General features: G+C 64.1%; 51 protein-coding genes (1 of these 51 running past the window's edge). 23 read left to right on the forward strand and 28 right to left on the reverse strand.

Features of this window, described 5'->3' with window-relative positions; genetic code table 11:
* Positions 1–1,026: 1,026 nt before the first annotated feature.
* From QCE63_RS20295 to QCE63_RS20310, 4 genes are all read right to left on the reverse strand, one after another.
* The gene (locus QCE63_RS20295) at positions 1,027–3,396 is read right to left on the reverse strand and encodes a cytochrome P450/oxidoreductase (RefSeq protein ID WP_309835519.1); all 2,370 of its coding nucleotides are present in this window, start codon (positions 3,394–3,396) and stop codon (positions 1,027–1,029) included.
* 46 nt (positions 3,397–3,442) lie between these two features.
* Positions 3,443–6,247: an autotransporter outer membrane beta-barrel domain-containing protein gene (locus QCE63_RS20300; RefSeq protein ID WP_309835520.1), complete on the reverse strand. Its 2,805-nt coding sequence runs from the start codon at positions 6,245–6,247 to the stop codon at positions 3,443–3,445.
* 143 nt (positions 6,248–6,390) lie between these two features.
* Positions 6,391–7,554: a dienelactone hydrolase family protein gene (locus QCE63_RS20305; protein WP_309835521.1), complete on the reverse strand. Its 1,164-nt coding sequence runs from the start codon at positions 7,552–7,554 to the stop codon at positions 6,391–6,393.
* A gap of 31 nt (positions 7,555–7,585) precedes the next feature.
* Positions 7,586–8,929: an Nramp family divalent metal transporter gene (locus tag QCE63_RS20310; RefSeq protein WP_309835522.1), complete on the reverse strand. Its 1,344-nt coding sequence runs from the start codon at positions 8,927–8,929 to the stop codon at positions 7,586–7,588.
* Between the two features lie 197 nt (positions 8,930–9,126).
* On the opposite strand from QCE63_RS20310, the gene QCE63_RS20315 reads away from it, so the two are divergent.
* The 5 genes from QCE63_RS20315 (at position 9,127) to rpoD (ending at position 17,358) form a co-directional block, all read left to right on the forward strand.
* A complete protein-coding gene (locus QCE63_RS20315) occupies positions 9,127–11,070 on the forward strand; it encodes a phage integrase family protein (protein WP_309835523.1) in 1,944 nt (647 codons plus the stop codon).
* A gap of 189 nt (positions 11,071–11,259) precedes the next feature.
* Positions 11,260–12,438: an AAA family ATPase gene (locus tag QCE63_RS20320; protein ID WP_309835524.1), complete on the forward strand. Its 1,179-nt coding sequence runs from the start codon at positions 11,260–11,262 to the stop codon at positions 12,436–12,438.
* Positions 12,439–13,413 carry a ParB/RepB/Spo0J family partition protein gene (locus tag QCE63_RS20325; protein WP_309835525.1) on the forward strand — a complete coding sequence of 325 codons (975 nt, stop codon included), beginning with the start codon at positions 12,439–12,441 and terminating at the stop codon, positions 13,411–13,413.
* A 315-nt stretch (positions 13,414–13,728) separates the two neighbouring features.
* Positions 13,729–15,075 carry a replication protein O gene (locus tag QCE63_RS20330; RefSeq protein WP_309835526.1) on the forward strand — a complete coding sequence of 449 codons (1,347 nt, stop codon included), beginning with the start codon at positions 13,729–13,731 and terminating at the stop codon, positions 15,073–15,075.
* A gap of 279 nt (positions 15,076–15,354) precedes the next feature.
* Entirely contained in the window at positions 15,355–17,358 is a 2,004-nt protein-coding gene (gene rpoD / locus QCE63_RS20335; RefSeq protein ID WP_309835527.1) for an RNA polymerase sigma factor RpoD, read from the forward strand.
* Between the two features lie 95 nt (positions 17,359–17,453).
* Here rpoD and QCE63_RS20340 read toward each other — a convergent pair whose 3' ends face one another.
* Together QCE63_RS20340 and QCE63_RS20345 are read right to left on the reverse strand one after the other, a co-directional pair.
* Positions 17,454–17,813, reverse strand: a complete 360-nt coding sequence (locus tag QCE63_RS20340) for a hypothetical protein (RefSeq protein ID WP_309835528.1) — start codon at positions 17,811–17,813, stop codon at positions 17,454–17,456.
* 265 nt (positions 17,814–18,078) lie between these two features.
* Positions 18,079–18,783 carry a glutathione S-transferase N-terminal domain-containing protein gene (locus QCE63_RS20345; RefSeq protein WP_309835529.1) on the reverse strand — a complete coding sequence of 235 codons (705 nt, stop codon included), beginning with the start codon at positions 18,781–18,783 and terminating at the stop codon, positions 18,079–18,081.
* Between the two features lie 380 nt (positions 18,784–19,163).
* Between QCE63_RS20345 and QCE63_RS20350 the strand changes: the two genes are divergently transcribed.
* Together QCE63_RS20350 and QCE63_RS20355 are read left to right on the forward strand one after the other, a co-directional pair.
* Positions 19,164–19,667, forward strand: a complete 504-nt coding sequence (locus QCE63_RS20350; protein ID WP_404990184.1) for a hypothetical protein — start codon at positions 19,164–19,166, stop codon at positions 19,665–19,667.
* Between the two features lie 88 nt (positions 19,668–19,755).
* Positions 19,756–20,523, forward strand: coding sequence for an SDR family oxidoreductase (locus QCE63_RS20355; protein WP_309835531.1), 768 nt, complete (start codon positions 19,756–19,758; stop codon positions 20,521–20,523).
* Between the two features lie 44 nt (positions 20,524–20,567).
* Here QCE63_RS20355 and QCE63_RS20360 read toward each other — a convergent pair whose 3' ends face one another.
* A complete protein-coding gene (locus QCE63_RS20360; RefSeq protein ID WP_309835533.1) occupies positions 20,568–20,798 on the reverse strand; it encodes a hypothetical protein in 231 nt (76 codons plus the stop codon).
* Between the two features lie 239 nt (positions 20,799–21,037).
* Between QCE63_RS20360 and QCE63_RS20365 the strand changes: the two genes are divergently transcribed.
* The 7 genes from QCE63_RS20365 to QCE63_RS20395 all read left to right on the forward strand — a co-directional run bounded on the left by QCE63_RS20365 (position 21,038) and on the right by QCE63_RS20395 (position 29,144).
* Complete coding sequence (locus QCE63_RS20365) at positions 21,038–23,023, forward strand: sigma-54-dependent Fis family transcriptional regulator (protein WP_309835534.1); 1,986 nt, start codon at positions 21,038–21,040, stop codon at positions 23,021–23,023.
* 182 nt (positions 23,024–23,205) lie between these two features.
* Positions 23,206–24,261 carry an NAD(+)/NADH kinase gene (locus tag QCE63_RS20370; protein ID WP_309835536.1) on the forward strand — a complete coding sequence of 352 codons (1,056 nt, stop codon included), beginning with the start codon at positions 23,206–23,208 and terminating at the stop codon, positions 24,259–24,261.
* A gap of 21 nt (positions 24,262–24,282) precedes the next feature.
* Positions 24,283–25,278 carry a thiamine pyrophosphate-dependent dehydrogenase E1 component subunit alpha gene (locus QCE63_RS20375; protein WP_309835537.1) on the forward strand — a complete coding sequence of 332 codons (996 nt, stop codon included), beginning with the start codon at positions 24,283–24,285 and terminating at the stop codon, positions 25,276–25,278.
* An 18-nt stretch (positions 25,279–25,296) separates the two neighbouring features.
* Positions 25,297–26,313, forward strand: coding sequence for an alpha-ketoacid dehydrogenase subunit beta (locus QCE63_RS20380; RefSeq protein WP_309835539.1), 1,017 nt, complete (start codon positions 25,297–25,299; stop codon positions 26,311–26,313).
* Positions 26,313–27,437, forward strand: coding sequence for an acetoin dehydrogenase dihydrolipoyllysine-residue acetyltransferase subunit (locus QCE63_RS20385; protein ID WP_309835540.1), 1,125 nt, complete (start codon positions 26,313–26,315; stop codon positions 27,435–27,437). The genes QCE63_RS20380 and QCE63_RS20385 overlap by 1 nt, the downstream gene beginning before the upstream one ends.
* 109 nt (positions 27,438–27,546) lie before the next feature.
* Positions 27,547–28,296: a lipoyl protein ligase domain-containing protein gene (locus QCE63_RS20390; RefSeq protein WP_309835542.1), complete on the forward strand. Its 750-nt coding sequence runs from the start codon at positions 27,547–27,549 to the stop codon at positions 28,294–28,296.
* Between the two features lie 17 nt (positions 28,297–28,313).
* Positions 28,314–29,144: a hypothetical protein gene (locus tag QCE63_RS20395; protein ID WP_309835543.1), complete on the forward strand. Its 831-nt coding sequence runs from the start codon at positions 28,314–28,316 to the stop codon at positions 29,142–29,144.
* 18 nt (positions 29,145–29,162) lie between these two features.
* Here QCE63_RS20395 and QCE63_RS20400 read toward each other — a convergent pair whose 3' ends face one another.
* The 3 genes from QCE63_RS20400 to QCE63_RS20410 all read right to left on the reverse strand — a co-directional run bounded on the left by QCE63_RS20400 (position 29,163) and on the right by QCE63_RS20410 (position 31,037).
* Positions 29,163–29,687, reverse strand: a complete 525-nt coding sequence (locus QCE63_RS20400) for a YMGG-like glycine zipper-containing protein (RefSeq protein ID WP_309835544.1) — start codon at positions 29,685–29,687, stop codon at positions 29,163–29,165.
* A 46-nt stretch (positions 29,688–29,733) separates the two neighbouring features.
* The gene (locus tag QCE63_RS20405) at positions 29,734–30,093 is read right to left on the reverse strand and encodes a hypothetical protein (RefSeq protein ID WP_309835546.1); all 360 of its coding nucleotides are present in this window, start codon (positions 30,091–30,093) and stop codon (positions 29,734–29,736) included.
* Positions 30,094–30,281: 188 nt separating this feature from the next.
* Positions 30,282–31,037 carry a DeoR/GlpR family DNA-binding transcription regulator gene (locus QCE63_RS20410; protein WP_309835547.1) on the reverse strand — a complete coding sequence of 252 codons (756 nt, stop codon included), beginning with the start codon at positions 31,035–31,037 and terminating at the stop codon, positions 30,282–30,284.
* A gap of 79 nt (positions 31,038–31,116) precedes the next feature.
* On the opposite strand from QCE63_RS20410, the gene QCE63_RS20415 reads away from it, so the two are divergent.
* A complete protein-coding gene (locus QCE63_RS20415; protein ID WP_309835549.1) occupies positions 31,117–31,704 on the forward strand; it encodes an NUDIX domain-containing protein in 588 nt (195 codons plus the stop codon).
* Here QCE63_RS20415 and modC read toward each other — a convergent pair.
* Genes modC through modA form a run of 3 tightly spaced genes read right to left on the reverse strand, consistent with a single transcriptional unit; the run spans position 31,693 to position 34,263 of the window.
* Positions 31,693–32,814, reverse strand: coding sequence for a molybdenum ABC transporter ATP-binding protein (gene modC, locus QCE63_RS20420; RefSeq protein ID WP_309835551.1), 1,122 nt, complete (start codon positions 32,812–32,814; stop codon positions 31,693–31,695). The genes QCE63_RS20415 and modC overlap by 12 nt on opposite strands.
* Positions 32,807–33,487: a molybdate ABC transporter permease subunit gene (gene modB, locus QCE63_RS20425; protein WP_309835553.1), complete on the reverse strand. Its 681-nt coding sequence runs from the start codon at positions 33,485–33,487 to the stop codon at positions 32,807–32,809. Before modB ends, modC begins: the two co-directional genes overlap by 8 nt.
* 8 nt (positions 33,488–33,495) lie before the next feature.
* Positions 33,496–34,263 (reverse strand): molybdate ABC transporter substrate-binding protein, encoded by a 768-nt coding sequence (modA, locus tag QCE63_RS20430; RefSeq protein ID WP_404990157.1) that lies wholly within the window; start codon positions 34,261–34,263, stop codon positions 33,496–33,498.
* A gap of 319 nt (positions 34,264–34,582) precedes the next feature.
* On the opposite strand from modA, the gene QCE63_RS20435 reads away from it, so the two are divergent.
* The 3 genes from QCE63_RS20435 to QCE63_RS20445 all read left to right on the forward strand — a co-directional run bounded on the left by QCE63_RS20435 (position 34,583) and on the right by QCE63_RS20445 (position 36,368).
* Positions 34,583–35,380: an enoyl-CoA hydratase/isomerase family protein gene (locus QCE63_RS20435; RefSeq protein ID WP_309835555.1), complete on the forward strand. Its 798-nt coding sequence runs from the start codon at positions 34,583–34,585 to the stop codon at positions 35,378–35,380.
* A 15-nt stretch (positions 35,381–35,395) separates the two neighbouring features.
* Positions 35,396–36,064, forward strand: coding sequence for a glutathione S-transferase family protein (locus QCE63_RS20440; RefSeq protein ID WP_309835557.1), 669 nt, complete (start codon positions 35,396–35,398; stop codon positions 36,062–36,064).
* A 121-nt stretch (positions 36,065–36,185) separates the two neighbouring features.
* Positions 36,186–36,368, forward strand: a complete 183-nt coding sequence (locus tag QCE63_RS20445) for a hypothetical protein (RefSeq protein WP_309835559.1) — start codon at positions 36,186–36,188, stop codon at positions 36,366–36,368.
* 306 nt (positions 36,369–36,674) lie between these two features.
* Here QCE63_RS20445 and QCE63_RS20450 read toward each other — a convergent pair whose 3' ends face one another.
* The 5 genes from QCE63_RS20450 to QCE63_RS20470 all read right to left on the reverse strand — a co-directional run bounded on the left by QCE63_RS20450 (position 36,675) and on the right by QCE63_RS20470 (position 42,031).
* The gene (locus tag QCE63_RS20450; protein WP_309835560.1) at positions 36,675–36,950 is read right to left on the reverse strand and encodes a hypothetical protein; all 276 of its coding nucleotides are present in this window, start codon (positions 36,948–36,950) and stop codon (positions 36,675–36,677) included.
* 102 nt (positions 36,951–37,052) lie between these two features.
* On the reverse strand, positions 37,053–38,954 hold the full coding sequence (locus QCE63_RS20455) for a S10 family serine carboxypeptidase-like protein (RefSeq protein ID WP_309835561.1): 1,902 nt from the start codon (positions 38,952–38,954) through the stop codon (positions 37,053–37,055).
* 501 nt (positions 38,955–39,455) lie between these two features.
* Positions 39,456–39,773, reverse strand: coding sequence for a cytochrome c (locus QCE63_RS20460; RefSeq protein WP_309835562.1), 318 nt, complete (start codon positions 39,771–39,773; stop codon positions 39,456–39,458).
* Entirely contained in the window at positions 39,770–41,038 is a 1,269-nt protein-coding gene (locus tag QCE63_RS20465; RefSeq protein ID WP_309835563.1) for a PQQ-dependent sugar dehydrogenase, read from the reverse strand. Before QCE63_RS20465 ends, QCE63_RS20460 begins: the two co-directional genes overlap by 4 nt.
* A gap of 222 nt (positions 41,039–41,260) precedes the next feature.
* Complete coding sequence (locus QCE63_RS20470; RefSeq protein ID WP_309835564.1) at positions 41,261–42,031, reverse strand: hypothetical protein; 771 nt, start codon at positions 42,029–42,031, stop codon at positions 41,261–41,263.
* 178 nt (positions 42,032–42,209) lie between these two features.
* Here QCE63_RS20470 and QCE63_RS20475 point away from each other — a divergent pair, with 178 nt between their 5' ends.
* Positions 42,210–42,686, forward strand: coding sequence for a glycine zipper 2TM domain-containing protein (locus tag QCE63_RS20475; RefSeq protein ID WP_309835565.1), 477 nt, complete (start codon positions 42,210–42,212; stop codon positions 42,684–42,686).
* A 465-nt stretch (positions 42,687–43,151) separates the two neighbouring features.
* Here QCE63_RS20475 and QCE63_RS20485 read toward each other — a convergent pair whose 3' ends face one another.
* Positions 43,152–43,319 carry a hypothetical protein gene (locus QCE63_RS20485; RefSeq protein ID WP_309835567.1) on the reverse strand — a complete coding sequence of 56 codons (168 nt, stop codon included), beginning with the start codon at positions 43,317–43,319 and terminating at the stop codon, positions 43,152–43,154.
* Positions 43,320–43,416: 97 nt separating this feature from the next.
* On the opposite strand from QCE63_RS20485, the gene QCE63_RS20490 reads away from it, so the two are divergent.
* On the forward strand, positions 43,417–44,643 hold the full coding sequence (locus QCE63_RS20490; protein WP_309835569.1) for a polysaccharide pyruvyl transferase family protein: 1,227 nt from the start codon (positions 43,417–43,419) through the stop codon (positions 44,641–44,643).
* A 9-nt stretch (positions 44,644–44,652) separates the two neighbouring features.
* Here the strand turns inward: QCE63_RS20490 and QCE63_RS20495 are convergent, their stop codons facing one another.
* On the reverse strand, positions 44,653–45,525 hold the full coding sequence (locus QCE63_RS20495; RefSeq protein ID WP_309835571.1) for a LysR family transcriptional regulator: 873 nt from the start codon (positions 45,523–45,525) through the stop codon (positions 44,653–44,655).
* A gap of 102 nt (positions 45,526–45,627) precedes the next feature.
* Here QCE63_RS20495 and QCE63_RS20500 point away from each other — a divergent pair, with 102 nt between their 5' ends.
* The 3 genes from QCE63_RS20500 (at position 45,628) to QCE63_RS20510 (ending at position 48,380) form a co-directional block, all read left to right on the forward strand.
* The gene (locus QCE63_RS20500) at positions 45,628–47,190 is read left to right on the forward strand and encodes an MFS transporter (RefSeq protein WP_309835573.1); all 1,563 of its coding nucleotides are present in this window, start codon (positions 45,628–45,630) and stop codon (positions 47,188–47,190) included.
* Between the two features lie 77 nt (positions 47,191–47,267).
* Entirely contained in the window at positions 47,268–47,645 is a 378-nt protein-coding gene (locus QCE63_RS20505; RefSeq protein ID WP_309835575.1) for a potassium channel family protein, read from the forward strand.
* A 33-nt stretch (positions 47,646–47,678) separates the two neighbouring features.
* Positions 47,679–48,380, forward strand: a complete 702-nt coding sequence (locus QCE63_RS20510) for an SDR family NAD(P)-dependent oxidoreductase (RefSeq protein ID WP_309835577.1) — start codon at positions 47,679–47,681, stop codon at positions 48,378–48,380.
* 12 nt (positions 48,381–48,392) lie between these two features.
* Here the strand turns inward: QCE63_RS20510 and QCE63_RS20515 are convergent, their stop codons facing one another.
* From QCE63_RS20515 to QCE63_RS20550, 8 genes are all read right to left on the reverse strand, one after another.
* Positions 48,393–49,436, reverse strand: coding sequence for a sensor domain-containing diguanylate cyclase (locus QCE63_RS20515; RefSeq protein WP_309835579.1), 1,044 nt, complete (start codon positions 49,434–49,436; stop codon positions 48,393–48,395).
* Positions 49,437–49,670: 234 nt separating this feature from the next.
* Complete coding sequence (locus QCE63_RS20520) at positions 49,671–50,882, reverse strand: cyclopropane-fatty-acyl-phospholipid synthase family protein (protein WP_309835581.1); 1,212 nt, start codon at positions 50,880–50,882, stop codon at positions 49,671–49,673.
* Complete coding sequence (locus QCE63_RS20525) at positions 50,879–51,667, reverse strand: DUF1365 domain-containing protein (RefSeq protein ID WP_309835584.1); 789 nt, start codon at positions 51,665–51,667, stop codon at positions 50,879–50,881. The genes QCE63_RS20520 and QCE63_RS20525 overlap by 4 nt, the downstream gene beginning before the upstream one ends.
* A complete protein-coding gene (locus QCE63_RS20530) occupies positions 51,664–52,965 on the reverse strand; it encodes an FAD-dependent oxidoreductase (RefSeq protein ID WP_309835586.1) in 1,302 nt (433 codons plus the stop codon). The genes QCE63_RS20525 and QCE63_RS20530 overlap by 4 nt, the downstream gene beginning before the upstream one ends.
* A gap of 72 nt (positions 52,966–53,037) precedes the next feature.
* Positions 53,038–53,634, reverse strand: a complete 597-nt coding sequence (locus tag QCE63_RS20535) for a lipocalin family protein (protein ID WP_309835588.1) — start codon at positions 53,632–53,634, stop codon at positions 53,038–53,040.
* A complete protein-coding gene (locus QCE63_RS20540; RefSeq protein WP_309835590.1) occupies positions 53,631–54,752 on the reverse strand; it encodes a cyclopropane-fatty-acyl-phospholipid synthase family protein in 1,122 nt (373 codons plus the stop codon). The genes QCE63_RS20535 and QCE63_RS20540 overlap by 4 nt, the downstream gene beginning before the upstream one ends.
* Positions 54,753–54,780: 28 nt before the next feature.
* Complete coding sequence (locus QCE63_RS20545; protein WP_309835593.1) at positions 54,781–55,560, reverse strand: DUF1295 domain-containing protein; 780 nt, start codon at positions 55,558–55,560, stop codon at positions 54,781–54,783.
* A gap of 174 nt (positions 55,561–55,734) precedes the next feature.
* On the reverse strand, positions 55,735–56,264 hold the 3' portion of the coding sequence (locus QCE63_RS20550) for an anti-sigma factor domain-containing protein (RefSeq protein WP_309835595.1). The gene runs 211 nt beyond the window's last position; 530 of the gene's 741 nt are visible here — the last part of the coding sequence; its start codon lies beyond the right edge, outside the window; it ends in the stop codon at positions 55,735–55,737.

Here is a 56,264-nt window from a genome sequence, read left to right on the forward strand (position 1 = left end):
CCGTTGCGCCCAGTTCCGGCGCCGCGATCTTCGCGAGCGAGCCGCCGAATTTGCCTACCGCCGTACGCGCGGCCGATACGATCACTACGTCAGTCATTTTTTATCCTCGTCAAACAGTAATAGCGTGGATGCTTTCCCGGCCCATGATGAAACAGGCGGACTACAGCGTTACGCGTCCGGGCTGGATGAACGAAGCGTCTTCGGCCCGGACTCGTCAGGTTGATATGCCGTGTTCAGTGCGAAGCAATCATCCGACGTTTCGTCGAATGAATACGCGCCCGACATGCACGACGCCGATCAAACGCAACGTTTCGGCTTATGACTCGATGCCGGCAAGGGGACTGTTGCAACCGTTGCCAACATCGAAAGACAGACAGGTGGCGAGATGCGTCGATCTCGGAGTGCGCAGCATGGTCCATTTATATGGGCCTATTGGAGAATCTCTCAGGTTCAGCAACGACCTTCTCTGCAGCCGACGCCGTAAGAACACGCATGCGTGTTTTCATCCGCGCGGGACTCGCGCGTGCGGACATCAGGGCTTGTGGAAGTTATTCGATCAGGCACGGCTTGTGCGCCGCACCAATTAGGAATGATTCTAAACGCAAAACATACGTAAAAAATCTCATATTAGTAGGTAAAACCCTGATTTGGGTAAAAATAGTGCTATTGAAGATGCAAGAAAGGGCAGCTTTGCTCGAACGGACGTTCAATAATCATCCCATATGACGACGAAAATTGCGTGTTCAGCCTGATGAAAGGGGGACTGGAGAAACTCTGCCTGTCGTCTGCGCGCGCAAATCCGTCCAATTAAGATAAGCAGGCTAACGAAAATCTGGCCACACAACTTGTGATCACAGATGACGAGAAATCTTTCTCAATATATTGAAAGTAACTACCGGGTATAACCAATCAATATTTGAGAAATAATCTTTCTGATATTCTCGAAAGATGACGCCGTGATGAACGGATGATGATATAAATCGACGCCGGTAATGCGCGGCAAAATGCCACCGGCGCCTGAACCGTTCAAAGCGCCAATACCAGTTTCCCGCCTCGGGCGCGCGAACAGCACGCCATCATTCGCTGATTCGACTGACGCTCGCCTTTCGTCAGGACCACGTCGCGATGATCGATCTCGCCTTCCAGCACGCGCACTTCGCACGATCCGCACAGGCCTTCCTCGCAGTCGCTTTGCACGTCGATATTCGCGCGCCGCAGAGTCGTGAGCAGGGTCTGGTCGGCGGGGACGTCGAGCACCAATCCGGAATCCTTCAGTTCCACCTGGAACACGCGTTCCGTCGAGGGATCGAGTGTGCCGAGCTTCGACGTGAAGTGCTCGATCCGCAGCGCTTCGTCGGGCCATGACGCGCTCGCCGCTCCCAGCGCATCGAGCAGGCGCGCGGGGCCGCAGGCATAAACCTGAGTGCCTTCGCTGACCAAGAGCTTTTCCAGATCGATGCGCGTGCCCTCGTCCGACACATACACCCGCAAACGTCCGCGGTGCAGCGCCTGCATCTCGTCGAGCAACGCCATGGAGGCGCGTGAACGGCCGCTGTAATGGACCTCGTAGTCGAGACCGAGCGCGTGTGCGCGCCGCGCCATCGCGCTGATCGGCGTCACGCCGATGCCGCCCGCGATCAACACGAAACGCCGCGCGGTTTCATCGAGACGAAAATGATTGCGCGGACCGCGAATACGCCACTGCGCGCCGAGCCTGACGTTCTCGTGGACCCACGCCGAGCCGCCGCGCCCCCCGCTTTCACGCAGCACCGCAATCTCGAACGTGCGCGCATCGGCGGGATTGCCGCACAGTGAATACTGGCGCGAAAGGCCGATGTCGCCACAGAGCACGTCGATATGCGAGCCCGCCGTCCAGCGCGGCAGATCGCGCCCGTCCGCCGACGCCAGCTGCACGCGCACGATGCCGTCCGCGCAGGTATCGGCCGATTGGACGATCACCGTCCGGCTTACCGCATGCGACGACGGCTCGCCAATGCGCACCGCCACGCGCGCCTCGCGCACGGCAGGATTCGTGCGTTCGGGATTGAGCGCCGGATCCCATTCCACATGCAGATGCTCCGGCCCGCGAAACGACGTGTTCGGCACGTAGGTAAAGCGCTGCTCGACCAGACGCATGTGCGGCAGGCGGCGTGTGAGTTCGTCGAGGAAGATCTGCATCTCCATGCGCGCGAGATTCTTGCCCATGCATTGATGCGCGCCATAGCCGAACGTGAGTTGATCGCTGGCGTTTTCGCGGCGGATGTCGAAGAGATCGGCGTCGGCGAATTGATGCTGATCGTGATTCGCCGAAGACGTGACGATCAACAACTTCGATCCCGCCGCAATCGCGACGCCGCCGATCGTCACGTCTTGCGTCGCAAGACGCCGCCATGCCGCGACGGAACCGTTGTGACGCAAGCATTCTTCGACGGCATTCGGGATCAACGTGGGATCCTCGCAGATGTCGCGCCATGCATCCGGATGTTGCAGCAGCAGCTTGAGCGCGTTCGCGGTGGCGTTCGCGGTGGTCTCGTGCGCGGCGACGATGCCGGCCATCATCATCGAATGAAGATACGAGTCGGTGACCACGTCCGGCCGTTCCTTCTGCTTGCGGATGCCGTACTGCATCCAGCCGGGACCCGACGGATCCTCGCGCATCTTGTCCAGCACCTTGCCGGCGAACTGCCAGAACTTGCCGACTGCATGCGCCACTTCGACCTGCTCTTCGGGCTTCGGCCGTCCCCATGTGTTGACGGTGTGCGCAATCGAATAGCGGCGCAGCGTGTCCATGTCTTCCTCGGGCACGCCGAGGAAATGCAGCGCCACCGTGAGCGGCACTTCCCAGAGCATCTGGTCGACGAGGTCGGCGCGGCCGTCGTCGATGAAGCGGTCCACGTACTCGCGAGCGAGCGCGCGCACCATCGGTTCGTGATGCGCGAGCGCCTCGGGCGTGAACGGGTCCATCAGCGCGCGGCGACGCGGCATGTGCGCGGGCTCGTCCTCGTTCACGAGCGTGCGGTTGAGCGCGAAACCATACGAGGCGAGCACCGCGTTGGCTTCGGGACCGGTCGGCGTGATCTTTTCCAACGCGATGGACGGACTGAAGGTCCGGTTGTCGCGGAAGATGGCCTTGATGTCGTCATAGCGCGTGACGATCCAGTAACCGAGCCGCGGACTCCAGAACACCGGTTCCTGCTCACGAGCCCAGCGCACGTATTCCGGCGGGTCCTGGTTGTAGCCGTCGCCGAAGGGATCGAACTCGGCGGCTTGCGGACTCACTGGGCAGCCATTCGGCGCGCGGGCGTCGTCGTGCGCTTTGTCGTGCGCTTTGTCGTGCGCTTTGTCGTGCGCTTTCTCGTGATAGGGGCAGCGATCCGCGCCGGCCACATCGGTCATGCTTGTCTCCTGGATTTTTTTCTGTGTGACCGTAGTATGCAACGGCTCACCACTTCCAGCGCATCCCCGCTCCGCCCTCGATGGCACTGCGATGCCCGCCGCCCACGTTCATCGAATAAGCGAGGTTCGCGAACAGGCTGCCGCGTGCGCTGACCTTGGCCGTGATGCCCGCGCCGAACTGCGCGATGGTCGCGGAGACTTCGGTGGGGATCACGGTCGTGCCGGCGAAAGTCGCGGTGTCGGTCGCGCCGAAATAGCGCCAGAGATTGGCGCGGAGGTAAGGTTCGAACGCAGTGCCGGCGGCATCGAAGCGGCCGTAGAAGCGCATGCCGAGACGGCCGGTCAGCCCGCTGGCTTCGCTGAAGGAGACGGTCGAGATGCCGTCGTCGAGGTCGTTCAGGTTGACGTGCTGCCAGATCAGTTGCGCCTGCGGTTCGATGCCCAGTCCGGCGGGCAACGGAATCGGCAAGCCCGCTTCGAACGAGGCAGCGAACGCGTTGCCGTGCGTCGTCGCCCCGACGCCGCGGTTCGACTGTGGATCGACGGTGAGCGCGCTGCCGAGCAGAACGGTGTCCGTGTACCAGCCGCCCGGACCGATGTGCGTCCAGTAAAGGCCCGCGCTGTAGGCATCCATCGACAGGTGCCCGGCATCCGCGTTGGGAAAGCCGAGCGCAAGCCCGCTGATGTCGCCGCTCGCGCGCGCGAAGCCGAGGAAGAAGCCGTAGTGGTTGCGATGGTCGCCGGAGGTGGTGTCAGCATAAAGATCATGGCCGATCTGCACGCCGCCGATGCCGCCGCTGAATTCGGGATCGGCGGCGCCGCTGTTGTGCAGCGTCGCATGGCCGCCCCACGCGCGCGCCCACGCCGCAGGCAGCGCGCCGTTCTCCGTCAGCAACGCCTGATCGCCCTGGCGCTCGTGGAAGGTTCCAACCTGCTGGATGGCAAGTTCGCGCGCAAGCGGCGGGACCTCCGCATAGACCGGCACTTCCATCCGGTAGAGCGGTGTCGGCGCCGCGCCGGGCGAGGGCGGCGGCGGAAGCGCAGGCGTACCGGGCGCCGCCTGAGGGGCGGAAACGAGTGTGTCGGGAGGCGATGGACTGCCGGGGCTGCCTGGATTGGCCGGCGTGCCCGGTGTCTGCGGCGTGCCCGGTGTCTGCGGCGTGCCCGGTGTCTGCGGCGTCACCGGCGTGGAAGGAAGCGACGGCACCGCTGCAACACTCGAACGCAGATACCAGTTTTCCGACGTTCCCGCGCTCGCTCCGCCCTTGAACAGATAGTAAGTGAACGCCCCCGCCTCGAGCGGACGCGTCAAGGTGAACGCACCTGTCGACGTCGTTCCCCCGCTGGTCGCCTGCACGACGAGAATGCCGTCGTTGACCGTCGAGCCGCCCTTCCCGCCGACATTCGTCACGCCGATCGAAGTCGCGCCGCTTCCCGCGCCCTGAGCGATCACGAGTTTGTCGCTGGGCGCGCCGTCCGCGCCGAGAACGCTCTGCACGAGCAACCGGCCGTTCGCGCCGATGTAGTTGCCGTTCACGGTGAACGTGTCGCCGGTGCTCGCGCCGTTGTTGGTCAGGTCGATCACGCCCGCGTTGTTCAACGTGACGAGCCGCCCGGCGACGGCCGGCCGCAGCGCCGTGTCGCCAATACCACCTGCGAACAACGTGCTGGTTGCGTCAAGCGCGAGGGTGCCGGTGCCGGTCACGCCGTCGCCGAGCGTGAGGCCGTTCGCATCGAAGGTCAGTTGCGTGCCGTTGCGCGCGTCGATGGTCTCCCAGCCTGTGAAGCGCGAAATACCGCTCGCCTGCACGTTGTCGAGCGCGAGTGAGTCGCTTCCTGGACCGCCGTCGAAACGCGTGAGCGCGCCGAGCGTCGTGTCGTTCAGGTTCCGGATGATTGCGGCATCCGCGCCGTCGCCGAGCGACACCGTTCCCGAAATCGTTCCGCCGCTCCATGTCAGCGTATCCGGGCCGAAGGTCGTCGTGACGCCCATGCCGATGCTTCCGCCCGTGATGGTCAGCGCATTCGTGCCGCTGCCGAGATCGACCCGGCCGCCTATCGCTCCGCCCGACAGCGTGAAGGTGTCGTTGTTCTGCGCAGCGGTGACGTTGCCATCGACCTGTCCGCCCGACATGTCGAACACATTGTTGCCGACATTCAGGTCCACAGTGCCGATGCGCCCGCCCGTCATCCGCGCGATGTCGCCGTTCACGAAGACGCCGACAATCCGTCCGCCGGTCATCGTGAAATCGTCGCGCGTGTCGCCCTGATCGAGCGAGTCGACCTGGCCCGCTGTCATCGTGAACGTATCGAAGCCATTGCCCTGGCGGATTTGTCCCGACACGACGCCGCCATTCATGACGAAGCTGTCGTTGCCGGTGTCGGTGCTCACAGCGATGCCCGCCCCGCCCGCAATCGTGCCCGTATTGACGATCGACACGTTGATCCGCCCGTTCGCGACGATGCCCGCGCTGCTCGTTCCGCGAATCGTCCCGCTGTTGTCGATCATGGCCGCGCCGCCCGCGATGGAGACGCCGGTCGCGCCCTGGATCGTGCCGGCGTTGTTGATCGTGCTCGTGTTGCGCACGGTGACGGCGCTGCTTGAAGGGTTGAGGACCGCGCCGGGCAGCACGTTGATCGTCACATTGGCGCTGGCGGGCGCTGTGGCGATGGGCTGTGTCGACGGATTCGGGGCGCGCGTGTCGCACGTCGCGGTCTGGCCGGCGAGCGGAGCGGTGTTGTCACAGGCGCCATACGCCGACGCGACCCTCAGTACGCACGAGGCACCGAACGCAAGACACAGCGCACGCGCGATCGATGTCGAGCGCATGAATGGCGACGCACGAGGCATACGTCCTCCGGTCGTGCGGATCGCGCCATTGTTTCATTTGGCACAGCGTGTATGGCATTCGGTGCGCGGACTGCAACATTCCACTCAGAGTAGGTCACGTCGCGCGCATGTGCAACGCCTGCTGAAGACTTTGCGTGGAACCTTCAGACCGGCTTGCCTTCGCTCGTTGCCCAGTTGGGCATGAGCGCGTTGCTCGTCAAGGTTTCGTCGATGAGCTTCCTCGCCGTCTGCCGCCCCGCCACCGGCAAGCCTTGCGGATCGAGCACGCCGATCTGCACCAGCACCGACGCCTGATCCCAATAGATGTGTTCGTTATAGAGCTTGTCGCCGCGAAAGCGGATCACGGCGAGCATTGGGACTTCGAAATACTTTCCGGTGGGCGCGAGGCCCGGCAGCAGCCAGTCGATCTCGCGATCATGCGTCGCGCAGAACACGAACTCATCGACGACACGGTCCGAGCCAATCGTGCGCGACACCGGAATCAGCTTGGTGTCGGCGGGATTCGAGTGCACGAAGTGATGCGTGTAGAAGCGCTTCAGCTCGTCGTGCCCGACGCCGCCCGTCATGGTCGGAACATGATTGACGTAGGGTTCGGCGACCATCGTCGTCATGACGGACTCGACGTCACGCGTCGCGAACTCGAAGTAACAATGTTGTTCCCACAGCTGGTTCAGATCGAATACCGGAGCGAGCACCTTGCGCAGCATCGAGAGCGTGCGCGAATAGGCCATCAGGGCAGCGGGCTTGTCGTAGTGCGGATTGCCGGTATCGACGAAACCCGGCGCGCAGCCCGGATACACATAGCGTTCGATGGACGGCTTGCCCGTCAGCGCCGCCTCGCTCTCGCGCAAGTCGTACGCGGCCCGCTCGGGAAAATGGAAAACGATGGGACAGCGGATCGTCGGGATGGCGGCCAGGCAGGCCGCGAGGTCGTCCGGGTAGTAGCAGGCGGCGCAATCCACGTCGGCTTGCGCGGCAATGCGCGTCGCGAACCGGCCGCCGCGTCCGAAGCCGATGACCGCCACCTTGCCCGCATGCTGCGGCAAGGCGCGCAGGTTCTCGACGACCGCCGCGACGTTCTCCGCCGCCACGCCGCCCGGCAGCGGCTCGTGCGCGGGAAGGCGCGGCGCGAGCACGACGTAGCCTTCCTCGGCGTAGAGATCCGCGGTGCGACGGATGAAGTCGTCCACGCCGGAAGCATCGTGCAGCAGAACGATGCCCGGGCCCGACCCCGTGGCCGGATGCGTGAGGTAGGCGGGCATGGACGACCCGTCGCGAAGCGTGATGTCGATGAACGTGCCGCTCATGGTCTGCGTTTTCCCTCTATATGGAATAGGTTCAGCGCAGGATCGTGTCGGCGAGCAGCTTCACATTCAGCACGACGATCACGCCCGCGACAATCCACGCCAGCGCCCTGGTCCAGCGCGAAATGACGAAGACGCCCATTTTGCGGCGGTCGGAGACGAAACGCACGAGCGGAATGACCGCGAACGGCAATTGCATCGACAGGATTACCTGGCTCAGCACCAGCAACTGGCCGGTGCCCTTCTCTCCATACAGCGCCGTCACCACGACCACCGGCACGATGGCGATGGCCCGCGTAATCAGGCGTCGCGCCCAGTTCGGAATGCGCAGGCGCAGGAAGCCTTCCATCACGATCTGGCCGGCAAGCGTCGCGGTCACGGTCGAATTCAGGCCGGAAGCAAGCAGCGCGACGGCGAATAGCGTCGATGCAATGCCCAGGCCGAGCAGCGGCGACAGCAAGCGGAACGCATCGCCGATTTCCGCGACGTCCTCGTGACCGTTCGCGTGAAAGACGGCGGCGGCCACGATCAGGATCGCCGCGTTGATGAACAGGGCGAGCGTCAGGGCGATCGTGCTGTCGACGGTTGCCCAGCGGATCGCCTCGCGCCGCGCCTTCACCGATTTGCCGTAGGCGCGGGTCTGCACGATCGAGGAATGCAGGTAGAGGTTATGCGGCATCACGGTCGCGCCGAGGATGCCGATCGCCACATACAGCATCTCGCGGTCGGCAACGATGCGCGGCGTCGGCACGAAACCGCGCAGCACGTCGCTGAACGGCGGCGCGGCGGCGGCGATCTGCAACGCAAAGCACCCGGCGATCACCACCAGCAACGCGATCACGAAGGCCTCGAGCAACCGGAAGCCGCGGTTGATCAGCAGGAGCAGCAGGAAGGCGTCGAGTGCGGTGAGCAGCGCGCCCGCAATCAGCGGAATGCCGAACAACAGTTGCAGCGCGATGGCCGTGCCGATCACCTCGGCCAGATCGCAGGCGATGATCGCGGCCTCGCACGCGATCCACAACGCGAGGTTCATGGGCTTCGGATAGTGTTCGCGGCACGCCTGTGCGAGATCGCGTCCGGTCGCGATGCCCAGGCGGACGGCGAGCGCCTGCAGCAGGATCGCCATCAGGTTCGACAGCAAGATCACCGCGAGCAAGGTGTAACCGAAGCGCGAGCCGCCGGCGAGATCCGTGGCCCAGTTGCCCGGATCCATATAGCCGACCGAAATCATGTAGCCGGGACCGGCGAAGGCAAGGAAACGGCGAATCCATCGACCGCCGGTTGGAACGTGCACGGATGCGTACACTTCGGGCAGGCTGGGCCGCGCGTCGACATCCTGCTCCGAGGGCTTCGGCGTGTGGCGGACGGGATCAAGCATCGGCTCGCTTCCTCCGGGCGTGGCGGGTTGGACCTGCTCGAATATGCGCCGAGGCTTGGGGGCTGGCAAGCGAGGGGCTTTCGCCGGCCATCGGCATCGGGAAGCTGATAATCACACTTATCAGATGTAGCGATTTTTCTTGTCAAATTCGAAGCTGCTTGATAATCTCGCCGCAAATCACTGAAAAGAAAGGATAAATGGCCAAGAACACGCCCCCGTCTTGGCATGCTTCGACACCCGCCATCCCCCATCCCGGGCGGCTTCACGGACCCAGTCGGCTGACGCGCCAGCATTTCGCGCTGTATCGCGGTTATCTCGATGGCGTCGCCGAGGCGCAGCTTCACGCGTCTTATGGCGACGCAGGAACCGATGTGCGCATCACGCGGCGCCTCATCGAAGCGCTGCGCGATACGCTTTCCGTCCTGGCGCGCCGGGCGCGGGACACCGAGGCCGCCCGTCTTCTGCGGCTGCGTCCAGGCAGCATTCCGCTGTTTGAAACGCCGGCTGAGTCAGCGGCGCCTTCGCTCGAAGCATTCCGCGAACGGATCGATCCGGATAGCGTTTATGGCGAATCGGAATTGCTCGCGCTGTTCGAGGAGGCGTATCCGCCCGGCAGTTCGCCCGCGCTCGATCGTCGCGCGGCGCGGAACGCCAGGCTGCGGCGGCGTCAGGCGGAAGCGCTCGCGCGCATGGAAGCGAGCCTGGCTCAGGAGCCGCGGCCCGATCATCCCGTCGACGGCTGGTTCGAGCCGGCGGTCAGCGCCCGGCTGGCGGCGGCCGGGTTGATGACCGTCGTGGATGTCATCGAGCGCGTCGAGCAGCGCGGGCATCGGTGGTATGCGTCCGTGCCGCGGCTCGGGCCGAAGGGCGCGCAGCGGGTCGTCGACTGGCTGCGGCTTCACGAGCAGGCGCTTCAGTACTCGGTTTCTCCACGTGCGCTGTTGCCGCGCCGGCAGTGGCAGCCCGCGCCGGCAGGCCACGGAGAACACGCCCCGCTCACCCTCACGGTCTCGCCGCTCGAAGCGCTGCGGCTGCCGACGGCGCTCGACGGATCCAACGGGACAAATCGAGCCGCGACAGGCGCGCGTTTCGACACGGATATCCGGGCCATTTTCGCCTGGCTCGACGCCCGGTCCGCCAGTGAACACACGCGCCGTGCATACCGGCGCGAGGCCGAAAGGCTCTTGCTCTGGGCCGTGCTGGAGCGGGAGAAAGCGCTCTCTTCACTCGATGCGCAAGCGTGCGCGGACTATATCGACCGTTTTCTTGCGGACCCGCAGCCGCCGGCGCGCTGGATTTCCGAGCGGCGCGGCGAACGCGTGCTCTCGGACTGGCGCCCATTTGCCGGGCCACTTTCCGAGCGGAGCCGGGAAACCGCGCGCTCCATTCTCACTGCGATGGGCGAATGGCTCGTCGGCGAGCGTTATCTGGCCACCAATCCCTTTGCCGGCGTGGCGCGCGTCGCGACGCCGGCTGCTTTCGACGCCTCGGAGCGCACGCTCGATCAGGCACAGTGGCGCGGGCTGCTCGAGTCCGTTACGCGGACGGATTACAGCTTCCAGGAACATCGCGATCGCTTCGCCCTGCTGCTGGCATACGCGACCGGTTTGCGGCGGACCGAGCTGGCCGATGCCTGCACCGGCGCACTGAGCGTCGGAAGTCTCGACGGTGTGGACGGCGTCGTGTGGCGGCTCGCCGTCGAATCGGGGCGCGGGGCGCGTAGGAGCGTGTTGCTGCCGGCGGTCGTCGTCGAGACGCTGCGCGAGAATCTCGCGCTTCGCGGTTTGCCGGAGCCGCTCGCCTGCGCGGCTGGAACGCCCCTGCTCGCCCAGGCGCGCGGCGGTCGGTCCATCACGCCGGACGGCATCGGCAAACTATTCAAGGGAATTTTCTCCCGGGCGGCCGCTCAGGCCGAAGCGCGCGCCGCCGGTAGCGGACGCGCCTTGCAGGGCGCGAGCACGCACTGGCTTCGCCACACGCACTCAACGCACGCGCTCAGTCACGGCGTTCATCTGCAGGAAGTCAGCGTCGGGCTAGGCCATGCGAGCCGTTTCACCACCGCGCTCTACATCGAACACGACGATCCTCGCCGTCTCCTGGGACTGGAAACGCTGCTTCGCAACCTGTCCGGCGGCCGGTAAACGGAGACGGGGCGCGATTTCGTGTTTACTCGGGCGACGGACGTTGTAAAAATGTCCGCTGCGGGCGTTCAAGTACCTCAGAGTTTACTTGAGGTTTACCGGTTCGACGTTTATTCTTCGGTTTGCAGCTTGTTTTCCACAAACCGAAGAATTGTTTGCTTACCCAGGCCCGCCAGTGATGCGAATTCCATGCTAAGCGCTCGGCTTCCCGAAGTCGATCAATCCGTTTCGATCGAAACGCTCTTGGGAGTGGCCGCCCAAGCCACTGACATCCTTAATCAGATCCGCGATGCAATGTTGGAGCCGTATCCGCGCAAGAGCGCGCCAACATTCACCAGCTCGCAGGTTGCGACGCTGTGCGGTGTCGACAAGCAGCGCTTCCAGTACCTGACGACCAAGGGCGACCTGCCCGCCGGCACGTCTAAAGGCGCCGGACGAAGCAAGGAGTTCACGCTCGAGGAGGCGCTCACTTGGATTCGTTCGACCAAGGAGCGCGTTCGGCGGCCCGATGGGAAGCGCGGGCGAATTGTCACGGTCGCGAATTTCAAGGGTGGCGTCGCCAAAACCACGACCGCGGTATCGGCAGCGCAAGCGCTGACGCTGCTCGGGCGCAAGGTGTTGGTCATCGATTGTGATCCTCAGGGAACCACCACGCAGTTGTGCGGCTGGGCGCCCGACGCTGAAATTTCCGATGACCAGACGCTGCTGCCGCTGATCTATGGCGATCAGCAGACGCTTCAGTACGCGGTGCAGGAGACGTATTGGCACAACCTGGATCTGATCCCGGCTTCGTCGTCGTTGTTCGATGCCGAGTTCGAGATTCCGGCAAAGGTGCTGAACGACAGTACGTTCGAATTTTGGGAGATCGTCCGCAAAGGGCTGATGCCGCTGACCGAGGAGTACGACGCGGTCATCATCGATACGCCGCCTGCGCTCAGCTACCTGACGATCAACGCGCTGCTTGCGTCGGACGCGATCCTGCTGCCCTGCCCGCCCGAGGCACTCGACTTCGCAAGCTCGACCCAGTTCTGGCACCTCTTCGCGGACATCGCGAAGAAGCTGCCGGGCGTGCTCGAGCAGAAGCGCTTCGACTTCGTCAATGTGATCCTGACCAAGGCAAAGTCGGACGACGTCTCGCGCGTCGTGCGTGGCTGGCTGCAAAAAGCTTACGGCGACCGCGTACTGCCGTTCGAGATCCCGGAGTCGACCGTGCCGAAGGGAGCATCGGCTCAATTGTCTACGGTGTATGACCTTTCGAAACCGGATGGCAGCACAGCGGCCTACAACCGGTTCAAAGACCCGCTCGACAGACTCGCGGAACACCTCGACGCGCAATTCGTTCGCGCCTGGAATCAGACGGAGGTTTAAATGGGTATCGGGGACAGACTCCTCGCGAAGACAGCGAACATCGGCAGCAAGCCGGCGGAGACGTCACAACAGCAGCGGCCAGTCAACGCGGAGGCGCGCACTTCGCCGGGCCGACTGATGGATGCGCAGAATCGCATTAATTCGGCGCAGGCACGAATCAAGGAACTTGAAGTACAGCTCGAGGAACGCGCGGCGTTAGAAGTCCCGCTTGACTCGCTTGTCGAGATCGACGGAAGACGACGCAAACTGACCGCTGAGCAATATCAGGAACTGAAAAACAACCTGGCGCAGCATGCGCTCGCGACGCCCATTCTGGTGCGCGCGCTGCCCGATGCGCGCTACGAGATCGTTGCGGGACACAATCGGGTTGCCGCTTATCGCGACTTGGGCCGCACGACGATCCGGGCCAATGTGGCGTCGATCGAAGAGGGTGAGATCGAATTCGCCGCGTTCTTTTCGAACCTGCTTTCGCCGTCGCTCACCGACTTCGAGAAGTACTGGAACTTCAAGCGACTGCAGGAGTTGAGCGGGCTGACGCGTACGGAGATTTCAGAAAGCGCGGGACTGAGCAAAAGCCACGTCACGCGGATTTTTTCTTTCGACGCCCTTCCCGATGCGGCCAAGATGGCGCTCGCAGAGCGGCCTGAACGACTCGGAAGCAATGCCGCGCAGAAACTGGCGGCGCTGACGGAAGCAGGCAAAGCGGACAAGGTGATCGAGGCGGTGCGCCGCCTGGTTGATGACGAGTCGTTCACGCAAGACAAAGCAGTCTCGTTCGCCGCCGAAAAGCCACGCGTCGCGTCACCGAGCGCGACCGTCGTTCGCGCCGGCAGAAGGAAGGTATGCGAGGTGTCGACACGCAATGGCGTGGTGGGCGTCCGCTTCTTTGAGAAGGATGCGACAGAGGCGGAGCAGTGGGGGCAACGGATTGCCGAATTCATCAACCAGACGCTTCGCGACTCAGAGCACGATTAGCTCTAGTAGGTTTTCTTTTGAAATCAACGACTTAGTCAGATTCAGAGAGAATCAGCGCTGTGACTCTAGTAGAAACTCTTTAGAAATCAATGATTTGGCTATTCAGAAACAAGAGGTCGCTATGTAAATAGCAAACGCTAGAAAGACAAAAGCCTTCGGCGCCAACCGAAGGCTTTTGAATATTGGGCTTTACTGCAAGTCGCCCGGTCCGCTTCCCGACGCCAATCGGGTCACGAGTACGCACCTCGAAGTTTAGCGGAACGCGATAGGCAGTCAAGCGTTTGTCTTCCATTTTTCGAAATGGACGTACTTGATATGCGTATCGCGCAACATTCCGTTGCAGGCGAGGTGGTTGTTCGCCCGCAGAAATCCGAATTGCCCTCGGTGGAGCAAGATCAACAAGCACTCGACGAGTACGCTTGCGACCGCTCCAACCTTCCGTGGGTGATTTTCCGTGCCGCACATCGGGCGACGCACACCTCCGCTCTCCCCGCTCGTGCGCGAGCCTTGCTCGCTGCCCTCGCTCGCACCGTCGACGCCAGCAAGCCGTTTGCGGCCATCTTTGCCCGTCGCGAGTTGCTGACTGGCCGGGCGATGCAATCCATGCGGACGTTCTATCGCAGTCTCGACGACCTCGAATCCGCGGGTTTCATTAGCCGGCCGCCACAGATGCGCTACGGTTCCGCCGGACTCTTCGGAAGGGCATATCTGCATCTGACGTCCAGAGCAGCAAATCTGCTTGGTCTCGTGGAACCTGATGCCGACTCCGAATCTTCGCCGACTGTCCCTCGGATGCAGTCGGTTGGCACCTGCCCCGAGCTTTCTTTGGCACCGCCGTGTGCCACGCTGGCAGACGGAGCTATATATAAGGATCTAAACCCTACTCATCAAAAGAGACAACCAGGACGCATCCCCTCAGACCTTCAACGCCTGTTGCCGCTGGGATTTCGTGAATTCCTGATTTTCAAACTCATGAGCGAAGCGAAGCGCTCCGGGAAACTCCTCTCCGATGTCGTCGAAGCCAGCTGGCAACACCTGCGCCGGGCCACCCATCCGATCAGTTACCTGCGTACGCTGCTACGAGCACCGGTCGATTTCGCGTATCGGCTGCGCACGCAGCGCGCCGCTGCAGAATCCGACCAACAGCATCACGATCGCGCGCTGCACGTCGAGCGCACGGTCGTTCACCTCGCCGGACAGGCGTTCGCGAGCCGCGATGGAATGCGCACGTATCATGTGTCGACCGACGCCACCTCCGTCACGATCCATCATCGCGATGAAGCCCGTCCCCGTGTGCACGCCGGCAACTGGACTCAGGACTTCGTCGCCGCGATGGAAGCCGGGCGTATCGTCGCCATGGAAGCCGCGCACTCACTCCATGACACGCCGCGGTTAAGCACCTCCCCACAGTCGAAATCCGCTCCGTCTGGATCAGAACAGCACATGCGCGATCTCAGACAATTCCTCCGCTTGAAGCAAGCCGGAATTGCCCCAACTAAGACGGCGAGGGCAGGCATTGCACCCGTTGCATCATCCGCCTTGCTCGAAAGCGCTCGCAGGCCATTGAGCGAGCTTTTGCGACAAGTATCCAGCGTCGCCGTGCTTCAGCGTGATCCAACCCCATTTCAAACGCCCGTGGGGTTGACTCCCGCTGATCTTTAACCGATTTCCTTGCGACGTCAGGCGAAGAGGTCAGCCAAACGTCACCGACAAAAGTTTTCAGAATACCTGCTGCGACGCAACAGAAGCTGATACACTCTAAGGTTGCGTCTGAGAGGGCGTTTGAAAAGCGCGGCCGCACGTGAATGCGGTCTGCGTGTTTTGCTCGATGCGATTTTCAGCAAGCCGTCCGTGGTCGAAGCTGTCATCGAAATCATCGCGAGCCGTAACGCTCGCTCCCGGGGATCTGTCGTCGCCGAGCAAACCTGTCGAGGAGAAAGTATGGCAAGTTTTGATCGGGAAGATTCGGAGCTGGACATCGTCGCGCCGGCGCGCAAGTCGCCAGGACGACGGGCGAACAAAGGCAAGGGCCAGGCCGGCACGACGCAGCCCGATGTCGCAATGACCGCAGAGCAGAATGAAGAGCGTCAACGCCAGATGCGCGCGCTCATCCAGCTGGGCAAGGAACGCGGTTATCTCACGCACGCTGAAATCAGCGACCACCTGCCGGACAATTTCGCTGAAACCGCAGCGATGGAAACCATCGTCAGCACATTCAATGACATGGGCGTCGCGGTCTACGAGCAGGCTCCGGACGCTGAAACGCTGCTGCTGAACGACGCCGCGCCGAGCGTCGTCACCGACGAGCAATCGGACGAGGAAGCGGAAAACGCGCTCTCCACCGTCGATTCCGAATTCGGCCGCACCACCGACCCCGTCCGCATGTACATGCGCGAAATGGGCGCCACCGAGCTGCTCACGCGCGCGGGCGAAATCGCCATCGCGAAGCGCATCGAAGACGGTCTGCACGAAATGATTCAGGCCATTGCCGCCTGTCCGTCGACGGTCGCAAGCATTCTCGCGGACGCGGCGCAAGTCGAGGCGGGCGAGCTGAAGATCGACGACCTGGTCGACGGCTTGAAGGAAGAAGATACGGAGGACGCGGACATGTCTCCTTCCGACACCGCCGATTCAGCCGAAATCGATACGGATACCGATGAATCCGACGAAGATTCGGATGACGAAGATGATCTCGACGGTGACGATGCCGGCGCATCGAACGAAGCGCGCCTGAAGCAGCTGAAGGCCGATTGCCTCGCCATCTTCGCACGCGTCAGCGAACTCGCCGAACAGGCAAGTCATCCGAAGGGTTCGGGCGTGGTCGCGTCGAAGGGGGTGGAAAAGGCGCGCGCCGAAATCCAGCGCGAGCTCGGTTCTATCCGTTTCACGGCCAAGACCATCGACCGCCTGTGCGCCGACGTGCATCAGCAAGTCGCGCAGGTGCGTGAGATCGAGCGTCGCGTGCTGGCTATCGCGGTCGACCGGTGCGGCATGCCGCGCGAGAAGTTTGTCGAGTCGTTCCCGGGCCACGAAACGGATCTCGAATGGACCACGCGTACGGCGGCGGCGTCGAAGCATTATGGCGCGTCGCTCGAGCGCAGCTTGCCGGCCATTCAGGCTGAGCAGCAAAAGCTCATCGACATCGAAGGCATCGTGCAAATGCCGCTCAAGCAACTGAAGCAGATCAACCGTCAGATGACGGCTGCCGAGTTGAAGATGCGTCAGGCCAAGCGCGAGATGATCGAAGCCAACTTGCGTCTCGTGATCTCGATCGCCAAGAAGTACGTCAATCGCGGCATGCAGTTCCTGGATCTGATCCAGGAAGGCAACATCGGACTGATGAAGGCAGTGGACAAGTTCGAATATCGTCGCGGCTGGAAGTTCTCGACCTACGCAACGTGGTGGGTGCGTCAGGCCGTGACGCGTTCGCTGGCCGATCAGGCGCGCACGATCCGCGTGCCGGTTCACATGATCGAAACGATCAACAAGTTGAACCGTATTTCGCGCGAGATCCTGCAGCAGACCGGTCAGGAAGCGCATCCGTCGGTGCTGGCCGAGCGCATGGAAATGCCCGAGGAAAAGATTCGCGGCATTCTCAAGATTGCGAAGCAGCCGGTGTCGCTCGAAACGCCGGTCGGCGAAGATGCCGATGCAACCTTGGGCGACATGATCGAAGATCAGGGCGCGACGTCGCCGGCCGAGGCTGCGGTGCACGCGAACATGCGCGCCGCCATCGACGATGCGTTGAACGCACTCTCGCCGCGTGAAGCAAAGGTGCTGCGCATGCGTTTCGGTATCGATACGGCGTCGGACTATACACTCGAAGAGCTGGGCAAGCAGTTCGATGTCACGCGCGAGCGTATTCGCCAGATCGAGAGCAAGGCGATGCGCAAGCTTATGCATCCGAGCCGCGCCGACAAGCTGCGTCCTTTCCTGGATCGCTAAGCGCTCGAACCGTCCGGACTTCGGTCCGGGCAAGCCGAGACTGAACGCGTGCCGCCTCACCGGGCGGCACGCGTTTTTTTATGCCCGCAATCTCATCAGCCGTGCGCCGAACCCCTCGCGCCGCCAGGAGACGAGCATGATTCGAGCGCGACGATCGCCTTGTGAGCGAGGGTCAACGTCTCTTCGCATGCGTGCTGGTCGCGGAATCTGGAACAGCCGCCGCCCGCATCGACTTTGGCGACCGCATCACGCAGCCTGCCCAGCGCGGATTGCGGCGAGCCGGCGTCCCGGATGATCGAAGCGAGATCGAAGGCGCTGCCGGAATCCGTTTCGACATAGCCCGGACAGGGCGCCTGCGCGTGCGCTGCGATACCAATAAGTCCGATGGACGACAGCAGCACGAATCGGCGCACACGGCGTAGCGGCGAGAGCGTAGAGCGGGAGAGGGCGTTCATGGGTGTGTCCACCTCGGCTTCGGAAACGGATCAACGGCATTGCAGCGAGCGAGAAGACTTATCCCCAGAATCCGAGCACAAGCGTGTGGATATCCTGGGCATTCGTTGCGCAAGACGTTGACGCGCAAGACTATTCTTGCGACGTTTGAATCTTGCGCGACGGACGTCTGCCGATTGTGAACCTATTGTCCGAACCGTGTCATCCGCTTGGAAAGCGTCGCTTTCGACAACCTCCCGGTTAGTCCGAAAGCATTCTGAAAACGTCTTATCCCCGCTTCGGAATGTCGAGACCGCGTATTACGGCTGGGCGCTGCAAGAACGCGTCGAGGGCGCGCTCGACGTTCTTGAACTCGTGAAAATCAACGAGCTCGCGCGCCTCGTAGAATCCGACCAGATTGCGCACCCACGGGAAGATGGAAATATCGGCGATCGTGTATTCGTCGCCGATAATCCACTCGCGCTCTTCGAGTTGTCGATCGAGCACCGTGAGCAGGCGCTTCGACTCCGCGACATACCGCGCACGCGGCCGCTTGTCCTCGTATTCCTTGCCGGCAAACTTGTTGAAGAACCCGACCTGCCCGAACATCGGCCCGACACCGCCCATCTGGAACATCAGCCATTGCAGCGTTTCATAGCGCTTCGCGATGTCGTCGGGCATCAGTTGCCCGCTCTTCGCCGCCAGATAAACCAGGATCGCGCCGGATTCGAACAGCGGAAGCGGCGCGCCATTCGGTCCGTTCGGATCGATGATCGCGGGAATCTTGTTGTTCGGATTCAGCGAAACGAATTCCGGCGACAACTGATCGTTTGCGTCGAAACGCACCAGATGCGGTTCATAAGGCAGTCCGGTTTCCTCGAGCATGATGGAAACCTTGACGCCGTTCGGCGTCGGCAGCGAATAGAGCTGAATGCGCTCCGGATGCTGAGCGGGCCATTTCTGGGTGATCGGAAAATCGGTGAGCGCGGTCATTGAAAGTCCTCTGAGGGTCGAATCGCAGAATATAACCAAGTCGCTGGATTTCCGTTTCGCACCACTGTCGCGCGCAGGGTCATCGAACCGACATCTCCCCGCGCAAAAATTGAGGGATCTCGAACAGACTCGGCGTGTCGAAACGCAGATTCTGTCCAGACCTCGACTACTAAAACGATTGTAGGATTCACACTACGAGCACGAGGTCAGAGCGAAGCGCCCCGACAAAGAATTCAACCGATCAACAAGAAGCCATGCCCCTTGCGGGAAGCATGCAGCGCTGCGCAACGTGTGAGCCGATTCGCTGGCTCGCTTATTGCATCGATGCGGGTGCCCGTGCATCTGTGTTGGCCTACAAACCGATAGGTTTTATCGCTGCCATGAAAACCGCTCCTCTCGCAATGCTCACCGCATGCGCTGCCGTGGTCGGGGGACTGCTGCCCAGCCTGTGCGAAGCCACCCCGCTCGACAGTCAGCTCGACTGCAAATCCAGCGCGCACCGCTTTATCGCGCCGTTGGTCGCCGACAAATCCATCGACGCGCGTCCGATGCGCGTCGAATCCAACTCCGTCAACGCTTTCAAGCCGATGCAAGGCAGTCAGCTCACCGCTTACGGTTTCCGCGTCTTCGCCGTGCTGGGCTATCAGCAGGACGACGACATGTTCAAGCGCGGCAGCGGACAGCCGGTCAGTGATTCTTCATACGGCGTCGTGGTCCTCGGGGCCGCGGAAACGGTGGAGGCGAAGGTGCGGGAATCCGGCAGCACGGCCGTGGTGAAGCAAGTCGTGCCGATGCTGATGACCGCTGTTTTCTGCGACGGACGCGACGCGCACAACACGACGACGGCCGGCCCTGTCACGACGGAAGCTTCGCGTAATCGCTGAATCCGCTGGAACCGTGCGAACGCGGCGATAATGTTCTCCCAAATTCAGCGCGCAGCTGTTGCGCGCCCAACAACAGGAGAACGCCGATATGTCCGACGCAGCCAACCAGTCTCAACGAATCGCCATCGTCACCGGAGCGGGTAGCGGAATTGGCCGGGCGGCGGCGTTGGCCCTTCTCGGCGACGGCTGGTCGGTCGTATTGGCGGGACGTCGCCCGGCGCCGCTGCAAGCGGTGATCGAAGAAGCCGACGCCGCCGGTCGCGCGCTCGCCGTGCCGACGGACGTGTCGGACCCGCAATCGGTGGAGCAGTGCTTCAAGACGGCGGTGCAGCATTTTGGCCGCGTCGATCTGCTGTTCAACAATGCCGGCGTGACCAACCCGCCCGGACCGTTCGAGGACTGGACGCCGGAGCAATGGCGCAATGTCGTCGACATCAATCTGAACGGCATGTTCTATTGCCTCCAGCAGGCGTTCCGCACGATGAAGGCGCAAACGCCGATGGGCGGCCGCATCATCAACAACGGCTCGATCTCCGCCAGCGCTCCGCGCCCGAATTCGGCGGCCTACACCGCGACGAAACACGCGGTTCAGGGCCTGACGAAAACCGCTTCGCTGGATGGTCGGAAATACGACATCGCGGTCGGTCAGATCGACGTGGGCAACGCGATGACGGAGCTTTCGGAGCGCATGTCGAAAGGCGTGCCGCAGGCGAACGGCGAGATCGCGGTGGAAGCGATGATGGACGTGAAGATCGTCGGCCAGTCGGTGCTTTACATGGCGAACCTGCCGCTCGAGGCAAACGTCCTGTTCCACACGGTGATGGCGACGAAAATGCCGTTCGTCGGCCGCGGCTGATCGAGCCGCTTCCTGAGCCGCCACCCGAGCTGCCACCCGAGCCGCTACCCGATCCGATACCAGACGCGAATACCGGAATACCAGTGGCTCACGCTGGTATCGTCGCCGGCGCCGAACGTCGAGAGGCTCTCGACGTTCAGCACATCCGCGCCATGCTCCGCAATCCACTGATTGGCGCGCTCGACGAGCGCCGCCCCGTTCTCGTACACGTTGCCCTTGATGAGGTGATGCTGCACGACCTGTCGCTCGAAATCTTCGTAGGCGATCTTCGTCATCCTGAGTCTCCGTATTGTCCGACGGCATGTTGCGGCGCAGCGCTCCTGCCGCATGACGCGTCCTGCCGATTCGAGCATCATATGGCCTGAGACACGCCCGTGCGAATCGGTGAAATCCGCGTGCGGGCGGCCCGGCACGACACAGCACACCACAACACGACTGACCCGGGGCGATCAAAGCAAAGCGCGCTGCCCGCGCCCATAAAAGCCCGACGCTGGAGACACCAAGGAGAGCACGCATGGACATGCGGCAACGCGAGCACATCGAGGCAGTCGTCGCGGCCACCACGCGGGCACAGTCGCTGGCCCAGCAGCGCTTGCACGAAAGCATCATCGAATCGTCCTGGCGGCGTTGCGTGCATCAATACGGACTCGACCCGTCGCGCATGCAGGAGGCGCGCATCCTGCCGCAGACCCGGCTGCGCGAACATCAGCAGCGTATCGACGACTTCGCGCGCATCGCCCGTCACGGTCTCGAGACGCTGTATGAGCAAGTGGCCGGCATGGGCTACGTCGTCTTGCTGACGGACGCGCTGGGCGTGACCGTCGACTACATCGGCGATGCCAACACCGATGCCGCCTTGCGCCGCGCGGGCCTCTATCTCGGCGCGGAGTGGAGCGAAGCGGGCGCGGGCACGTGCGCCGTGGGCACTGCGCTGACCACGGGACAGGCGCTGACCGTCCATCAGCTCGATCATTTCGACGCCACGCACATTCCGCTCACCTGCACGGCAGCCCCGCTCTACGATTCGCGCGGCGCGCTTTCCGCGATCCTCGATATCTCCGCGCTCGTATCGCCGCAAGCGCGCGACAGCCAGAACCTCGCGCTGCAACTCGTGCGCATTTACGCGGGGCACATCGAGAACGCCAACTTCCTGCGCACGCATCGGCAGGACTGGATCCTGAAGCTGAACGCGTCGCCGGAATTCGTCGACGTCGATCCTGAATACCTGATCGCGCTCGATGCGGGCGGACGCATCGTCGGCCATAACCGGCGCGCGCATACCATGCTGGCGGCGGAAATCGGCCGGCCGATCGCGCCGGGTGAACCGGCGGCGTCGCTGATCGGCGTGCCGTTCGACACGCTCTTCGACGCGCGTCTCGAAGAACTCGGCCGCTTCGTCTATTCAAGGCCGAGCGAACTGCGCGCGGTGCCGCTCGCGAAAACCGGCGCGTTTCTTTACCTGAGCGTGATGCCTCCCGCGCCGTGCATCGCGCCGGCGACGAGCGCGAGCCGACCGCGCATCGTGGACGTACCCGCGCCGCTTGCCGCGCTCTGCGGCGGCGATGCGGCGCTGACGCGGCAGCTGGAACGCGCGGCCAAGCTCGCCGATGCGCCGATCAATCTGCTCGTCAATGGCGAAACAGGCAGCGGCAAGGAGTTCTTCGCGAAGGCACTGCACCGTGCGAGCGCACGCCGCACGGGTCCGTTCGTCGCGGTGAATTGCGCGGCGATTCCGGAGACGCTGATCGAAAGCGAACTGTTCGGCCATCTGCCGAACAGCTTTTCCGGCGCGGGCGCGAAGGCGAAGCGCGGCCTGATCCAGGAAGCCGATGGCGGCACGCTGTTCCTCGATGAAATCGGCGACATGCCGCGCGAACTGCAATCGCGTCTGCTGCGCGTGCTGGCGGAGGGCGAGGTGCTGGCGATCGGCGCATCGCGGCCCGTGTCGGTCGATGTGCGCGTGATCTCGGCGACGCATCAGTCGCTCGATGCGCTCATGCAGGACGGGCGTTTCCGCGAAGATCTGTACTACCGGCTGAACGGCGCGCGTTTCACGTTGCCGCCGCTGCGCGAGCGCACCGATCTCGACTGGCTGATCCGCAAGTTTCTCGAAGAAGGCGACGACAGCGCGCGTCCAACGGTGACGCTTTCGCCGGGCGCGCGCGAGCGGCTGCATCGGCATGACTGGCCGGGGAATCTGCGCGAGTTGTGCAATGCGCTGCGCTATGCGCGCGCGGTGTGCTCGAACGCTGTGATCGAGATCGACGATCTGCCGGAAGGCCTGAGCCACGTCGCGATGCCGGACGACGCGCCGCGCGCCGTCGAGGCGTTCGATCCGCATCGCCTGCCGCCCGAAGGCATGCTGCTGATGCAGTACCTGCGCGCGGCGAGCTGGAATCTGAGCGCGGTGGCGCGACAGATCGGCGTGAGCCGCATGACGTTGTACCGGCGCATGGCGCGCTATGGCATCCAGTCGCCCAATCAGCGCGACGGCCACTGAACCCGCGCGATACGCCTGTCCACCGTGAGACACCTGCCGCTGTGACACCTGTCACGGCGGCACGCGTTACACCCGCGATTTCCGCGGGTATTCCCGCGCTTTTTCCCCGCTGAACCCCTTCGTCCAATTGGCATAACGCTTGCCTCTATCCGCCGCACAAAACACAGAACGGAGACACAGGCATGCGTGTCAGCGCAACGCCGCTCGTCGGCATCATCGCCAATCCGGTTTCGGCGCGGGACATCCGGCGCGTCATCGCCAACGCCAATAGTCTGCAACTCGCCGACCGCGTGAACATCGTGTTGCGGCTGCTGTCCTCGCTGGCGGCGAGCGGCGTGCCGCGCGTGCTGATGATGCCCGACCGCGAAGGCCTCAAGGTCATGCTCCAACGGCATCTGGCGCGCAAGCAGGGTCCGGATGCCGGACTCGCCGCCGTCGAGTTCCTCGACATGCCGGTGACCGCGCGCGTCGACGACACCTTCCGCGCCGCGCGCATGATGCGCGAAGCGGGCGTCGATGCGCTGCTCGTGCTGGGCGGCGACGGGACGCATCGCGCGGTCGTGCGCGAGTGCGGACAGGTGCCGCTCGCAGGGCTTTCCACCGGCACGAACAACGCGTATCCGGAAATGCGCGAGCCCACCATCTCCGGTCTCGCGACCGGCCTCTATGCCACCGCGCGCGTGCCGGCGCACGAAGCGCTGGCGTCGAACAAGCGGCTCGATATCGAGATTCGCGCTCGCGACGGCGCCGTGCGCCACGACATCGCGCTGGTCGACGCCGTCATCTCGCACGAGCATTTCATCGGCGCGCGGGCGCTGTGGAAGATCGAGACGCTCGCCGCCGTCTACGTGTCCTATGCCGATCCGCAGGCGATCGGCATGTCGGCTATCGCGGGGCTGCTCGAACCGCTCGGCCGTCACGATCGCGGCGGACTCGCGGTGCAGCTCGCCGCGCCCGGCGAAGGCGAGTTCGATCTGTGCGCGCCGATCGCGCCCGGGCTGATGGAGTCCGTGCCGATCGCAAGCTGGACGCGTCTCGCCGATGGCGTGCCGCATCGCGTGCGACAGCGCACGGGCATCGTCGCGCTCGACGGTGAACGGGAGCTGGCCTTCGGTCCCGATGACGAAGTGACCGTCACGCTGAGGGAGAACGCTTTTCGCAGTATCGACGTGGCTGCGTGCATGCGTTACGCGGCGGCGTCCGGGCTGATGCGCCAGCCCATGCGTCATACCCGCTGAACCCACCCCAAGGAGACAGAGATGACAGCAACGCAGCATGCGGGCGGCTTGCCGCTCTCGAAGGACGAACTGTTGAGCGTCTATCGCAAGATGCGCACGATCCGCGATTTCGAGGAGCGTCTGCACGTCGATTTCGGCCGCGGCGACATTCCCGGCTTCGTGCATCTGTATGCGGGCGAGGAAGCCGCGGGCGTCGGCATCATGAGCCATCTGAACGATGGCGACCGCATCGCCAGCACGCATCGTGGACACGGGCACTGCATTGCCAAGGGCGTGGACCCGGTCGCGATGATGAAGGAGATCTACGGCAAGAAGGGCGGTTCGTGCAACGGCAAGGGCGGCTCGATGCACATCGCGGATCTGTCGAAAGGAATGATGGGCGCGAACGGCATTCTCGGCGCGGGCGCGCCGCTGATCTGCGGCGCGGCGCTCGCGGCGAAGTTCCGCGGCAAGGGCGAGGTCGGCATCACCTTCGCGGGCGATGGCGCGTCGAACCAGGGCACCTTCCTCGAAAGCCTGAATCTCGCGGCCGTGTGGAATCTGCCGGTGATCTTCGTGATCGAGAACAACGGCTATGCGGAATCGACGGCGCGCGACTACGGCACGGCCGTGGACAGCTACGTGGACCGTGCGGCGGGCTTCGGCATTCCCGGCGTGACGGTGGACGGCACCGATTTCTTCGCGGTCCATGAAGCAGCGGGCGAAGTGATCCGGCGCGCGCGTGAAGGCGGCGGCCCGGCGTTGCTCGAATGCAAGATGATCCGCTTCTATGGCCACTTCGAAGGCGATGCGCAGACCTATCGCGCGCCGGGCGAGCTCGACGAGATTCGCTCGAACCGCGATTGCCTGAAGAAGTTCGCGCAGGCCGTGACGCAGGCGGACGTGATTGCTCCGGCGGAACTCGATGCGATCGACAAGGAAGTCGCCGCGTTGATCGACCGCGCGGTGCAGGAAGCGAAGGACGCGCCACTGCCGACCGCCGCCGATCTGCTCACCGATGTCTACGTCAAATATTGATTCCTGGAGACGACAATCATGGCCCGCAAACTGAGCATGAAGATGGCGATCAACGAAGCGCTCGATCAGGAAATGCAGCGCGATCCGAGTGTGATCGTGCTGGGTGAGGATATCGTCGGCGGCGCCGGCGCGGATGGCGAAAAGGACGCGTGGGGCGGCGTGCTCGGCGTGACGAAGGGACTCTATGCGAAGCACGGCGACCGCCTGCTCGACACGCCGTTGTCCGAGTCCGCGTATGTGGGCGCGGCGGTCGGCGCGGCGGCGTGCGGCATGCGTCCGGTCGCCGAGCTGATGTTCATCGACTTTATGGGCGTGTGCTTCGACCAGATCTTCAATCAGGCCGCCAAGTTCCGCTACATGTTCGGCGGCAAGGCGGAAACGCCTGTCGTGATCCGCGCGATGGTCGGCGCGGGTTTCCGTGCGGCCGCCCAGCACAGCCAGATGCTGACGTCGCTGTTCACGCATATTCCGGGGCTGAAGGTCGTGTGCCCGTCGACGCCTTATGACACCAAAGGCCTGCTGATCCAGGCCATCCGCGACAACGATCCGGTCATCTTCTGCGAGCACAAGAATCTCTACGGCTTCGAAGGCGAAGTGCCCGAGAACTCATACGCGATTCCGTTCGGCGAAGCGAACGTCGTGCGCGACGGCAAGGACGTGTCCATCGTCACCTATGGACTGATGGTGCATCGCGCGCTCGAAGCCGCCGCGACGCTCGCGAAGGAAGGCATCGAAGCGGAAGTCGTGGATCTGCGCACGCTGTCGCCGCTCGATATCGACACCGTGCTGGAAACGGTGGAGAACACCGGGCGGCTGGTCGTCGTCGATGAAGCGAATCCGCGCTGCAACATCGCCACGGATATTTCCGCGCAGGTTGCGCAGCAGGCGTTCGGCGCATTGAAGGCGGGCATCGAGATGGTATGTGCGCCGCATACGCCGGTGCCGTTCTCGCCGACGCTCGAGGATCTCTACATCCCGAACGCCGCGCAGATCGCCGACGCCGCCCGAAAGACCATGAAGGGAGGAAAGCACTGATGGCCGCAATCACACCGATCGTGATGCCCAAGTGGGGCTTGTCGATGAAGGAAGGCACGGTCAATGAATGGCTCGTGGAGGAGGGCACGGAGATCACCGTCGGCATGCCGATTCTCGATGTCGAAACCGACAAGATCGCCAACGCGGTCGAGGCGCCGGACGCCGGCTTGCTGCGGCGGCGGGTGGCGTCGGCGGGCGATACGCTGCCGGTGAAGGCGCTGCTCGGCGTGCTCGCGCCCGCTGAAGTCAGCGACGCCGATATCGACGCGTATGTGTCCTCCTACGTGACGCCCGCCGACGACGAGGAAGAGGGCGAGGAAGTGTCGGCCTATCATTTCGTCGATGTCGACGGCATCCGCGTGCGCTATGCATCGCGCGGCGGCGACGATGCGAGCCGGCCGGCGGTGCTGTTCATCCACGGCTTCGGCGGGGACCTCGACAACTGGCTCTTCAATCTCGATGCGCTCGCCGACAAGCACCGCGTGTTCGCGCTCGATCTGCCGGGCCACGGGCAATCGACGCCGAAGGTGCCGGGCACGACGCTCGCGGACCTCGCGGGTTTCGTCGGCAAGTTCATGGACGCGGTGCAGCTCGACCGCGCGCATCTCGTCGGCCATTCGATGGGCGGCGGCATCGCGGCGCAGATGGCGGTGGATCTGCCGGAGCGGGTGGAATCGGTGGCGTTGATTTCGTCGTCCGGTTTCGGCGATGAGATCAACAACGCCTACACCGAAGGTTTCGTCACGGCCGAGTCGCGGCGCGAACTGAAACCGGTGGTCGAACTGCTGTTCGCGAATCCGGAACTGGTGAGCCGGCAAATGCTCGACGACCTGCTGAAGTACAAGCGGCTCGACGGTGTCAGCGAAGCGCTCACGTCGCTGAATGCCGGCTTGTTCGCGAACGGCAGGCAGGCGGCGCAGCCCGGCGGCAAGCTGGCGTCGACGGCCAAGCCGGTGCTCGTGATCTGGGGCGCGCAGGACCAGATCATTCCCGCCGCGCACGCGAAAAATGCACCCGAAGGCGCGACCGTCCGCGTGTTCGAGGACGCCGGGCATATGAGCCAGATGGAGAAAGCCAACGAAGTGAATGCTTTGTTGAAGGAGCATGTCAGCAAACGCAGCTGATGCGCGCGCCCCGCCGGAGAAGGCTGCCGGCGGGGCGGCGCCGTGTCGCGCGGTTATTGGCTACCATGCCGGGATGGCGTCGCTTGCGGCGCATTCCGAGATCGATTCCATGTCCTTCGAACTGATCGATTCCACTGCGGTGCCTCCTTCCGGCGATCCGCTGCACGCCGAGGAAGCGCTGCTCGCGCGCGCCGCGGCGGGCGAGCCCGTCGCGCAGGTGTGGGAGGCGCCCGTCTCGTTGATCGTGCCGCGCAGTTATCAGCGCTACCCGGCGCTCGCCGATGCGCGCGAGGCGTTTGCCCGGCGCGGCTGTCCGGTGTGGCTGCGTCTGTCGGGCGGCGGGTTGGTGCCGCAGGGACCGGGCATTCTCAACCTGAGCCTGGCTTATCCGGTGCGCGCGCCGATGGGTGCGCTGTCCGAAGGCATTTACGAACACCTGTGCCGCCTGCTCGCCGACGCGCTCACGCCGCTCGGCGTGCTGACGCATTGGCAGGCCGTGGAAGGGTCGTTCTGCGACGGCCGCTTCAATCTAGCGTGGGGCCCCGGCGACGAAGCGCGCAAAATTGCCGGCACCGCGCAATACTGGCGGCGCGTGCCGCAAAGCAGTCACGACACGCCGCTCTATGCCGTGCTCGCTCACGCCGTCCTGCTGGTCGACGCCGATCCGATCGAGATCAACGCGCGCGCCAACGCGTTCGAGGCGATGATCGAAAGCCGGCGGCGCTACGAAGACATGAAGATCGTGACCGTGGCGCAGGCGCTCGCCTACGAATGTTTTTCGATTCCCGTGGATTTGCGCCAGCGTGTGCGCGCTGCGCTGATCCAGTGCGTGAAGGACGCTTCCCTGCCAGCGCAGTAAGACGCATCGAGGTGGCCATGCCGCTCAGACGTGCATCGAACGGGTTCTTCTTCGCGCTGTGGGTCGCCGTCTGCGCCGCCGCGCCCGAATTCCTGTGGCAAGGGCTGTTCTCGCTCTTCGGCCATTTTTCCCTGACCGACGCCGCCGCCGCGCTGCTGATCGGCGCGATCCTGGCCTTTTTCGTCGAGCCCGTGCTGGAACGGCTGCGCAGTCTGGGCGATACGCCTCAGCACGCGGAGAAATCGCCCGCTTTTGCCGCGTGCGAGGCACTCGGCTTTGCGGTCGTCGCGGTGTGCGTGCACGAGGCGATCACCGTGTATGTCGCGGCGAGTCACGGCAACGCGCAGGCGGGCGAGAATCTCGCCAAGGCCGTCGCACAAGCCGTGCAATGGGCGATTACGCCGTTTCTCATCACCATCGCGTGGCTGGTCGCGCGCAGTCCGGCATGGCTCGCGTGGCCAGTGGCGGGAAGCGCGGTGATCGTCAGCGGGATTGTCGGCGTGGTGAGCGGATGGAATACCAACGTGCTCGTGACGAGTCTCATCCCGGCAATCTTCGTGTTGATTGCAGGGTGCGTCATCGTAGGAGAGCAATGGGACGCGACCACCTTCCGGCGCTGCGCGCGGGCTACTGGCGTGATCGCGCTCACCTGGCTCGTGTTGAGCGGCGCGCTGCAACTCGTGCTGTGGCTCGCGCACGTGCAGGCGTTTCGGGTCTACGAGCAGTCGGAGTTCTGGAGCGACGCGCGGTTTTACGTCGGCTGGGTGACGGGGCTGCTGGTGGCGCCCGCATTCGTACCCGACGCGCCGCTCAATGCCGGCGGCAAAGGCTGGCGCTGGCGGCGGTGAAGTCTGCTGGCCGAACGTCTAGTAAGAACCCGGCGGCGGCTGCCAGCCCGGCGGGGGCGGCGGTGGCGGCGGCGTGGTATAGGCCGCGCCCGCAGGCTGCTGCTGGATGGTGCGCATGGCGCCGCGCACAGGTACCCTGTCGCCCGCTGCATACATGCATTGCAGATAAGAATAGTCGTAGCGTTGCTGCACGTTATAGCCGGACGTCTGCGACGCCCCCAAACCGAACGCACTGCCCGTGAGCAGACCCGCGCCCGCGCCGATCGCCGCGCCCGGGCCGCCGCCGAACGCCGCGCCCGCCGCCGCGCCGAGCGCGGTGCCGACCACGGCGCTGCCCACCGCGCTGGTGGTTGCTGCCTGATTGGCGTCGACGCCGCCTGTTTGCTGGAGCGCGAACTGACGGCATGAGGTGTCGTCGGCGCGGAACTGGTCGAAGGTTTTATTGCTGCCCGGCAGCGCCATCACGCTGGGACCGGTGGGCATCACGGTGCAGGCCGAAAGGCCGAGTGCCGCGGAAAGCAGGGCGAGCCTGGTGATGTTCATGGATGCTTGCAAGTTCCTGAGATTGACGATGCCGGCACGCGCCGCATCAGTTCGGCGACGGCGGCGTAGCCGGAACGGGATGCCACGGTGCGGCGCACTGCTTGACATAGGGGTAATACGCCTTCGCCGGGTCGCAGTAGTACCACATGCCGGGCTGCTGGGCGGGCGCGCCCGGATCGGCGGCGGGCTGGCCCTGTTCGACATACTGGACCGGTGCGGGAGGCGCGACCGGCGCAACGTAGACGGGCGGCGGCGGATAGTAGTAATACGGCGCGGGCGCCACCGGATACGGGTAATACGCGGGACCTCCAATCCACACGCCGACGCGGCCCCAGGCATGAGCATTGGCGGCAAAGCCGGCGCTCGCCACGAGCGACAGCGCGATAAGAGCCTTGAGGCGATTCACGACCTTCTCCAGGAAAAAAATGTTCGCTGATTTGACAGGTACAACGGACATCGACGCTTGGCTGTTGACCGCGTGCAGCGCATCTTTCTACGCTATTCCCTTTATCGCGAAAACTCAATTACGCGACCGCGAACGTATTTTTCGGCGCATTACGCCGTAACGCAGCCGAGAAACAATGCCCTGCATTGTCAGGCGCGCAGCACGGTGACGCCGGCCTGTTCGATGGGTTCGGTCAGCTTCGTCCCAGCCGCGCCTTCCACGATGAGAGTCTGTGCAAGCTCGATGCCGCCTATCCGGTAAGCCGACGCCGCATTCAGTTTCGCCGCCGACGCCAGCACTACCGTTTCCGCCGCCCGCGCCGCGAGTGCGCGTTTGATGTGGGCTTCCTCGAAATCGCCGGTGGTGAGGCCGGCAGTGGGATGGACGCCGGTGACGCCCATGAAGTAGAGGTCGGCGTGGATATGCGACATCGCTTCGACGGCCGCCGCGCCGACGGTGACGATGGAATGCTTGTAAAGCCTGCCGCCGATCAGCACGACTTCCACCGAAGGATGTTCGGCAAGCGCCACCGCGACGCTCGGGCTATGCGTGACGATGGTGGCGTCGAGCGTGTCCGGAAGCTGGCGTACGAGCAGCGCCGAAGTCGTGCCGCCATCGATGATCACGACCTGTCCCGGCGCGATCATCTCCGCAGCCCGGCGCGCGATGCGCCGCTTGGCGTCGGACTCCATGTTCTCCCGTCGTGCGAACGGCGCGACCGCCGGCGACGCGGGCAGCGCTCCGCCGTGTACGCGCTGCAGCAGTCCTTCCGCCGCGAGTTCGCGCAAGTCCCGCCGCACGGTGTCTTCGGAGACGCCGAAGCTCGCGCTCAGTTCGGTGGCGAGTACCTGGCCCTCGCGTTTGAGGACGTCGAGGATCGCTTTCTTGCGTTGGCTGGTCAACATCGGATGCGTGAATTTTCTTGATATTGCACGAAACTGCACGATACCATGCGCTGACCTGAACGTCGAATGGGAGAGGCAGATGGAAACGAAAGACCGCGTCCGCATCGTGAATACCGCTGTCCTGTCGGACGACTGGTACGTGCTCAGAAAAGTCACCTTCGATTTCCTGCGCCGCGACGGTACGTGGCAGCGCCAGAACCGCGAAACCTACGATCGCGGCAACGGCGCAACCATTCTTCTGCATGACCGCCAGACGGGCAACGTGCTGCTGACGCGCCAGTTCCGCATGCCGGCGTTCGTCAACGGACACGACGGCATGCTGATCGAGACGCCGGGCGGGCTGCTCGACGATGCGTCGCCGGAAGAGCGCATCCGCGCCGAAGTGGAAGAGGAAACGGGCTATCGCGTGCGGCACGTCGAGAAGGTCTTCGAGGCGTTCATGAGCCCGGGATCGGTGACCGAGAAGCTGTACTTCTATCTCGGCGACTACGATAGTTCGATGCGCGTGTCGGCGGGCGGCGGCGTCGAGGAAGAGGGCGAGGAAATCGAGACGATCGAGGTGCCGCTGGCAAAGGCGCTGGAGATGATCGCGAGCGGCGCAATCATGGACGGCAAGACCATCATGCTGTTGCAGTACGCGGCACTCAACGCGCGTTCAGGCAAGTAGCGATACCGCCTTCACCTGCGCCCGCACGCGCATGCCCGTGACGATACCCAGCCGGTCCAGCGAATAGCGCGTCACGCGCGCGAGCAGCGGCGAGCCGTCCACATCGAGACGCACGACGGCCTGCGATGGATGCGCATCGTCCGCGATGCCGATCACCGTCGCGGGCAGCACGTTCAGCACGCTGCTGCGCGCCTCGTCGTGCGTGCCGATGACGAGGCTCACGTCACGCGCTTTCACGGTGATGCGCATTGGCTTGCCGTCGGGCAGCGGCGCATGCACCACGGTCAGCTTCGCGAGCGAGGCCGGCAGCGCAATCGTCAGCAGACCATACACGCTGTCATGACCGGCGACGACGCCTTCGAGCACGACCGATGCGTCATCGGCGAGCGCGAGCGGCAGGTCCAGGCGCGCAAGCGTCTCCGCAATCGGTCCGCTCGCCACCGCGCGCCCCGCGTCCAGCAAGACGAGATGATCGGCGAGCCGCGCCACTTCTTCCGGCGCGTGACTGACGTAGAGCATCGGGATATCGAGCTCGTCGTGCAGACGTTCCAGATACGGCAGGATTTCGAGCTTGCGTTTCTGGTCGAGCGACGCGAGCGGCTCGTCGAGCAGCAGCAGGCGCGGACTCGTCAGCAACGCGCGCGCGATGCCCACGCGCTGGCGTTCGCCGCCCGACAGTCCCGACGGCATGCGTTCCAGCAGATGCCCGATGCCCAGCAGTTCGGCGGCCTGCGCGAGATCGACGCGCCGTTCGGCCGGCGTCACGCGCTCGAGCCCGTAACGCAGATTTTTCGTCACGCTCAGATGCGGAAAGAGGCTCGCTTCCTGGAACACGTAGCCAAGCGGACGCTTGTGGGTGGGCAGGAAGACGTTGCGCTCGGTGTCGAGCCAGACTTCGCCATTGACGACCAGCTTGCCTGTGCGCGGACGCGCCAAGCCCGCGAGACAGCGCAGCAGCGTGGTCTTGCCGGAGCCGGAATGGCCGAAGATCGCGGTGACGCCGCGGCCGGGCAACGCGAGATCGAGATCGAGCGTGAAACCGCTTTGCTCGACGAGAAAGCGTGCCTCGATGGCGGGGCCTGCGCGTGAGGAGGACGTGAGTTCAGACATGCGCCGCGAAGGACCGTCGGCCGAAATAGAGCAGCAGAAGAACGACGAACGAGAATACCACCATGCCGCCCGCAAGCCAGTTCGCCTGGGCGTATTCGAGCGCTTCGACGTGGTCGAAGATCTGCACGGACACTACGCGCGTCTGCCCCGGAATGTTGCCGCCGATCATTAGCACGACGCCGAACTCGCCGACCGTATGTGCGAAGCCGAGAATCGTTGCCGTGACGATTCCGGGACGCGCGAGCGGCAACGCCACCGTGAAGAAGCTGTCCCACGGGCCGGCGCGCAGGGTCGCGGCAGCTTCGAGCGGACGGCGGCCCATGGCTTCGAAGGCGTTCTGCAGCGGCTGCACGACGAAGGGCAGCGAGTAGATGACTGAGCCGACCACCAGCCCTGCGAACGTGAACGGCAGCAAGCCGATGCCGAGCGCCTGCGTCAGCTTGCCGACCGAGCCGTGCGGGCCCATCACCAGCAGCAGATAGAAGCCGATGACCGTCGGCGGCAACACCAGCGGCAGCGCCACCACGGCGCCGACGATGCCCTTCAGACGCGAGCGCGTTAGCGTGAGCCACCACGCGATCGGCGTGCCGACGACGAGCAGCAGCGCTGTCGTCAGCGACGCCAGTTCGAGCGTCAGCGTGATGGCCTGGAGGTCGCTGCTGTCGAGCGGCATCGGCGGGATTACAGCTGGTAGCCGTAGGACTTGATCACTTCAGCGGCCTTCGGTCCCTTCAGGTACTCGATGAACTGCTTCGCGACCGGGTTGTCCTTGCCCTTCTCGAGGATCACGGCGTCCTGCTTGATCGGCTCATGGAGGTTCGCGGGCACGATCCACGCCGAGCCGCCGGTGATCTTGCCGTTCTTGTAGATCTGCGACAGCGCGACGAAGCCGAGTTCCGCGTTGCCGCTCGCGACGAATTGCTGCGTCTGCGAAATGTTCTGACCTTCGACGACCTTCGGCTTGAGTTCGGCGGTCAGGCCGAGCTTGTCGAGCGTCTGATAAGCAGCGAGACCGTAGGGCGCGGCCTTCGGATTGGCAATCGCGATGTGCGTGAAGGCGTTCTTCTTCAGCACGTCGCCCTTGTCGTCCACATAACCGTCTTTCGCGGACCACAGCGCGAGCGCGCCCGTCGCATAGGTGAAACGGCTGCCGGGCACGGTCGCGCCTTCGGTTTCGAGCTTGGCGGGCGTGGAGTCGTCGGCGGCGAGGAACACTTCGAAGGGCGCGCCGTTCTTGATCTGCGCGTAGAACTGACCCGTCGCGCCGAACGATGCCACCACTTTGTTGCCCGTATCCTTTTCGAAGTCCGCGGCGATGGCCTGCACCGGCGCCGTGAAGTTGGCCGCGACCGCGACCTTCACTTCACCCGCCAGCGCCGACGAAGCAGCGATACCGGCGGCGAGCGGAACGAGCGCACCCATGAGGGCGCGGAGAATTCGAATCTTCACGTGAGACTCCTTGAATCGAGTGGACATTCTGGTTATGGATCGATTGCGGACTGCGCTTGCAAGACTGCGAAGCGCATGCGCCGTGTGGTTCGGCGAGCACCGTAATATATACGACTATATTGCGTAGGCGCATGTTGGCTTCATGACATGACGTGCATGTGTGCCGGCAAATGTTCGATGCCGTGCCGGTTTGTGAGTGTCGCTCAAAGATATGAGTTGACCGCTTGGACGCTTTTGTCCGACACTGATTTATCCGCAACGAAAGCCATCCGGTAAAAATTGAGCAAAGCTCAATTCAAGCGAAGCAGGGAGACGAGATATGACCGATGCAGCGAATCTTCAGCGTCTGAAGCTAGGAATCGAAGGACACGTAGCGCGCGTGACGCTGGATCGCCCGGACGTGCGCAATGCCTTCGATGACGCCACCATCGTCGAACTGACGGCGGCCTTCCGCGCGCTCGGCGACGACCCGAACGTGCGCGTCATCGTGCTTGCCGCGAACGGTCCGGCCTTCTGCGCGGGCGCCGATCTCAACTGGATGAAGCGCATGGCGGGCTATTCGGAAGCGGAGAATCGGGCCGATGCACTCGGCCTCGCCACCATGCTGAACACGGTCTACGCGTGCCCGAAGCCGGTGATCGCGCGCGTACAGGGCGATGCCTATGCAGGCGGCATGGGACTCGTCGCAGTCTGCGATATCGCGGTGGCGGCGAACACGGCGCAGTTCTGCCTGTCGGAAGCGAGGCTCGGCCTGATGCCCGCGACCATCGCGCCGTATGTGATCCGCGCGATGGGCGCGCGCGCGGCGCATCGCTATTTTGTCACGGCCGAGCGCTTCGACGCCGCCGAAGCCTTGCGGCTCGGATTCGTGCATGAAGCCGTCGAAGCCGGGCAACTCGATGCGCGCGTCGAGGCGATCGCGTCGGCCATCGTCGCGAACAGTCCGAACGCCGTGCGCGAGTGCAAGCAACTCGTCACGGATTTCGCGGGCGTAGAGATCGACAAGGAATTGATGGGCGAGACGGCCGAACGCATCGCGCGCATCCGCGCATCCGACGAAGGGCGCGAGGGCGTGCGCAGTTTCCTGGAGAAAAGCAAGCCGTCGTGGCTCGGCTGAGCAGAGGGAGCGCACATGATTACGCTGCATCATTGCGTGAGCGCGCGGTCGTTCCGGCCGCTGTGGGCGCTGGAGGAAATCGGCGTGCCTTACGAACTGAAGATGCTGCCGTTTCCGCCGCGCGTGCTGGCGCGCGCCTATATGGAAGTGAATCCGCTCGGCACGATTCCGGCGCTCGAAGACGAGGGCGTTTTCATGACCGAGTCGGCGGCGATCTGCCAGTATCTGGCCGCGCGTCATTCGCCTGGTGCGCTGGATGTCGCTTCCAACGAGCGCGACTTCGGCCGCTACCTCAACTTCCTGCACTTCGGTGAAGCAACGCTGACTTTCCCGCAGACGCTCGTCTTGCGCTACACGCATCTGGAGCCGGCGGAGCGCAGGCAGCCGCAGATCGTTGAGGACTACGCGCGCTGGTTCCATGCGCGCCTGCGCACGCTGGCGCCATTGCTGCAAACGCAGCCCTGGCTGTGCGCCGGGCGTTTCACGGCAGCCGATATCTCCGTGGGTTACGCGCTGATGCTGGCTGAACTGATCGGTTTGAGCGAGCGCTTTGCGCCGTCCATCGCGGACTACTGGAAGCGTCTGAGCGAACGGGAAGGCTTTCTCCGCGCGATGCGCGCGCAGGAAGCCGCCGCGCTGGCTCAGGACGTCTCGACGGTCGCATCGCCGAAGCTTTGCCCGTAGCAACCCTCCTTCAAGTCCCCTCGTCCGTGGGGTCGTGCGCTGCGCCGCATGACCTTACTCTTCACATCACGCGCTGACCTGCATGCGCGGATTCGAAGAGACTCATTTGACGAGGTGCGCCATGGCCGCTTTCTTCTGGTTACTGTCGATGATCGTTGCGCTTGTCGCGACGGCCACCATCGCGACGGCATTGCCGCGCTCCGCGTCCGACGAATTGAATGCCTTCACGCCGCAGTCGCTGTTCAGCATGGAGGCGAAGCGGGTCGACGCGATGCTCGCGTCATGTCTTCCCGCAGCTGATTGAGTCCGGCGCGCGCACGGGGCGCGTTTGCCGGGCGTCGGCCGCAAGGTGTTTGGAATCAACGGGTTGAGGAAGTAATAACAACGATATCCAACGAGTTGTCCACTCGAACTGTGGATAAGCCGCGACCGGGGCCAGTCGCGGTGGCTGTACCCCAAAACCGCCGTGAAGGACGCGCTGGGGAGACCAACCATCAACATCAAGAATCGAGGCCGAAGAGCCTGGGAACCCAGCGGCGTTTGTTTCTACGCTGCGCACGTCAAGCCGCCTCGGCAGCCTGTCAGGTGCCGAGGCAGGCGTCTTTTGCGATCAATGCTGAAGCACGGAACTACCGTACTTTGCCGCCAACGCAGTCTTGAAATCGGCGGCAGCCTTTTCCGCGAGTTTGGAATGTGCCTCGTCGGCGTCTTGTTCTCCTGCGTTCGGGTTCGGGTTGGCGGCTTCGGTGATCGGGCCCGCCGAGGCTTGCGGCTGATCGGAGACCGCAGGCGGGATCGCTGCTGATTTATGGGTGTTCGAAATCAGATATGCGGCAATGGCCAGTAGGCAGGCGAGTGCAGCGAATACGAAAAGTCTGTAGCGCATCGAAGACCTTCTTCAAAAAGGCGGCCTCGACAACGAGTGTTGATCGAGGCCACGGATTTCATGGGATTCAGTTTGCGGAATAGAAGGCGTCGAGTTGTGCCTTCAGCTCGGTTCCAACCGAAGGAGTCGAATGAGCATGTGCCCCGAGCCAAATGTCTTGAACGTGATCCGTTGCAGAAGGGCCTGACCTTGCGTATCGGCGAAAGTTTGCGCATAAGTGAGGGCGGTGCCGTTATAGGGCGTGACTGAATCGAAATAGCCATTGCCCTGATACACGCGAAGATTCGGCTTGATTGTCATGGCGGAGCGGAGATCGTTGATGGCAGCGCTGGTCTCCTCGGAATAGGTAACCTGATTATCAGGCTGCACATGCGTCCAGTCCCAAAGCGCAAAAATTGCTTCGTTTGTAAGCTTGGTGGTATTAAGCGCATTCGGGTTGTATCCGCTCAGCGCATTGAGATTTGACCAACCCCAACTGACGATTGGGTCGATCATCAGTGTGGCCGGATCGTCGCTACCAAACTTGTTCTGGTCAGGCGCCGTTGTCGACGTGACGCGCCCATCATACATGCCAAGATAAAGTGTCTGACCGAGATTGTTGTGGAACGCGGCGCTCGTCTGGGAAGTTCGGGCGGCCGGTGCCGATGTGATCATGGACGGGTTCAATCCCGTATATGCCGCGACGCGAGATTTGATCGTATCGGGATACGCAAAACTGGGCAGAGCCGACTGGGCGATGCTGATCTGGGCGACCAGATTTTGAAAGTCCGAAATGGCTCCAGCCACATTGACCGGCGCTTGTTTTTGCAATGCGACGATCTGATTTGCAAGCTCGAGTGTATTGAGAAGGCCGTTCGGTGAAAAAGCACCGGATGTGATGTTGTTCAGCAAGTTTTGCTGAGCGTAGGTGAAGTTTGCGCTGTTGTTTCTACCCAGATCGACGTCAATCAGTGAGAAATAGTACGAGATGATTTGAGGCAGGTGGGTGGCCGTCTCGAAGGGCAGAACCGTGGAGTTGGCATAGGCCTCAACCTGGGCAAGATAATCTTCGAGCGATGGAGGCGACGCCGGATTGATACCCAGTGTCGACCAGTTGACCTGGTTGTTTGCATAGGCGTTGGCAGCGAGCGTCGGAAGTATGCCGGTCAGGGAGCTTTCGGCATTCGTTCCACTCAGTAGGGAACTGATAAGCATCACACCTTTCAGGTTGATCTGAGCGTACTGCTTCGCGAGAATATTCGCAGTGATCGCGGAACGAGGTGTTCCGTATGATTCACCCAACAGATAAACCGGCGAATTCGCTCTGCTCGTGGCGTTCAAATAAGCGCTGATGAAGGCCGCGATGGATTGACCGTCGACATCCGTGCTCCAGAAATCCTGATTTTTTGCAGGGGCGAGGGCCGTGGAATAAGTGGTTCCGACAGGATCGATGAACACGAGATCCGTGTCGTTGATGATGCTGTTCGGATTGTTGTCGTACCAGTTACTTGCAGCCGAGAAAGGACCTGTACTCTGATTCGGCATGGTCAATACAGGGGCCTTCGGCGCATACGCTGCCTGAAGGTAGGCATAAGCGCTTCCGGGGCCGCCGTTATAAATAAATGTCACGGGGCGATTGACCGGAATATTGGGTCCGGACTGCGTATAGGCGCGATACGCCATGGCCGCGGAAATGGTGTTGTTGGTCTTGCCCGTCAGCGTAACAAGCTGATGACCGGTCGTCATCGCATAGCTGACCGTTTTTGAGTTGTCCGCGGACGTCCACGTATAATTATACGAGACAGCGGGTACACCGCTATAAGCAGACAGATTGTCAAACGCTCCACCACCGTAAAACCAAGGGTCGTTTTCCACATTCAACGCAGATGCGCTGCCACTGGCGGTCAGATGGAGCGTTATCAGACCCAGTAGCGAGGCGGTTTTTACAAGAATGTTCTTCATGATCGTTAAATACTCCAGAGCGATGCCAAGAGTGAGTTTCATGCCGTCATGACTAATGGTCATCGTTTTTCAGGCTTATGCGGCAGGGCGCGTCGCGCGGGCCGGAGACTCTGTCGCGAGACATGACAAGCATAAAGAGGGCACTTGTTTTCGCAAGCAGAGTTTCAGTTCGCGTATGGCCGAATCTGCGGAACTGTGGAGATCGATCGGAAAATGCGAGACGCGAGTTTTGAAATGTCGAACGATTAAGATCGCTGCTGTGGACCGCCCGGCTTATATTTGATTCGTCAATTCATGACGTGCGCCATTATCTCAAAATGTCGAAACGTTCGACTCTGCTGAATAATGGTTTCGCGAGTGGTATCACCTGGAAGTGTCTCGCGGCGGAGAGACGATGTACGCGCCGCTCGCAACGCGCTGGGCGCGCGCAGGCGAAAAAAAAGCCCGCTTCAGTGAGCGGGCTTGAATCCACATCGGTTGAGACATGGAGGAGACAGGTGTAAGTATAAACCCTTAAGTACTGACGTCAACCCCTGAGCGAAAAAAATTCAGCGGCGGCGGCCGTCAGGGCTTTCCAAGGCTGTGGTAATAGGCCGCGAGGTTCGCCACGTCCGCCTCCGACAAAGGCTTGGCCACCATCGTCATCATTTCGTTCTTGCGCTCGCCCGACCGGAAGTCGTTGAGCGCCTTCACGAGATATTCCTCGGTCTGGCCCGCGAGATTGGGCGCCTCGGGCAGCTTCGACATGCCGTCGATACCATGGCACGCCGCGCACTGCGCCGCCTTCGCGCGTCCCGCCTTGATATCGCCGGCGGCGAACGACGGCTGCGACAGCGCCGCCAGCACGCCTGCCAGCAACACGGCCGTAAGCGCCGCATTCACTTCGCACCCGTGTAGGAGATCCGGTAGATCGCGCCCGCGTAGTCGTCGGACACGAGCAGCGAGCCGTCCTGCAAGGTCTGCATGTCGACCGGACGGCCCATGTACTCGCCGTTCGGCGTCAGCCAGCCTTCCGCGAAGACTTCCGCGTCGCCCGCCGTGCCGTCGTCCTTGATGGGAACGAACATGATGCGCGCGCCGATCGGCTTGGTGCGGTTCCACGAGCCGTGCTCAGCATCGAAGATGCCGCCCTGATACTTCTGCGGAAACATCTTGCCGTTGTAGAACGACATGCCGAGGTCGGCGGCATGGGCCGCGAACTCGACCTGCGGAAACACGACGCCCGCCGGCGGATTCTGATCCTTGTAGTCCACCGTGCGCACCTTGCCGCCGCCATACCACGGGAAGCCGAAGTTTTCGCCCGCCTTGGTCGCGTGATTCAACTCGCCGGGCGGAATGTCGTCGCCCATGCCGTCGACCTGGTTGTCCGTGAACCAAAGCGTCTTGTCCTTCGGATTGAAGTCGAGGCCGACCGAATTCCGCACGCCATGCGCATAGGTTTCGCGGTTCTTGCCGTCCTGATCCACGCGGATGATGCCAGCCAGTCCATTGCGGTCGAGGTCGGCGAGCTTGTCCTTCGGCGGCACGTTCCACGGCTGGCCGAGCGCGATGTACAGCTTCTTGTCAGGGCCCACGCGGCAGTAGCGGGCGCCGTGATTGAAGCTTTCGAACTGCGTCGGAATCAGCTTGCCTTGCGGGAAGACCACCGCCGCCGCGACGTCCGGGCCGCCTTCGCCGAAGAACTGCGCCGCGGGAAAGGCGAGCACCCGGTTCTGCTCGACCACGTAAAGCACCCCGTCCGGCGAGAAGCACACGCCGTTGGGTACCTTGAACGTCACCGATGAAGCGAACTGGGCGACATCGCTCGCCACGCGCTGATGCGTCCGGTCGGTGACCTGCCACACGCGGTTCTTGCGCGTGCCGACGAACACGACGCCCGTCGACGGCTCGATCGCCATGGCGCGCGCTTCCGGCACCACCGCATACAACTCGATCTTGAAGCCCGGCGGCAGCTTGATCTGCTCGAGGTTCTTGCGCAGCGCGTCGGCGGTGGGGCCGGACTGGGGAATCGTTTCCGCCGGCGCCGACGTGCCGGTCTGACGGAAGTTGGACAGCGCATTGACGTTGTCCTGTGCCGCGTGCGCGAGCGGCAGACAAGCGAACAGGACGGCGACGGCGGACGGCACGAGCTTGAGCGTTGCGTTCATCGGGTTGTCTCCTGGATGGTGTCGACCGGCTTCGGCGGCTCACGCCGTTGGCCGGATCCATGCAAAGCGAAAACAGCTTTTGGATGGTGCCTTGAACAGCACGACTACTTTCGCCGAAGCGCCCGGCCTGGAAGCAAAGGACGCGAACGCCACGACGCTGCCTGCGGTGAAACTCACTCCTGAAAACTCACTCGCCCGAACGGTGAGCGAAGCGTGCGGCCGCTATTTCCGGCCGTCGAAGAGGAACACGTCCGAGCGGTCCGGGCTCGGCAACGCGACCAGCAGCCGCGCGCCGTCGAGAATGGCGTTGCCGGTTACCGTCGCGTCCGGCAACGGGCAGGGCGCGGGGCCGAAGGTCACCGAGACGTCGTAGGCGTTCGCGCCTTCATGGGGCGCGGTCGTGCCTCTGAAGATGCAGCCGCTGGTCGTCGTGCCGGCGAGATAGCCGTCGCCGGCGACGGTGATGCGGGTCTGCGTCGCCCCGCCGAGCGACATGCCGCGTCCGCTGTAGAGGCCGCCCGCGTTGGCGCGGGTCGGGGCGACATCGAGGATCGGCATGGCGCGCGCCGCGTAGACGAGGCTCGCGCTGCCGTTCCGGTTCACTACGCTGCCGTCGACCGCCGGTGCATGCGCGAAATCCGCGTTGAAAGTGACCGGCGACGCCGCTTGCGCGCCCAGCCGATAGTCGAATGCGGAAGAACTCGTGAAACGTCCGTCGCTGGTCTGGGTGCCGTGCGCGGCCACCGCGACGCCGGCGAGACCCGTGCCGCCCGCGCCGCCGTAGAACAGATACGCGGTGCCGTCGAAGAGCATCAGGAGCGTGGCCTCGGCGGTGCTGCCCGTGAGCGAGCCCTTGTAGACGCCGCCGGAGGAGAAGATGGTCGTGACCGTGCCGGGCGTCGGCGCGGCGCCGGAAGCCGAATTGTTGCCGTCGGTGGAGCAGGCGGCGAGCGTGGCGGCGCAAAGCACGAGGGGAATCGCGATTCTTTTCATTAAAGACTCCGGTCGCGGGCGATGAGTGTCCTGTATAAGCGGTTCAATCAAGCAGGTCAAGCGCGGCGCGCGGGCTCATTTCCAACTCATTCAGCATGCTTAGGATATCTTTCATGGCACCGGGGCTTCACAACACGGGCCGATCCCAACAAGACATTGCCTGAGTGAGGAGTGAGAAATGAACAAGTCGACTGTCGCCGTGTGTGCACTGGCGCTGGTCTGCACCGTGGGCATGAGCGGTTGCGCCTCGATGGGCAGTTCCGCCGATATCTACGACAGCATGCAGACGCAGCGCGAACAGACGGTGCGGATGGCGACCGTGGAAAGCGTGCGCGGCGTGACGATCGACGATAGCAATGGCCAACCGTCCGTGCTCGGCGCGCTCGGCGGCGGCGTGCTCGGCGCGGTGGCGGGCAGCGCGATCGGGGAGGGACACGGCTCGCTGCTGGCGGGCGTGATCGGCGGTATCGCGGGCGCGGTGGCGGGCGACAAGGTGCAGAACCGCTTGGAACAGCAGAAGGGGCTGGAAATCACCGTGCGGTTGGACAATGGCGATCTGCGCGCGATCACGCAGGCCGCGGATGGCCAGATGTTCTATGCCGGCGAACGGGTCCGGCTCCTGTCGAGCGGCGGGATTACCCGCGTGACGAGCTGACGCGAAGCATCGGCCTGCCGATGCGCTTCCCGGTCTTTCTGCGGAACGAGGCAGCGTCGGGCAAGGTGCCGGCGCTGTTCTGCCTTGCCGGTTGGACCTGATTACGCCGCGGAACATGGCATTGAGCCGATCGCGCGGGATACGTCGCCGCGCGGCGCCGAGATTCCCAGCGCGCGCGGCTGACGCCTTCTGGAAGCGAACGAACGAAAAAGCCAGATGGGGCGTCGATGAGGCGCTCTGCCTGGCTTTTTGCGTCAGTTATTCGGAGGTTGCGCCGGGCGGATGGCACGCAGACAGGGTCGTGAAGCGACGTTTGTGCGCCAGCGAGGGCTGCGTCGCTGAGCAGTGAGACCGCACGCGCGGCAGGCTTGCCGGCGTCGCGCGTATTGAGGCGGAAGGGCGCGCCGCGGCGTTTGCCCGCGCGTCCAGCTGTCCGTGTGATGAAGTTCGCGGGGGACGCCGTCGTCAGTACGCACCGGCCATCGGCAGGAGCAGGTAGGGCAGCAAGTCTTCGTAGCGCATCGCATCCATTGAAGGGGCATCGTCGCGCGCGGTTTCCTCGGGCTGAACTTCACGATTCGACGGTTCAGCGAGCAAGGAGCCTGCGGCGACGGCTGTTGGTTCGATCTTCATGATTCCCTCGGTGAGGCAACGTGTGAGGGCAGTGTGCGTGTCGAGAGTTAGGCGTGCGTGAGCGCCTGGCATCGTGGATGCTGCCATCGACAGGACCATGAAACGAGTCATTCTGTTCGGCGCCTTCGACCGGCACAACGCCGGCGACATGCTGTTCGCACACGTCGTCGCGCGGCTGCTGACGCAGCGCGCGCCCGCGATCGAGATCGTGTTCGCCGGACTCGCGCAACGCGATCTGCGTAACAGCGGCGGTCATGCGGTGGCGGCGCTTGCCGAGGTGGCCGCGCGCTGGCGCGACGAACCCGTGACCGTGATTCACGCCGGCGGCGAATTGCTGACCTGCGATGCCTGGCAGGCCGCGATCATGCTGACGGAGCCGGGCGAAACGCAGCGCTGCATCGCGCGGCATGGCATGCGGGAATCCGAGCGTCGCGCGTGGGCGCGCACGAAGCTTGGTATTGACGCTTGCGCGCCCTACGTGATCGGACACGAGACGTTTCCGCACGCCGCGTCGATCGTCTGCAATGCGGTCGGCGGCGTGAAGCTCGAGTCGCTCGCTCCCGCCATGCACGGCGAAGTGCTCGACAAGCTCCGCGGCGCCGACGCGCTCGCCGTGCGCGACGCGCATACACAAACCGCCTTGCGGCTGGCGGGCATCGAGGCGCGCCTGATTCCGGATCCGGTTGCGTTGATCGCGGCGCTGTTCGACGAGCGCATTCAGGCGCACGCGAATCGCGGCGAGGTTGTCGCGATTCAAAGCGCGTTGCCGCAGGGATATCTCGCCGTGCAGTTCAGCGCGGATTTCGGCGACGACGCCACACTGGCCCGCATCGCCCGGCAGCTGGACCGGCTGGCCGAAGTGTGCGGCAGGGGCATCGTGCTATTTCGCGCGGGCGCCGCGCCCTGGCACGACGATCTCGCGGTCTATGAGCGGACCGTGCGCCGCATGAACTGCAGGACGGTGAAAATCCTCGCGTCGCTGAACGTATGGGATATCTGCGCGCTGATTGCGAAGAGCGAAGGCTACGCGGGCAGCAGCCTGCACGGCCGGATCATCGCGATGGCGTATGGCCTGCCGCGCATGAACATGCGTCACGCCGAAGCCGAAGCCGAAGCCGAAGCCGAAGCCGAAGCCGAAGCCGACAAGCAGCGCGCGTATGCATCCACGTGGGACCAGGGCAATGCAGGCGTCGAACTTGTCGAACACCTGTGCGACGCCATGCTGGAAGCCCTGAAGGCCGACCGCGAGACGCTCGCGCAACATGCGGCGACGCTCGCGCAAGCGTACCGTCAGGCGTTCGACGACCTCACACCGCGCCTGTAAATCAAGCCGCTACGGCTGTTCGGTGAAGTCCAGATACGCCTTGACGGCTGGCGCCCGTTCGAAGCGCCGATACATCATCGCCACTTCGGAGGGCACCGGCTTGCCCGCGATGTCCCGGTACTCGACCCCCGGCACCACCATGCACTGCGCGAGCGAGCGCGGCACGACCGCGACGTCGCCGCCAAGCGACACGTGCGCGAGCACGGCGGCAAGCGTACCGGGCTGGGCGACGACGCGCGCCGTGAAGCGTCCGCGCCGCGCCACTTCGAGGGTGCCGGACTCCTGCTCCGGCACGACGAACGACTGATTCTTCAACTGCGCGGGCGAAATCGTGGAGAAGGCGGCAAGCGGCGAATCGCCGGGCAGGGCGACGAGGAAGGTATCGCGATGTACCGTGCGCAGTTCCACGCCTTCGGGCCAGGGCACGGGCGGCCGCACATAGGCGACGTCGATGCGTCCCTCGAGCAGCAGCGCGCCCGCTTCGCGCATGACAATCTCCTCGATGCCGATCTCCACGAGCGGAAAGCGCTCGCGAAATTCGCGCACGGCGGCGGGCAGCACGCCTGCATAGACGGCCGAGCCCACGTACCCGACGACGATCCGCCCCAGTTCGCCCCGTTCCGCGAGGGCAGCCCGCTCCGCGCCGCGCGCGAGATGCGCCAGCGCGCTCTGTGCTTCGCCGAGATAAGCCTCGCCGGCCGCCGTCAGCGCGACCGATCGCTTGGTGCGGTGAAACAACCGGGCGCCGAGCAGACGCTCCGCTTCCTGGATCTGCTTGGTGAGTGCGGGCGGCGCGATGCCGAGTTCTTCGGCGGCGCGCGAGAAGTGCAAGTGCCGGGCGACGCTCAGAAAACAGCGCACATGACGCAGTTCGACAGGCATGTTCTGTTCAAGAATTCAGTAATTAAGTCGAGATTCTATGTCAATGACAGGAAATACCGTCGCCGTTAGCATCGTCGGGAACCTGGCCTTCCTGCACCGTCCATGTCCGACACGATCCGCAATCCCCGTTTCGTCCTGCTGACCGCATCGGCGACCTGCGCGCTCATCACGCTCGATACCAACGTCGTCGCGGTGGCGCTGCCGTCCATCGCGCGCGATTTCCACGCTGGTTTCGCCGAGGTCGAATGGGTCGTGAGCGCGTATATGGTCGCGTTCGCCGCCTGCCTGCTGCCGGCCGGCGCGCTGGCCGACCGCGTTGGCCGCAAGACTCTGCTGATCGCCGGACTGGCCGTCTTCATGCTCGCGTCGCTCGGCTGCGGGTTCGCGCCATCGGCGGCGGCGTTGAATATCGCCCGCGCGGCGAAGGGCGTCGGCGCCGCGATGCTGCTCACGTCTGCGCTCGCGATCATCGCCAACACGTTCCACGAAGGCGCGGCGCGCGCCCGCGCGTGGGCCGTGTGGGGCACCTGCATGGGCGTGTCGACGACCATTGCGCCGCTTGTCGGCGGCGTCATTACGCAATGGGCGGGCTGGCGCTGGATCTTCCTGATGAACCTGCCGATCTGCGCGGTGCTGGCGGTCTGCGCGTGGCGCGGCATTCGCGAGTCGCGCAACCCGCACGCCGGGCCGCTCGATCTGGCGGGAAGCGCGCTGTTTGCCGCCGCGCTGGCGCTCGGCATCTGGGCGCTGATCGACGCGCAGGCGGACGGCTGGGCCGACTGGCGCACTGAATCGCGGTTCGCCGCCTGCGCGGTGCTGTTTGTCCTTTTCGTCCGCGTGCAGCGCACCCGCGCCCACGCGATGATCGACCTGACGCTGTTCCGCCAGCCGCGCTTCGTCGCCGCCGTGCTCGCGATGGCGGGTTACGCCGCCTGCGCGCAGGTGATGATGACGTTCCTGCCGCTCTATCTGCAAAACGCATTCGGGCTGCCGGCGGTGCGCGCGGGCATCGGCATGCTGCCGTTCGCGATTGCCATGGTCATCGGGCCGCGCATCGGCGCGGCGCTCAGCCGGCGCGTGCCCGCGATGACGCTGCTGTCCCTCGGTCTCGCGGCCATCGGCGCGGGCAACCTGCTGACGGCGCTGTTCGCCGGCATGTCGAGTTACGGGCTGATCGCGGCGGGCATGATCGTGACCGGCCTGGGCGCGGGCGTGCTCAACGGCGATACCCAGAAGGCGATCATGGCGTGCGTGCCGCCGAACCGGACCGGCATGGCCTCGGGCATCAGCACGACGACGCGTTTTACCGCCATCGTCACTTCGGTGGGCGTGCTGGGCGCCGTGCTGGCGACGCGCACGCACGCCGCGCTCGACGCCCACGCGTTCGCGCTCGCCGATGCCCGCACCGTGCTCGACGACACGTTCCTGTCGCGCCTGCTGGCGGGCGATCTCGCGCACGCGGGCGCGAGCCTGGGTGGCGCGGCGGGGGCTGTGGTCGTGCGGATTGCGCGCGAGAGTTTCGCGAGCGGCTTCTCGGCGGCGCTCGGCGTGGCCGGCGCCTGCGCGCTGATTGTTGCGGCGGCGGTGTGGTGGCTTGCCGGCATCACGCGAAGCGACACGCAGGCGAAAGCTGCTGGAAAGCCTCAATCAGCCGTGTCTGAATAATCGGGCACGCTTCTTCCGGCCAAACGCTGCGCACGAGTAGGATGGGAGCCTCGCGCGCATACCGTGCAGGTCTCCCCATGAACGGCATAACGAAACTTCTGAAGTCAGAGACGATCAATTCGCGTCGCGTGACGATCGAATTCATGCGCGCGCTCTGGCATCTGCGTTCGCTGTTCACGACCTTCCTGCTGATCTTCGTCGCGCTTTGCGTGGCGATGCATTACCTCGGCGCACCCATCGACACGCTCACGCACCTGAAAACGTCGTTCGGGGAGACGGTGTATTTCTGCGGCGTGACGGCGTTGACCATCGGCTATGGCGACGTGATCGCGACCACCGGTCTCGGACGCGCGCTGGCCGTGCTGATCGGCATGTTCGGCGTGCTCGTCATGGGCGTGATCACGGCGGCGGCGGTATTCTCCATCCAGCGGGCGACGCAGCAAGCCCGCGCGTGACGTTTCCATCACGTGTAACGGAGCGATATCGCCATGGACAGCCTCGCAGGAAAGACCGTCGCCATCACGGGCGGCTTCGGCAGCCTCGGACTCGCGACGGGGCGCGTGCTCGCCGGGCGCGGCGCGCGCATCGCGCTGATTGGCAAGAGCGGCAGCGCGCAGCCGTTGCCCGTGGAACTCGCCGACGCATGCATCGTCACCGGCATCGACCTGACGGATGCGCAGTCAGCACGCGAGGCCATCGGGCGCATCGTGCAACAGACCGGCGGCCTGCATGCGCTCGTGAACGTGGCGGGCGCGTTCCGCTGGGAAACCATCGCGGACGGCAGCGTCGACACCTGGCAGACCCTGTTCGATGTCAACGTGAAGACGGCGCTGAACGCGTCGAAGGCGGCGCTCGATGCTTTGAGTGCCCAGGAGAACGGGCGCATCGTCAATCTCGGCGCGCTTGCGGCGCTGAAGGCGGGGGCGGGCATGGGCGCGTATGCGGCGTCAAAGGCCGCGCTGATCCGCCTGACCGAAGCGCTGGCGGAAGAGCTCAAGGATCGCGGCATCACGGTGAACGCGCTGTTGCCGTCGATCATCGATACCGCGCCCAATCGCCGCGACATGCCCGACGCCGACTTCTCGCGCTGGGTGAAGCCGGACGAACTCGGCGCGGTGATCGCGTTTCTGCTGTCGCGCGATGCGCAATGCATCACGGGCGCGGCGATTCCGGTGTCCGGGCGCGTTTGAAACCGGGCTGAATCAGCGCGATTGCGCCTTGAAGCCTTCGCCCTGCATGCCCGCGCGGTCCACCGCCGCGATGCGGTTGCGGCCGTTGTCCTTGGCCTGATACAGCTGCGCGTCAGTGAGATTGATGAACGTGGTCACGTCGATACGCTCGCCCGGCACCACCGTGCCGACGCCAAAGCTCGCCGTCACTTGCTGGTTGTGCGGCGAGCGCACGTGCGGGATGGCTGCGTCGGCGATCATCGCGCGGCAGCGCTCGGCGATGCGCATGGCGGTCTCGGCATCGGTATCCGCGAGAATCAGCGCGAACTCCTCGCCGCCGAAGCGTCCGAGAAAATGCTGCGGACCCGCCGCTTCGCCGAGCACGCGCGCGATGCGTTGCAGACACGCGTCGCCTTGCAGGTGGCCGTAATAATCGTTGTAAGACTTGAAGAAGTCGATATCGATCATCACCAGCGACAGCGGCTTGCCCGACGTGCCGGCGGCTTCCCATTCGCGCGCCATCACGTCGTCGAAGCGGCGGCGGTTGCCGACGCCCGTGAGACTGTCGCTGAACGAAAGACGCTCCAGTTCCGCTTGCATCTGCGCAAGCTTTTCCTCGGTGCGCTTGCGTTCGCTGATGTCGAACATGAAGCCGATCAGCGCTTCCACGTCGCCATTCGCCTTACGCACGACGTGCACGACGTCGCGCAGCCAGACATAGCCGCCGTCGCGAGTGAGCGCGCGGTAGTCGGCTTCGTGATCCGTGCCCGCCTGCGATTGCGCGACGCAGAAATTGACCACTGCTTCCCGGTCGTCCGGATGCATGCGCTCGGCCCAGTCGGTCACCGTCTTCCACGTCGAGGGCGCCCAGCCGAGCAGCGCCTCGATTTGTGGGCCGATATAGGTGAACGCCATTGTCGCCCAATCGATCTTCCAGGGAATCGCCTTGGTCGATTCCAGCAGCGTGCGGTACACCGCGTGGTCGTCCTCGCCGAGCGCGTGCCCGGACGGCGCAAGGGAATCTTCGTGACGCAGGAAAGCGGCCTGGAGCGGGCCGTGGGAGGAATCGGAAGTCATCGTGTCGGTCGGCGTCGAAGCCGGTTATTTTTGTTCTGTGTCTTATCGGCACGGGCGGCAACGTTCTGAAGTTTCCGGCATTGGCGGCCCCGCTTTCGGAATTTGCCAATGGGAAGTCGGCGCAGGTCTGCTTATGCTCCTCCCGTAGCTCACGCTACACAAAGGTGGTCTCGAGTTTGGGCCCCTGCTCACGCGGGGCCCGTTTTTTTCTCTCGAACGCTTCGCTTCGGCGTGTCACGCTTCGTGCGACACCACGAAGTGCATGACATCCGTGCGTCCTTCTTCGAAGCCCGCTTCGCAATAAGCAAGGTAGAGGCGCCATGTGCGCATGAAGGATTCGTCGAAGCCCAGCGCGCGCACCGCGTCCGCGCGTGCGTCGAACGCGCGGCGCCAGTGCCGCAACGTGCGCGCGTAGTCCGCGCCGAACGAGAGCGTGGCGTGTGCATCGAGTTTCGCGCGCTGTGCCGCGCGAACGAAGCGTTCCGGGCTGGCCAGCATGCCGCCGGGAAAAATGCTCTCGCGGATGAAATCGCTTGAAGCGCGGTACGCGGGAAAGTGGGCATCGCGAATGGTGATGGACTGCACCAGCGCCTGCGCGCCCGGTTTCAGGCAGCGCCGCAGCATGCGGAAGTAAGCCGGCCAGTACGTTTCGCCTACGGCCTCGAACATTTCTATGGAAACAATGGCGTCATACCGGCCGTGCAGGTCGCGGTAGTCGCGCAGTTCGAACTCGACGAGACCGGTCAAACCTTCGCGCTGGGTCTGTTCGAGCGCCCAGGCATGTTGCGCGGGCGAAATCGTTACGCCGTGCACGTGAATGCCCTGGCGCGCCGCGTGGCGCGCGAAGCCGCCCCAGCCGCAGCCGGTTTCGAGCACCTGCATGCCGGCACGCAAGCCAAGCGTCTCGATAATGCGCTGGTACTTGCGCTCCTGCGCCGCCACGAGGGAACCATGCGCGTCGCTTTCGAAGCAGGCGCTCGAATAGGTCATCGTCGGATCCAGCCAGAGCGCATAGAAGTCGTTGCCGAGATCGTAATGCGCGTGGATGTTGCGGCGGCTGCCGGCGCGCGTGTTCAGGCGCAACCGGTGCCGGAGCGTGTTCCACCCTTGCGCCAGCGCGCCGCCCACCACCGTGCGTTGCAGCGCCGCTTCGTTGCGGAGCGCGAGGCGCAGCACGGCGCACGGGTCCGGCGTGTCGAGCCAGCCGTCGCGATACGCCTGCGCAAAGCCGATGTCGCCCGCGCGCAGGATCGCCCGGCAGGCGCGCCAGTCATGAATGTAGAGTCGCGCGGCGGGCTGCATCAACGGGTCGCCGAAGACGCAGCGATCGCCGTCTGGCGTTACGAGCACCAGATGGCCGACGCGAATGCGCCGCAGCAGACCGAGGAAGCAGCGCGCGGCGAACGGCATGGCCGTTTGCGCGGAAAATGACCGCAGCAGATTCATGATCGGACCTTGTTGTTGGATTCGTTCGTATGGTTTGGATCGGCTCGACTCGGCGGATGCCGGCCATGAAAGGGCACGCGCTTGAGCCAGAGCCTGAGCGCCTGCCAGTGAATCCGCACGATGACCCCGGCGGCGAGCAAGGGCTGACGCAGCAGCGTGCGCCATGCCAGCGCGGCGGTGAGCGGCCGTGCATCGAGACTCAAGACCGTGCGGATCAGCAGTCCGTCCGGGTCGCGATAGTCGATGGCCAGCGAAAGATGCGCGCCGCGCCGGCGCACCCGGAATGTGTAGTCGCCGGCGACGTCGCAGAAGGGCGAAACGTGCAGGGTCTTGCGGCACGTCAGCTCCGTGCCCGCCGTGATGGCGGCATGATCGGGCGCGCTCAGCAAATAACCCCGATGCTCGCCGAAGGTATTGCGCACATCGGCGTAAAGCGCGCGCAGCGCGCCCGCCTGGTCATGGCAGAACCAGAAGCTGACCGGATTGAAGCCATGGCCGAATACGCGCGGAATGGTCAGCAGCCGGATGACGCCATCGGCGGGAATGCCGGCCTCGGCCAGACGCGCGCGCATCCAGTGCTCGAGATTGCTGCCGTCGCGCGGACCGTGGTCGCGCGTGAACAACGAAAAGAGCCGCGTCCGGTCGATGCCGAACCAGCCGCTTTGCAGCGCATCCAGCCCGGCGACGTCGCACTCCACGTAACACGCCGGATAGTCAAAACGGTGATGCGCCGGGCGCAGCCGTTCGTGCATCACGCGGCCTGTCAGCAGGCAAGCCGTCGTCATGGTTGCGCCCATGCCGGCGTCACGCCGAAGTCGCGCGCCACGCGCAGCGCCGACTTCAGCCCGTCTTCATGAAACCCGTAGCCGGTCCACGCGCCCGCATACCACGTGCGGCGCGTGCCCTGCAGGGCGGGCAGATGCGCCTGCGCGTCGATGGCCGCGAGGTCGAGCAGCGGATGTTCATAGTCGTAGCAGCCGAGCATCGTGCCGGGCGCGGGTTCATCGACGGGATTGAGCGTGACAACCAGCGGCGTCGAGAATGGCAGTGGCTGCAGCTGATTGAGCAGATAGCTGACGCAGACCGGCGCGGCGTGTTCATCGGCGCCGCGTGTGCGCGCGCCGCCGAGATAATTCCACGCCGACCACACCCGGCGACGGCGCGGCAGCAACGCCGGATCCGTGTGCAGCATCGCGACATTGCGCCGATAGCGCACCGCCCCGAGCAGCGCGCGTTCGGCGGGAGAGGCGTCGTCGAGCAGACGCAGGCTCGTCGGCGCGTGCGTGGCGAGCACGACGGCATCGAAACGCTCCGGACCGCCTTCATCCGTCATCACCACGACGCCCTCGTCGTCGCGCCGCACGCCGCGCACCGGCGTGTTCGTCCGCACGTCGTCGAGCGTGGCCGCGATGCGTCGCACATAGTCGCGCGCGCCGCCCGCCACGGTCTTCCACGGCGGCCGGTCGTTCACCTGCAACAGCGCGTGATTGAGACAAAACCGCAAGAAAGTGGCGGCGGGAAAGCGCAGGACGTCGCCGGCGGCGCTCGACCAGATCGCGGCGGCCATCGGCAGCAGATAGCGGCGCTGGAACGGCGCACCGTATCCGTGCTCGGCGAGCAGTTCGCCGATCGAGCAGCGGTTCGCGCTCGCGTGCTCCAGATGCCGGGGCGCGGACGCGTTGAAGCGCAGGATGTCGCGCAACATGCCGATGAACGACGGCGAGAACAGATTGCGCCGCTGCGCGAACACGGTGTTCAGGTTGGTGCCGGCCCATTCGAAGCGCCCGCCGTCGAGCGACACGGAAAACGACATTTCGGTGCGGTGCGCGGCGACCCCCAGTTCGTCGAACAGCGCGATGAGATTCGGATAAGTGCGGTCGTTGAAGACCAGGAATCCCGTATCGACGGGATGCTGCTCGCCGTCCAGCGTTACGTCCACGGTATGGGAATGGCCGCCGAGATAATCGGCGGATTCAAAGAGCGTCACACGATGCGCACGCGCCAGCAGGTACGCGCTCGCGAGACCGGCGATCCCCGCGCCGATCACCGCGATGCGCTGTCCTGCTTCTGTCGATGGCTTCATGCAGCGGGTCTCCTCGCGCGCAATGCTCTTGTCACAGATACGCGGCAGCTTCGTGTCCGGATGCATCCGGGTCTAATCGCGCTGGCCGGGGCTCTGGAAGCCCGGCTGCCCGATCTGCCCGGGCGATTGCGGCACGCGCCGGAAGCGCGCGGTGTCGTAGCCCATCGCGTCGAGGCGGGCGAGCAGCGAACGGTAGACGTCGTCGCTCATGGTCGGCTCACGGGAGAAGATCCAGCCGAGCTTCTTGTTCGGGTAGCCGAGAATCGTGTAGCGGTAGTCAGGGTCCACATACAGCGTCATTTGAGTCACGTGCACGGGCCAGAACGGCTGCACGCTCCACTCGCCGCCGTTGCTGCCGGGCTTCACCGTGTCGACGAAATGATGCGTCGTTTCCTTTTCTTCGAAGCCATTCTTGCGGCCGTGAAAGATATCGTCGATCTTGCCGTCCGGCCGCAGCGACCACTCCACGTGCGTCCCGACGTAATCGCGCTCGGCGAAGTAGGGGATGTTCGCGATGACATACCAGCGCCCCATGTAGCGCGGCAGCTCGACAGGCACGGTCTGGAGTGGCTGATCCGCGCGCGGATTGGGGTTTGGCGGGCTGGAACAGGCCGCTACGGCCGCGACCACGCCCACTCCGATCAACGCCACGATGAGCGCACGCTTCATGATCTGACCTCCGCGACAGGTTTTTCGAGCAGATAGTGCGCGACGCCCCATTCGCTGCCGCGCGCGTAGCCGAAGAGTTCCGCGACCGCCATGTAGAACATGCGCCAGCGCTGGAACCAGACGGCGGCGGCGTCGCCGTAGGCGTCGTGCAGGATCGGCATGATGCGGGGGCGGGCGGCGTCGAGGGCGGCGAGCCACTGGTTGGCGGTGCGCTGGTAGTGCGTGCCGTCCAGCCACCATTGCTGCGTGACTTGCAGATCGTCGTCGAAATGCCGCAGCAGGGACGCCGACGGCATCGTGCCGCCGGTAAAGAAGTAGCGGGACATCCAGTCGCTGCCGTCGCGCGACGTGAAGTGATAAGCGAGCGTCCGGTGCGCGAACAGATGGACGAACAGCAGGCCGTCGGCGGCGAGCCAGGGTGAGATCTTGGCAAGCAGGCGTCCGTAGTTCTTCATGTGCTCGAACATCTCGACGGAAAGGATGCGGTCGAACGGTGCATCGGCGTCGCTCGCGAAGTCGAATTCGAAATCGACGATATTGCCCGTCACCACGCGCAAGTTGCCGATGCCGCGCTCGCGTGCCCGCGCCTCAATGAACGCGCGCTGACCATGCGAGTTCGAGAGCGCCACTACCTGCGCGCGCGGATAGCGTTCGGCGATCCACAGCGCAAGCGCACCCCAGCCGCAGCCGAGATCGAGAATGCGCTGGCCATCGGCGAGACGGGCGCGCTCCGCATAGAGTTCGAGCATCGCCTGTTCGGCTTGCGGCAGGGTTTCGTCGCCGCGCGGATAGTAGCTGCACGAGTACTTCAGGCGCGCGCCGAGATGCGCCTCGAAGAACGCGTCCGGCAACTCGTAATGCTGCGCATTGGCAGCCTGCGTTTCGATGGCGATGGGACTCGCGCGCAACTCGCTCACGAAGCGCTCGAAGGCCTGCGCGCGCATGGCGGGGTCGTCGGCGTGCTCGTCGGCGAGACGGCGGCGCATCAGCGCGCGCATGCCGGCGCGCATCAGCACATCGGGAACCCAGCCGCGCTCGCACGCCCGCAAGATCCAGTTTTCGTCCAGCGCCGGCATGGCCTGAGTAAGCGTGTGCGGTTCCGGAGCGGTGGAAGTCATCGTGTAGGGGTCTCCCTGTCAGGCTCTGTCAGGCGCGTTTGGGTGGCCACGGCACCAGCACGCTCGTGGTGCGCATGTAGTCGCGATAGCCATCGCGTGTCACGGCGAGACGTGCTTCGAGGATCGGAATGCCCGATACCTTCAGGAGCAGCCACGCCATCAGCACAGGCGGTGCGAGCGTGACCCACGCCCACGGCAGACCGATCGACAGCGCCGTGTAGGCAAGCCAGTGCACGCATTCGAAGAAGTAGTTCGGATGCCGCGAGTAACGCCACAAGCCTTCCCGGCAGACCTTGCCGCGATGAGCCGGATTGGCGGCGAAGCGTTTCAACTGCTTGTCGGCCATTGCTTCGCCCGTGACCGCGACGATCCAGATCGCAATGGCCGCAACGATGTTCCCGGCGCTCGCGGGCTCGACGGCATAGGCGGGCACGAAGAACGCGGCCGCGAGCAGCATCGAGATGACGGCCTGCAACTGGAAGAACCAGAACATGTTGCGTGCGGCGCGCGTGCCCCAACGCTCGCGAAACGCGTGATAGCGCGGATCTTCGGGCTTGCCGTGATTGCGGCGCCACAGGTGCAGCGCAAGCCGCCCGCCCCAAAGCAGGCCGCCGGCCGCGACGCACACGCGGTTGAGCGGCGCACCCGTTGCGCTCGCGGCGATGAACAGCGCGACGATGCCGAGCGTGGCGGCCCAGACAGGATCGACCATGCCGGCGTTTTCGGTGCGCAGTTGCTGGAGCCACGCGGCTGAAAAGACCAGCACGAGTCCAACGACCACGATGGAGAGTGTGACGATGAAGGGCATGGGCGAGTCCGTATCGATGCTCGTGTTGAGCAATACGGATGCCGGGCGCTGCTGGATGCGGCTCGCCGCCGGCGAACGAAAACTCGACGTCTCCCGTGCAAGCGGCTTTGAATGTGATGCCTTTGCGCACGGCGGAGCGCGGTTGCGCTCACGCCTGCCCTGCAATAACGCGCGTCAGGTTGTATGCATGGCGCCAGTGCCGAGCACCGGTCCGGTCGGCGCGCCGGTGGGCGATCCGCCCGACGGTTCGTCGGACACCGCAAGCACGGCCTGCGCGTTCAACTGCGCCATGATCTCGGGCGGCAAGGACATGGTCGCGGGCTGGTCGGACGTGAACACGCCGAGCGGGATCGGCTTGGCGTTCGGCGGGATCAGCCAGAGTTCCGTGGTGCGGCCCGCCGGCATGGCGACGCGCGCGGCGGGTATCACGACCATGCGCGCACGCCGCACATCGACGGTCGCGGTCCAGTGCGCGACGCCGTCCTTGGGCGCGATCGACGCGACCATGTACTCGCTCGATGCGGCCGTGGTGGCCGGCGCCTGCGTCGCCTGACGCGTCCAGTTGAAATTCACGCCGAGCAGCACGAGCGCGGCGACACTCGCGCCGATGGTCAGCCAGCGCCACAGGCTCAGGCTGTCCCACCAGCGCTTGCCTGGCGCTTCACCCGGTTCGGCTTGCGGCGACAGGAAACCCAGGTCGCGGC

It is taken from the genome of Caballeronia sp. LZ065 (assembly GCF_031450975.1).
In the GTDB taxonomy this organism is placed as follows: Bacteria; Pseudomonadota; Gammaproteobacteria; order Burkholderiales; family Burkholderiaceae; genus Caballeronia.

Bases quoted from the DNA above. Each gene is read 5' to 3' on its own strand.
- QCE63_RS20380 (WP_309835539.1), top strand. From the start codon at position 25,297: ATGGCCCGCAAACTGAGCATGAAGATGGCGATCAACGAAGCGCTCGAT.
- modB (WP_309835553.1), bottom strand. From the start codon at position 33,487: ATGCCGCTCGACAGCAGCGACCTCCAGGCCATCACGCTGACGCTCGAA.
- QCE63_RS20330 (WP_309835526.1), top strand. From the start codon at position 13,729: ATGCGTATCGCGCAACATTCCGTTGCAGGCGAGGTGGTTGTTCGCCCG.
- QCE63_RS20490 (WP_309835569.1), top strand. From the start codon at position 43,417: ATGAAACGAGTCATTCTGTTCGGCGCCTTCGACCGGCACAACGCCGGC.
- QCE63_RS20385 (WP_309835540.1), top strand. From the start codon at position 26,313: ATGGCCGCAATCACACCGATCGTGATGCCCAAGTGGGGCTTGTCGATG.
- QCE63_RS20445 (WP_309835559.1), top strand. From the start codon at position 36,186: ATGGCCGCTTTCTTCTGGTTACTGTCGATGATCGTTGCGCTTGTCGCG.
- QCE63_RS20465 (WP_309835563.1), bottom strand. From the start codon at position 41,038: ATGAACGCAACGCTCAAGCTCGTGCCGTCCGCCGTCGCCGTCCTGTTC.
- QCE63_RS20310 (WP_309835522.1), bottom strand. From the start codon at position 8,929: ATGCTTGATCCCGTCCGCCACACGCCGAAGCCCTCGGAGCAGGATGTC.
- QCE63_RS20300 (WP_309835520.1), bottom strand. From the start codon at position 6,247: ATGCCTCGTGCGTCGCCATTCATGCGCTCGACATCGATCGCGCGTGCG.
- QCE63_RS20400 (WP_309835544.1), bottom strand. From the start codon at position 29,687: ATGAACATCACCAGGCTCGCCCTGCTTTCCGCGGCACTCGGCCTTTCG.
- QCE63_RS20410 (WP_309835547.1), bottom strand. From the start codon at position 31,037: ATGTTGACCAGCCAACGCAAGAAAGCGATCCTCGACGTCCTCAAACGC.
- QCE63_RS20505 (WP_309835575.1), top strand. From the start codon at position 47,268: ATGAACGGCATAACGAAACTTCTGAAGTCAGAGACGATCAATTCGCGT.
- QCE63_RS20365 (WP_309835534.1), top strand. From the start codon at position 21,038: ATGGACATGCGGCAACGCGAGCACATCGAGGCAGTCGTCGCGGCCACC.
- QCE63_RS20455 (WP_309835561.1), bottom strand. From the start codon at position 38,954: ATGACCATTAGTCATGACGGCATGAAACTCACTCTTGGCATCGCTCTG.
- QCE63_RS20295 (WP_309835519.1), bottom strand. From the start codon at position 3,396: ATGACCGATGTGGCCGGCGCGGATCGCTGCCCCTATCACGAGAAAGCG.
- QCE63_RS20440 (WP_309835557.1), top strand. From the start codon at position 35,396: ATGATTACGCTGCATCATTGCGTGAGCGCGCGGTCGTTCCGGCCGCTG.
- QCE63_RS20535 (WP_309835588.1), bottom strand. From the start codon at position 53,634: ATGAAGCGTGCGCTCATCGTGGCGTTGATCGGAGTGGGCGTGGTCGCG.
- QCE63_RS20320 (WP_309835524.1), top strand. From the start codon at position 11,260: ATGCTAAGCGCTCGGCTTCCCGAAGTCGATCAATCCGTTTCGATCGAA.
- QCE63_RS20360 (WP_309835533.1), bottom strand. From the start codon at position 20,798: ATGACGAAGATCGCCTACGAAGATTTCGAGCGACAGGTCGTGCAGCAT.
- QCE63_RS20315 (WP_309835523.1), top strand. From the start codon at position 9,127: ATGGCCAAGAACACGCCCCCGTCTTGGCATGCTTCGACACCCGCCATC.
- QCE63_RS20530 (WP_309835586.1), bottom strand. From the start codon at position 52,965: ATGAAGCCATCGACAGAAGCAGGACAGCGCATCGCGGTGATCGGCGCG.
- QCE63_RS20395 (WP_309835543.1), top strand. From the start codon at position 28,314: ATGCCGCTCAGACGTGCATCGAACGGGTTCTTCTTCGCGCTGTGGGTC.
- QCE63_RS20520 (WP_309835581.1), bottom strand. From the start codon at position 50,882: ATGAATCTGCTGCGGTCATTTTCCGCGCAAACGGCCATGCCGTTCGCC.
- QCE63_RS20450 (WP_309835560.1), bottom strand. From the start codon at position 36,950: ATGCGCTACAGACTTTTCGTATTCGCTGCACTCGCCTGCCTACTGGCC.
- QCE63_RS20340 (WP_309835528.1), bottom strand. From the start codon at position 17,813: ATGAACGCCCTCTCCCGCTCTACGCTCTCGCCGCTACGCCGTGTGCGC.
- QCE63_RS20370 (WP_309835536.1), top strand. From the start codon at position 23,206: ATGCGTGTCAGCGCAACGCCGCTCGTCGGCATCATCGCCAATCCGGTT.
- QCE63_RS20495 (WP_309835571.1), bottom strand. From the start codon at position 45,525: ATGCCTGTCGAACTGCGTCATGTGCGCTGTTTTCTGAGCGTCGCCCGG.
- QCE63_RS20325 (WP_309835525.1), top strand. From the start codon at position 12,439: ATGGGTATCGGGGACAGACTCCTCGCGAAGACAGCGAACATCGGCAGC.
- QCE63_RS20510 (WP_309835577.1), top strand. From the start codon at position 47,679: ATGGACAGCCTCGCAGGAAAGACCGTCGCCATCACGGGCGGCTTCGGC.
- QCE63_RS20500 (WP_309835573.1), top strand. From the start codon at position 45,628: ATGTCCGACACGATCCGCAATCCCCGTTTCGTCCTGCTGACCGCATCG.
- QCE63_RS20525 (WP_309835584.1), bottom strand. From the start codon at position 51,667: ATGACGACGGCTTGCCTGCTGACAGGCCGCGTGATGCACGAACGGCTG.
- QCE63_RS20415 (WP_309835549.1), top strand. From the start codon at position 31,117: ATGGAAACGAAAGACCGCGTCCGCATCGTGAATACCGCTGTCCTGTCG.
- rpoD (WP_309835527.1), top strand. From the start codon at position 15,355: ATGGCAAGTTTTGATCGGGAAGATTCGGAGCTGGACATCGTCGCGCCG.
- QCE63_RS20470 (WP_309835564.1), bottom strand. From the start codon at position 42,031: ATGAAAAGAATCGCGATTCCCCTCGTGCTTTGCGCCGCCACGCTCGCC.
- QCE63_RS20350 (WP_404990184.1), top strand. From the start codon at position 19,164: ATGAAAACCGCTCCTCTCGCAATGCTCACCGCATGCGCTGCCGTGGTC.
- QCE63_RS20515 (WP_309835579.1), bottom strand. From the start codon at position 49,436: ATGACTTCCGATTCCTCCCACGGCCCGCTCCAGGCCGCTTTCCTGCGT.
- QCE63_RS20540 (WP_309835590.1), bottom strand. From the start codon at position 54,752: ATGACTTCCACCGCTCCGGAACCGCACACGCTTACTCAGGCCATGCCG.
- QCE63_RS20485 (WP_309835567.1), bottom strand. From the start codon at position 43,319: ATGAAGATCGAACCAACAGCCGTCGCCGCAGGCTCCTTGCTCGCTGAA.
- QCE63_RS20375 (WP_309835537.1), top strand. From the start codon at position 24,283: ATGACAGCAACGCAGCATGCGGGCGGCTTGCCGCTCTCGAAGGACGAA.
- QCE63_RS20545 (WP_309835593.1), bottom strand. From the start codon at position 55,560: ATGCCCTTCATCGTCACACTCTCCATCGTGGTCGTTGGACTCGTGCTG.
- QCE63_RS20305 (WP_309835521.1), bottom strand. From the start codon at position 7,554: ATGAGCGGCACGTTCATCGACATCACGCTTCGCGACGGGTCGTCCATG.
- modC (WP_309835551.1), bottom strand. From the start codon at position 32,814: ATGTCTGAACTCACGTCCTCCTCACGCGCAGGCCCCGCCATCGAGGCA.
- QCE63_RS20345 (WP_309835529.1), bottom strand. From the start codon at position 18,783: ATGACCGCGCTCACCGATTTTCCGATCACCCAGAAATGGCCCGCTCAG.
- QCE63_RS20390 (WP_309835542.1), top strand. From the start codon at position 27,547: ATGTCCTTCGAACTGATCGATTCCACTGCGGTGCCTCCTTCCGGCGAT.
- QCE63_RS20475 (WP_309835565.1), top strand. From the start codon at position 42,210: ATGAACAAGTCGACTGTCGCCGTGTGTGCACTGGCGCTGGTCTGCACC.
- QCE63_RS20435 (WP_309835555.1), top strand. From the start codon at position 34,583: ATGACCGATGCAGCGAATCTTCAGCGTCTGAAGCTAGGAATCGAAGGA.
- QCE63_RS20355 (WP_309835531.1), top strand. From the start codon at position 19,756: ATGTCCGACGCAGCCAACCAGTCTCAACGAATCGCCATCGTCACCGGA.